This is a genomic window from Roseateles sp. SL47, from assembly GCF_026625885.1.
In the GTDB taxonomy this organism is placed as follows: domain Bacteria; phylum Pseudomonadota; class Gammaproteobacteria; order Burkholderiales; family Burkholderiaceae_C; genus Roseateles.
The window spans coordinates 2,342,364-2,399,625 of the sequence record NZ_CP113068.1; the positions used below are offsets into that span (position 1 = coordinate 2,342,364).

The window sequence follows — 57,262 nt, forward strand, 5'->3', positions numbered from 1 at the left end:
GGATTGGGGAGGCGTTTCTCGACGGCATGGCGCAGCAGCGCGGCACTGCGGAAGATGCCGTGGCCAAACTTGCCGTAGGGCAAAGTGGCGAACAGGGCCATGACTGCACCCAGGTGCAGACACAGCAGGAGCGCGAGGGCCGGCGTACCGCGGCCGAGCCAAAGCGCCAGACCACTGGCGCTGGTCAGGAACAGCAGGGCAATGAAGCCGAGGTCCATCGGCCGTTGATTCACGTCGCCATGCAAAGGGTGGCGTTTGCGGTTCAGCCGCCACAGGCCGGCGGTTCCGACCATCAGGCTGATGCCACCGATCACACCAAGCAGCTTGGGCAGGCTGGGCAGGGCGTAGGGTGCGGCCCAGCCGAAGGCGTAGTGGTACAGCGTCGCCACGCTGGTGGCGGCAAAGCACAGCAAGAAGCCGTAGAAGGTGAGATGGTGAAAGCGACGGCGTGCCAGCGTGTAGGCATCGTCGTCGTTGTTGCAACCTTCGCCATGGCCACCGTCGAGATACTTGAGGCGCAGCACCGCGTCGGCGGTTTCAGCCGCAGCGCGCCCATTCACCGGCGCGCCGCTGGTGGCGGGTGTCACGTCGCTCCAGAAACGACGCACGCCCATGGCCAACGCCAGCATGGCGCAAAGGAATACGGGGGCGAACATGCTCACCAGCAGGTGATGCGGGAAGATGCTGTAGAACGTGTCGCCGGGCACCGCACCCCACAGGCTGCCCTTCATGGCCACTGCCAATGCCAGAAACAGCGCCAACGCAGAGGCCAAAGCCAGCGACAAGGTCAAACCGTTACGCTGGTAAAGCACGCCGAGCGCGGGCGGCCACGCGTAGTCCACATAGGTCTGGCCGCGCACCTCGGCCATGGCCTTGGGCACGTTGACCGCAAACTCATGCGGTGGTGCGTACTGGCAGGCATGTAGACAGGCGCCGCAGTTGTGGCAGAGGTTGGCCAGGAAGTGGATGTCGGCCTTGCCGAATTCGAGTCGGCGGGTCATCGCTGGGAAGACGGCACAGAAGCCTTCGCAGTAGCGGCAGGCATTGCAGATCTGCATCTGCCGACCCACCTCAGTCTCTGCGGCCGAAAGGATGGGGATGACGCGGAGGGGACCGTCCCCGAGCGAGATCGCCTCGCGTGCCAGGGCATCAAGCGTTTGCATGGGAGGCCTCTTTCTGCTTCAGTGCTGCGGCCTGCGTGCCTGCAATGCGGCCGAAGGCGGTGCCGATGCTCATACCCACGCCGGCGGTGTAGCCCTTGCCGAGCACGTTGCCGGCCATCATTTCGCCCGCCACGAAGAGATTGGGGCTGGGGCGGTTGCCAAAGCGCACGGCGGCGGTGTCGTCCACCTTCAGGCCCAGGTAGCTGAAGGTGATGCCAGGGCGCAGCGGGTAGGCGAGGTAGGGGGGGGTATCGATGGGGCGCGCCCAGTGAGTCTTGGCGGGGACCAGCCCCTCGGTATGACAGTCGTCAAGAGCGGTGTGGTCGAAACGGCCGACACGGCAGGCGGCGTTGTAGTCGGCGATGGTGCGTACAAAGGTCGCCTCGTCCAACCCGAGCTGGCGCGCCAGTTCGGGTAGCGTGTCGGCGACCTTGCCCGGAAACACGGGGGGCATGAAGCGGCCGACAGCCTTCTGGTCGATGACGGAGTAGCCCACCTGGCCCGGCTGCTGCGCCACCAGGCGCCCCCAGATGGCATAGCGCTTGGGCCAGAAGTCCTCGCCTTCGTCGTAGAAGCGGCGAGCCTCGCGGTTGACCACCACGCCCAGGGACACGCAGTCGATGCGCGTGCAGATACCGCCGTCATAGAGTGGGGCACGGGCATCGATCGCCACCATATGGCCCTGAGAAGGATCGCCAACAGTGTCGGCTCCGGCCTGCATCAATTGCTGAAGCAGCACGCCCTGGTTGAAACGGGTGCCGCGAATCAGGAAGTTGTCGGCCGGCCATTCCCCTCGTTCGTTCTGGCCCCAGGCCTCGCGCAGCCAGTCGCGGTTTGACTCGAAGCCACCGGCCGCGAGCACGCAGCTTCTCGCGCCGATGCGTTCACCGCCCTCGGTTCGGACCGCTGTGAAGCGCTGGCCTTCGAGTTCAACTGAAGCCACGGGCGTGTCGTAGCGAATCCGCACGCCGAGGCGCTCGGCACTGCGGTAGTAGGCGTTCACCAGAGCCTTGCCGCCTCCCATAAAAAAAGCGTTGGTGCGCGCGACATGCAGGGCGCCGGACAGGGGCGGCTGGAAGTGCACGCCATGACTGCGCATCCAGTCGCGGCAGTTCGACGAAGCACGGATCACCAGACGAGCCAGGTGCTCGTTGGTCTCGCCGCCGGTGACCTTGAGCAGGTCCTGCCAGTATTCCTCCTCAGGGTAGGTATCCACCAGCACGTCCTGCGGCGCGTCATGCATGCAGCGCAGGTTGCGCGTGTGCTGCGAATTGCCACCGCGCCACGCCTTGGGCGCGGATTCGAGCAGCAGCACGCTGGCGCCGGCCTCGCGCGCCATCAGCGCGGCGCAGAGTCCGGCGTTGCCGCCCCCTACGACGAGGACATCGACCTGTTCATCGCTCACGACTTGTCTCCTTTGGATCAGGAAACTTTAGGCAGGCAGCCCCTGAGGCGACAGGCCGAACCGGTCAATAGGTGTTCAGTGATCGAGAAGACTGGCGCCGGCCCAGCGCCCCTCGCGCACGAGCATGCGCGCGGTATCGGCCATCACCACGCGGGTGGCCAGCGCGGCCGGTGACAGCTCATCGTCCGACAGGCTGACCAGCAGGTTGCGTCTGCCTACATGGGTGTCGGTGATCTGGCTGCTGAGCACATCGTCCGCCGGCCGCCGTGCGACAGCGGCCCCAGGCTGGATGGTGGCGCCAAGGCCAGCGCGGACAGCGTCCATCAGCAGCGCCAGTCCGTCGATCTCGGCCACCACATCGGGCACGATGCGCGCCCTGGCGAAGGCGGCGGAGAGGGTTGCGCGCAGGCCGTGGCCGGCGCTGGGCATGATCAGCGGCACACCGGCGAGCTGGGCCAGCCGCACTTTCGGGCCCGAGGGGCGCTGCGCCAAACTGGTTGAGGCAAGAAGGAACAGTTTCTCGTCGAGCAGCGGCTCGATGCTCCAGCGACGCGGCGTGGTGGTCTCGAACAGCACAGCCAGATCAAGCTGGCGCGCTTGCAGCATGCCAGCCAGATGGCCCGACAGTGATTCCACCAGGTGCAGCCGCACGTCCGGGTAACGTGCCCGCATGGCCTGCATCAGCGGCCAGCCCACGACCGAGGCCGTGGTCGGAGCCAGACCCACACTGACATGTCCCGACAAGCGCGCCTGTTGCGCCGCGCGTACCGCCTCGTCCGCATGGCGCAGGGTGAGCTGTGCCTGCTGCAAGAAGGCCACGCCGGCATCGGTGGGGCTGACGCCGGTGCTGCCACGCAGCAGCAGCCGCGTGCTGAGTTCGCTTTCCAGGCGACTGATCTGCTGGCTCAGTGCCGAGGTCACCACGCCGAGCTCGATGGCTGCGCGCCCCATGCTGCGCAGTTCACAGACCTTCACGAAATAACGAAGTTGGCGGAGTTCCATGGTTGACCCATCAAGGCGGATGGCAGGATACGGGTTTTGGCACCGACTGAATGGAAGAGTTCACCATACCAGTCCTCGACCAGGCTGCCTGCTGCGATGCTCCGCCGCGCGTGTGCATCTGGGCAATGCTTGAATTGGTGGGAAGCTCGAGCGCCCCCGAGGCATCGGTGACGGATCGCTATCTCTCAGAGGGCAAGAGCAGGCTCGGTTTTTTGCCCTGGGAGGGTCAACTGGACCGGCATCCGTGCGAGCCGTTTTCTCAGTGGGGCCGGTTTGTAGAGGCGAACTCGCCAGTCGACTGGATGGTGCGGGAATGGAGGTCCAAGTCAGGGCTCACTGGAGATTCGGTTGTGCCCTTTGCGCTGGCGGGAGAAACCGTCCTGGTGCGCACGACTGAACAGGCCGAGAACTACGCTGCCTTGAAGAAGCTCTATGCCGGTGGAGTTTCGTCCGCAGTGGTTGGCGTGCTGATGGGGACAGGTCGGCAGCGCTCAAGGGATTGCATGCGGGCTGCGGTCCGTTGTTCGTTGTTCACGACTTTGGCGCAGCGGGCAGTTGGATCACCTCCCCACCAACCCATGCCGAGTCCAGGCATGTATTTTCGACTTTAACTACCAAGAACAACTGCGCCGTGCCACTCAGGACGCCGTCCCCGTGAGAGCCGTCTTCGCCTTGCGAGTGGGCACCGGTTCCGGCAGGTCCTTGGCGGCCAGCGCCCGTGCCTGCACCACCAACTGGTTGTGTGCATCCAGGAACGCTGCGGCAATCACCTTGGCTTCGTTGCTGTTGGCCCAGCCGGCACCCGCCGCGCCGCCCAACTTGCCCAGCACCAGGCCACCCATGCCCAGATCCGTCACCCGCACCGACCCGGTGGCGGCCGCCACCTGCTCGGTGGTTTCGTTGTCCGTCAGCAGCAGCGCCACCTGTGCTTCCTTGAGCTTCACATGTTCAGCCGCGCCGACGAATCGGGCCAGGCCCGGAATCATCGCCAGGATGCCGCCCACCTGACGGCCCGCATCCTGCTCGCTGAAGGTCAGGCTGGGCGTGAGCGTGTATTGCGCTTCATAGCCCTTGCCTTTGGCCACGGTGCTGCCTTCCTTGCGCAGCACACCGGCGTCCTTGAGTTCCTGTTCCTTGATCGTGGCGCGCAGCCCGGCGTTGCGGTCCACCACGCGGAAGCAACCGCTCTGCTGCGCCAGCAGCCGCACCAGCGGCAGAGGGGTGTTGGGCAGGTTTTGGGCGCCCGTCACGGTGTAGCCATTGGGGTTCTCCACCAGCGCCAGCGTGGCCACCGGTGCGTCGCACTTCAGCAGTTCCCGATTGGCCTTGTTCGCACCCGCCGGACCCGCAGAGCCGCTGATCTCCGACCCGCCTTCACCCAGCGTTGCGCCTTGCTTGCCGCATCCGCCCAGCAGCGTGGCACAGACCAGGGCTGTGGTCAGGCCGGTGATGCGAGCAAGGCGACTGATGCCAGTCATGCGAGCTGTGCCAGCGATGCCAGTCTTGCCAGCGATGCTAACGATGCGACAGATGCCAACGGACCGGCTGGACGCGCCCTCGTCGCTGATGGCGTGGGAGCCGGGAGTGGCAGTAGCGCCTTGAGCAACAGAGCGCGCCAGCATGCGGCGGGGCAGGGGCAGGGGCAAGGGCAGGACGGATTGGGTCATCAAACGACTCCATGGGAAACGGGGAAGCGCCACCGGTGGGACCGGATGCGTCGCGCACCTTATCGCAACCCTGGCAGTTGGCGACCCCCACCGATGGGTGTCCGGCGCGCAGCTTGCAACTGCAGGCATCGCTGATCCATGGGACAGGGAACGATGCGGGCGCATTGGGAGATGCCTGGGAGCTGCCTGGGAGATGTCTGGGAGATGTCTGGGAGATGTCTCGTAGATGCTTTGGTCACCTTCTGTTTCCATTTCGGTCCTGCGAAAGCAGCATCCGCGCCACATCTTTGCCATGCGCGCGGCCGGACGCACAATCCGGCCCATGAGCCCCTTGTTTGAAAGATCTTGGGCGCGCACCTGGCTCGCTTTGACCGGCCGGCAGGACGAGGCCCGGCGCGACGAACTGCTGGCGCGGTATGCGGAGCCCCAGCGCAAGTACCACTCCACCCAGCACCTGTCGGAGTGCCTGCAGTTGTGCGAGGAATTCGGCTCGCTGGCGCAGCATCCGGCCGAGGTGGAAGCCGCGCTGTGGTTCCATGACGCGATCTACGAAGTCAAAGGTGCTGGCAATGAAGAGCGCAGCGCCGATTGGGCTTTTGACGCCCTCCAGACCGCGGGCGCCTCGCCGGCATCGGCAGCCCTGGTGCGCGATCTGGTGCTGGTCACGCGGCACAGTGCCGTCCCAGCGGGCACCGATGAGCAACTGGTGGTGGACATCGACCTCTCCATCCTGGGCGCGGATCGCGCCCGATTCGATGAATACGAGCAGCAGATCCGCGAAGAATATGCCTACGTGCCGGGCATCATCTTTCGCCACAAGCGGCGGCAGATTCTTCAGTCGTTTCTCGACCGCGCCGACCTCTACAGCCTGCCGCCGCTGAAGGCACGGCTGGAAGCGCGGGCACGGGAGAATCTCAGGCGGGTGATCGGGCGCTGATCAGCGGCCAAGCCGCATGCGAGCTGCAGCCGCGCGGCATGCCAGCAGTGGGGCAAGCGGCTGCCGCGCAGGATGCGCGCGGTGGTCGATCCGCGATCAAGCTGCGATCAAGCCGATATCAAAGTGCAGCCAAGCGTTGAGCTACACAGCGTCTGGGGCTGCGGGCTTCTCAAAGCGTCGGCGCGTGCAGCAAGCGCTGCAGGGTTCGGTCGAGGTCGTCGAACTCAATGGGCTTGACCAGATGGGCGTCGAACCCCGCATCGGCCGTGGCCTCCCGGTCCGCATGCTGACCCCAGCCGGTGATGGCGATGAGCGTCAGCGGCTCGCCGCCGCTCATGGCGCGGAGCCGCCGAGCCACCTCCAGCCCGGACAGGCCCGGCAGGCCGATGTCCAGCAGCACCGCTCGCGGGCGCACCTGCGCAAAGCAGGCCAGCGCTTCTTCGCCGCTGTAGGCCACCACCGTGCGGTAGTGAGCCCCCTTCAACACTTCGGAGAGGGTGTCGGCGGCATCGGTGTTGTCATCCACCACCAGCACGCAGACATCGGTGGACGGCGTGTCCTCTTGCGGCAGCACGTCCAGCACGGGCCGGTCGGCCGCTGCCTCCTGCAGGAGCGGCAGGTTCACGATGAAGCGGCTGCCACGCCCCAGGCCCTCACTCTCCACGCGGATGCTGCCGCCGTGCAGCAGCACCAGCTGCCGCGACACCGCCAGGCCGATGCCCAGCCCTGACGGCCCGGCGCCCTTGGCATCCAGCCGGGTGAACAGCTCAAACACCTGCGCTTGCTGTTCCTGCGCGATGCCAATGCCGGTGTCGGTGACGGTGACCGTGGCTTGACCTGCCGCCGCCTCCACTTCCACGCGCACCTCGCCCGGTGTGGGCGAGTATTTGGCGGCGTTGTCCAGCAGGTTGGACAGCACCTGTTGCAACCGTGTCGGGTCGCCATCCACCATCACCGGCTCCGGCGGCATCAACAGCGACACGCGGTGCTGCAATTCCCCATACAGCGGCTCCACCGCTTCCAGCGCCTGCCGCACCACGCCGCGCACATCGATGGACTGGCGTTTGAGCTCGATCACGTTGCGGGTGATGCGGCTCATGTCCAGCAGGTCATCCAGCAGGCGGGCCATGTGGGCCGACTGGCGGGCGATGATGTCGGTGGCGCGTTGGCCCATGTCATCGGAGCGGGTCTGCTGCAGCATCGTCACTGCATAACGGATGGGCGCCATCGGATTACGAAGCTCGTGGGCCAGCGTCGCCAGGAACGCGTCCTTGCGCTGGTTTTCATGGTGGAGCTGTTCCTGCGCGGCAGTCAGTTCGGTCACGTCCACCGTGGCGCCGAGGACCCGCCGCACTTGCCCATCCGCATCCTTCACCGGGCGCAGTGAGGTCAACAGGTGGAAGGTGCCGCCGGCATGGGTGGCATGCTGGGCGATGTTGAGCGAGTCCCCGGACACCACGGCATCACGGATGATCGCAGCGTACTGCGGCTGGCCCACCAGGCTGCCGACTTCGGCACCGATCATCGCCTCCCGCGACAGGCCCATGGGCACGTTGTAGGCCCAGGTGTAGCGCCCCTGGGGGTCACATTCCCAGGCCATCACCTTGCCGCTCTGCAGGGCGAGATGGAAACGTTCTTCCGCAGCCTGGCTGGCGCGCAGCGCTTCCTGCTGCAGGGTGACATCCACCGTCACGCCGTAGGCATGGGCCGCGCGGCCTTTGGCATCCAGCGTGACATAACCATCCATCTGTGCCCACACCACATCGCCGGTGTCCGGCCGTGTCATGGGAGCGGACAGGCTGAAACGCCCACCGGACTCCACCGCATAACGATACCGCTCCCGGAACTTCTGCGCTTCTTCGGGCGGCAAGCTGGCCAGCATGTCGTCCATGGTGTGCCAGCGGCTGCCAAAGAGCTCTCGCACGCTGCCGGCCGTGGTGGCAAAGCCGGTGGCCACGTCCCAGTCCCAGGTGACCATGCGACCAGCTGCCAGGGCCAGATTCAGCCGGCGCCGGATGAGGCGTTCCTTGTGCATCAGCCTGCCGGCCCAGGCCGACACCACCGACACCAGCATGCCGGCGCTTAGGAAGAGCACCAGCAGCAGCGCATCGGCCAACGACTCAACCGGCCACATCTGGCCCACGGGAGCAATCCACCAAAACAGGATGGCGGCGCAGGACACCAGCAGGAGCATCAGCGCGGAGCCCAGCCCACAGGTGAGACCCACGATGACCAGCGCAGGAAAGTAGGGCAGCAGCGGTGCGCGCCCATCCAGGGCGGGTTGCAGCTTGAAGTTGAGCCAAGTGGCGCCCACCAGCACAAGCGTCGTGACCAGCCAGCGCAGCCAGACCCTCTCAATGACCATGAATCCACCTCTTCGGGGATGGAGATCCCTCTGCGGGCGTGAGCGTAGCGGACCTTCAAGCCCCATGCCCTCCCGGACGCAGGGTTTTACAAGCGCCGGAGGAGGTCAATCGGAGCCTGATTCGGAGGCGGAGTCGGTGGTGTGACTGCGGTGCGAGACTTGAGCCATGGCCGTGTCTACCGTCGCCACGCTGGCGGGGGGCAAGATCCCGTAGAGCGCCAGCATGCCGTACACATGGCCGATGGCCACGCCACTTTCGCCGGACTCGATCCGGCCGATGGTTTGAACATGCACCCCCAGCCGAGCAGCTGCCGCGCCTTGGCTCTCATTGGCGGCCATGCGCGCGGCACGGGCAGACGCGCCCAATTGCCGGATGGCGAGCAAGGCGCCCGCATCAATCTCCGCTGAAATCCGTTTTCCTTGGGCCATGGCATCCACACGCTGATCGAGTCGCAGCCGACGAGCCGGGCATGGCTTTCACCTGGGCCTCAGCTCGAAGTCACCTGGCGGTCATGGAAGACCGCCTCCACATTGTGTCCGTCGGGGTCGAGGACAAACGCGGCATAGTAACCGGCGTGATAACGCGGGCGATAACCGGGGGCGCCGTTGTCCTTGCCGCCCCCCTCCAGCGCGGCACGATAGAACGCTTCCACTTCTTCTCGGCTCCTGGCCACAAACGCGAGGTGCATGGGCGCGGGTTTGTGCAGCGCCGTTTGCAGGCAGAGCGATGCGTCCCCGTGCCCCACGATCTCGATGCCCATGGACCCTTCGTTCACACTCGTGATGCCCAGAGGCGCGAGGGCCTTCAGATAAAAGGACTTGCTTGTGGCGTAGTCGGTAACGCCGAAGGCGATGTGATCGAACATGAAACGGCTCCTTGATGGGTGGGGTGGCGCACAGAGCGCAGGCACAGCGGAGGCTCGCCGAAGGGGCTGACTCTGCGTCAAGCGGAGGGCGACGTCCAGTCGTCATGCCCGTCGGGTCCCACCGGTCGCAGGCCACGTGGCGGGTGCGGGGAAAGGACGCATCACCTTCGTCTGATATACCTGCGCGTGGTGACGATGCATGCCCTGAACCCCACTCAGAAGGCAACTGGCTCATCATTAAAATTGATGATGAGCACGCATCACCGGCCGTCGATCATCGTCTCGGGCGCAGATTGGATAGAGGGAGCTGAGTATGAAATCGCTGTACGTCGCGGCTTGGGCAGCCGTCTTGCTGCTCAATGGCTGCGCGAACTACAAGGCGATCACCAGTTTTGCTGGTGAAACAACTGAAATGACGGGCGCCGTGCGCCAGGAAATCCAGCAGGTCGCCAAGTTGTGCCATGACGCGGCTGACGTCCGCATGCTGCTGGCCGAATCCAGCGCGACCGGAGATGTGGAGGCCGCGAGGGCCCTCAAGAAGAGCTGCGAACTGACCGGCGATGCCACGGTCCAGTTCCAGGAGGTGACGGTCGACACGCTCGACTTGTACGCAAAAACCCTGTTGGCGATGGTGGACGACCGACAGTTCGAGGTGCGTCGCTCCATTCAAGGCACCACCAAGAAACTTGCAGCGCTCAAGGGCCGAGATGGGAATGCCTTTGTGAGTGAGCCGAAGTTGAAGGCCGTCACTAACGTGCTCACGCTGCTGGCCGAAGTCGTCGTCCAGGCTGAACGAGAAGAGGGGATTCGACGCCTGACGGCGGCCGGGCCGGATCTCGTGGCCAACGCCAGGATTCTGCGCAGTTTCTTTGCGGACCCGCCGCGCCAGTCTGATTACGATGGGTGGCTCACCACCACTGCACTCATTTCACGGGGAAGCGAGATCAGCATCGGATTGGGCAAGCCCATGGCGCTTGCAGAGCCCATTCGAACGGCTGAGCTCCGTCGCCAGATTGCACTGACGGGGAAGGCACTGGAGGGGCGGCAGGCAAAGCCGGGCAATCCGGGCAATCCGGGCAATCCGGGCGAAGTGCCCGGAAAGATCGTTGCGGCCATTGATGCATGGATCGCATCGGTCCCTGTGTTTCAGCAGGACGCGTTAAAGAGGGACCCTCGCGCATTGATGGATACCTTGAAAGAGTTCCGTCAAAAGAACCTGGAAGCGCGTGATGCCGTTGAAGCTGGTTTTTGAGACGAGGACTGAGCGATGAGCACCTTGATGGACCTGGCCCAGCCTGACGACAAACTGGATGAGCATGCCTTGGCGCCGTTGAGGGGCCTGCTGAACGATCAGATATCGGCGCTGAACGATGATCTGGAGAAGGCCAGCACGCAGAAGGATATTGACGCCATCCAGGCCGTTCAGAATGGGCTTGCAGCGAAGGCAACGGCCCTCACGGGCCTCAGCATTCAGCTGAAGACCGGCGAGGCGAAGATCACTGCGGAGCACATCCAGTCTGCGGTGGATGCAGCGGAAGAGGTCATCAACAAGGTCAAGGCCGTCAAGGCGAAGCTGGCGCTGCTGGGGGCGGTGATCGACTTTGCAGCGGCGGTTCTGACGGGTCATGGACAAGCCGTCGTCGGCGCGGCGGTGAAGTTGAAAAATGCGCTGAGCAAAGGTGACTGAGCCAAGGCGATTCAGGCGATTCGGACAACTCAGGCATTCGCGCGTCTGCGGCGTGACGCTTGGGCAGGAACTTGTGGGTCACCACACTAGCGCTGCACGTCGACATCTCGACGGTTGTCGAAGTCGGGGCCCGCTTTCAGGCTCACCGCTGGGTCAATCAGCCATTCGACCCCTCGTTTGAAGTCCAGGAACCGGTAGTTCTCTGGATGCTTGTTCTGCTGCTTCAGATAGGCCAGTGCCGACGCCGTGCTGTAGAAGGTCTGCGCCACCAGCTGAGATTTCCCGGGAGTGAAGATACTAACGAGCGCAATGGCGAGCACCGGATCCTGGTCATGGAAGGCCGAAGGCACGTCGATGCCGTGTTGCTCACAATACGCCAGCATGCGCTTTCTGATGCTGACCATACGCTGGCCGTTGTGGATGCTCATCGAGTCCTATTGTGTCCTATTGAGTCGTGTTGGGTCGTGTTCTACAGGGTCTCGGGTTCAAGAAGCTGGAGACCTCACCCTGCCCGGCACTGGGGCGACGTATTTGACAGCATCGAGTAGCTGAACTCCGAAAGGATGGAGATGCAGGCGGATGCTGGCGAATCCGGCGGGAACCAAGCCACCACGCCAGCACCACGCCTGGCGTCTTCAAAGAAGCGGTCCACCTTGTTCCAATCCAAGGAGACCTCGCCCTCTTCCGTGCAGAAGATCCTGGTGCCGCTGTATCGCTGACCGGAGACCACATAGCTGTACTCGACGACCGGAAAGTGGCGCGTACCTCGAAAGAACTTCATTTCGCGGCTATCCACCCGAGTGAAGTGAACTGGCGCACTGAGGTGGGTGCAGGGCACCATCGGCGGCTTCAAAAACAGCGGGGCCAGCGACACCCCAAGCGTCGCGATCAGGGCGAATCCGAGGGCGATGGCGACGATGGGGCGGTTCACGTGCAGGCCTGGCGTTGGATAGGACGGACTGTACCGCGCAGCCGTTCCAGCCCTCGGCCGTCAGCTCTCGCCCGCCCCCTGCTGCGCGGCCGCTTCCGCATGGTCCGCTGCCCCCAAGGTGCCCAGCGCCCGCCGAAGCCCGCTGGCACTCGGCGACTCGATGTAGACGCACTTCTTTCCATGCCGCTTGCAGTGATCCTTCACCCGCCAATACGCGTCGTGGCTGATGCATCCCGTCTGACAGATCACCAGGTCGGCGGCGGCCAGACTGGCGTCCAGCTTGGCCACGGCGTCTTCTTCGCCGCCGTCATGGTGCAGGAACCGTCCCCCGGTTCGCTCGATCAGTTGTCGATAGATGGGCACCACCGCAGGCCTGCCGCCCACGCACAGCACCGACTGCTCATCCAGTGAGGGCAGGGTGGCCTCTTCGCCTTGCGGGGCGGGTGCCTGCTCGGCCAGCCGGCTCTCCAGGGCATCCAGTTGTCGCTGCAGCTCCGCGCCCTTGCGATGTTCCCGCTCCGCCGCCTGTTGTGCCGTCAGCAGCGCGCGTTCCAGCTGATGAATCCGCTCCTGCTGATGCTGCAACTGCTTCGCCTGCTCATGGCGATGGCGCAGACCCGGCACGCTGTCCTCCAGCTGCTGCATCTCCTCCCGCAGCCCGGCCAGCAGCATGTCCCGCCCCATCAGTTCCCCACGAAGTCGCAGGTTCTCCGCCTGACTGGCCTCCAATTGCTGCGCGCGCTCCGCCAGCAGCCGCGTGCTGCGCGACTGGGCCAGCGCCAGCTCGCGGCCCAGCACGGCGTTTTCATCCTCCAGCGCATCCATGCGTTGCAGATCCGCCCGATTGGCAGCGCCCACCTGGTGCTGCAGCATGTGAATGTCCCGCAGCACCTGCTCCTGCAGGGCGGCATCACAGCGGGCATGGGTCAGCGTGGCCCACAGCGCACCGGCCACGTCATTGCCACCCTGCGCGGCCGCCCAGAAACGACCCAGGGCCTCCGGCGTCTTGTGCTGCGCGGCTTGCTTCAGTGCAATGGCGAAGCGTTGATCCAGCTCTTTTTGCAGGGCTTCGGCGACGGTGCCACGGTGATTGCATTCGTTGATGGCGCCGCAGTGCAGTTCGTAGTCGTTGGCCTGTGCCTGGCCGCCCAGCACCTTGCCCAGGAGGCGCCGCAGCACCTGGATGGGGAGGCAGACCCCGATCACCGGGCAGAGCGATTGTGTCGGCAGCTCCCACAAGCGACGGCGGCGTGAACCGCGGGCCGATGGGGTGTCTTCCGTCTTGCTATCGCCATCAGGCAGCGCCGAAGGGCCGGGCAGACCGCCCACTCGCCGGGCGGAAAACTCCGACAGCCCTGTGGCGGGAGACGGTTCGGCAAGGGGCAGGCGGCTGAACAGGGTGGGCTTGTCGCACATGGTGGGGTTTCCTTCTGGATCGGGCTGCTGAGGGGCGGGCGCGCTCTTGTGGCGTGTGATTCGCGAGGGCGGGGCGAGGGCGGGACAAGAACTACAACGAGCCGGGCGCGGCGGGCTGCAAGGCAAAACGGACCGCATAGTCGATCCAGCTCACCATCCGCTGATCGCCGCGACGGGCGGGCACATAGGGGCAGGACTCCGCCACACGTCGTGCCGCTTCGTCCAGCAGACGGAAGCCGCTCCCGTTGGCGATCAGAACCTCCGCCGCCCGGCCGTTTTCATCGACCTTCACCCGCAGCCGCACGAGACCCTGGACGCCACGCTCGCGCAGCAAGGCGGGATAGTGGCGGGCGGTCTGGCTGTCCCGGCACTGCTGGTAGTTGGCGGGCACGGTGGCCGGCTGGTCCTGCGCGGTTGCGGGATCGGAGCGGGCGGCTGCCAGGAGCTGCGTCGGTGGGACGGCGGTTGCCATCACGCCGCTGTGGGCAGGGACGGAAGTGGGGGCTGAGGGCGCGGCCTCAGTCGTGGATCCCGTGGTGCCAGAAACGTCGGCAACTCGGGGGGAGGCACCGCTCGGCTGCAAGGGGACCTGGGGCCGGACATCCGAGCCCAGCGCCGTCGCAACGGGTTGGGATTCAGACGGGTGGCGCTCTGGGGAAACGTCCATGCCGATCGTCGGGATCGGCAGGACAGGAATAGCGGGTGGTGCCGCCAGGGATGCCACCACGGCGGGCGTGGTCCGTGTGGTCGGCGCAGCGGGTGTGGCCCAGGACGAGGGTTCAAACAGTGGCCGGACCGCCACCCATTGCATCGATGAGGGCGGCACGGTGGCTACCTTGGGCAGGGGTGCGTGCGAGCGTGTGCCCAGCAGTGCCAGCAGCAGGAGGCCGTGTACCGCCACGGTGGCAATGCCCCCGTGCCAGCGCAGGCGCCCACCGGCCTTGTGTGCTCCTTCCAGGGCGGGCGAGAAGCCGTGGCTTGCCGGAGCACGCCCCCCGGCATTCATCACCCAGGCACTCATCGCCCGACCTCCCGCAGCGGTGTCATCGGCGGCGGCATGACCGGTGTCATGGCCGGCGTCATGACCGGTGTCGTTGGCGGCGCCGTTAGAGGCGCCGTTAGCGGCGTCTGCAGCGGCGTCATCATCGGCAGCATTGCCATGCCGTGCTCATCCTGCAGCAACCGCATGCGCGTGCCATAGAGCTGTTCCAGCAGGGGCTGCGTGGAGGGCAGTGCATCGCAGTCTGCAATCAGCCGGCCGTCCTTCACCATCCACAGGCGGTCGAAATGATTCAAGGCCAGGTTGACGTCGTGCAGCACCGCCACGAGCGCATGCCCACGCTGTGCCGCAAAGCGGCTGATGGCGTGCATCAGCGACAGCGTCAGCCCCGGATCCAGTGCCGCCAGCGGTTCATCGACCAGCAGCAAGCCCTCGCGCTCATCCCACGCCTGCGCCAATACGCGTGCCAATTGCACACGCGCCTGCTCGCCGCCCGAGAGCGTGTCGAAGCGGCGGCCGATGAGATGGTCCGCCTGTGCCTGCACCAGAGCCTGCTGAACGATCTCGGACTGATCGGGGTCTTGCTGTCGGGCCACCCGGCCGAGCGCCACCACCAGTTCCACCGGCAGGCCGAACGCCACGCCCTGCTGCTGCGGTAGCACCGCACGGCGGCGTGCCAGGGCCTGCGGCGACCAGGCCGACAAGGGCCGTCGGTCCAGCAGCACCTCCCCTTCGGACGGCTGGAGCTCCCGCGACATCAATCGCAGCAGCGTGGATTTGCCCGCGCCGCTGGGGCCGAGAATGGCGACCCGCTCCCCGGCCATGAGCCGCAAGTGGATGGGCCCGAGGCGCAGGTCACCCATCAACAGGCGGACGTGATTCATCACCAGCATCAGGCACTCCCCATCCGGCGGACCGTGCCGCGTAGCAGCACCAGGAACCACGGCGCCCCGATCAGCGCGCTGAACACCCCCACGGGGATCTCCGCCGGCACGGCCAGCGTGCGGGCCAGGGTGTCTGCCACCAACAGCAGCAGTGCGCCGGACAGCATGGCGCAGGGCAGCACCCGGCGCAGATCCGCACCCACCCATTGCCGCGCCAGATGAGGCGCCATCAGCCCGATGAAGCCGATGCTGCCGCACCACGCCACAGCCAAGGCGGCCAGCAGCGCCACGATGCCGATGGCCGCATGGCGAAGTCGCTCCACATCGATGCCGACGTGCGCGGCGGTCGCCTCGCCGAGTGCCAGCGCGTTGAGTTGGGGGCCCAGGGTCCGCGCGGCCAGGCCCATCAGGGCCAGTGCGGTGAGCATCACCAGCGCCATGGTCCAGGTGGCCCCGGCCAGTGAGCCCAGCGTCCAGAAGTTGAGGGCGCGCAGTTGATCGTCATTGGCCAGAAAGCTGCACAGGCCGACCAGCGCGAAGGTCATTGCCTGTAGCGCCAGGCCACACAGCAGCAGCGCGGCAATCGAGCCTGGTGCCAGCCATCGGGACAGGCGCTGCAGCAAAAGGCACACTGCCAGCGCACCCACAAAACCCACGGCGGGTGTGATCCACAGCCGGGCCTGCGCGGGCAAGGCCAGGTGCAGGCCAGAGAACACGGTCAGCGCCAAGGCCACGGCCGCCGCTGCACCGCTGGTCACGCCCAGCAGACCGGGCTCCGCCATCGGGTTGCGGAACAGCGCCTGGCAGAGCGTGCCTGCCAGGCCCAGGGCAGCGCCCACCGCCAGCGTCAGCACCACACGAGGCAGGCGCAATTGCCACAGCACATGTGCGCCGGCGCTGGGGGCGCTGTCGAGCCAGGGGGCTCGGAGCCAGTCCGACGCCGTGATCGGTACGGCGCCGACATGCACCGCCACCATCACCGCCAAACCGAGCGCAGCGGCGAGCAGTGCAGCCCGTGGCCACTCTCGGGGCGGGGCCACCAAGCGGTGAGGGAGCGCGGAACCTGAGGTGCTCATGGGGATTCAGGCCGTTGATCCACTGTGGAGGGCGGTCGCCAGCTGGGCCAACGCTTGCGGGAGCCGGGGGCCGAACCCCAGCATCTCCATCGTTTCCAGGCTGACCACGCGCCGACGCTGTGCTGCCGGGGTCTGTGCGAGCCCCGGCATCCGCAGCAGGCCGTCGATGCCGCCAGCGGCCTCCACGCCCTGGGTGGTGGCCAGGATCACATCGGGCGCCGCCGCAATCGCTGCTTCCGGCGAGAGGGATTTGTAGCCTTGGACCTCGCCTAGCGCATTGACGGCGCCAGCGTAGGTGATCATGGCGTCGGCCGCGGTGCCGCTGCCGGAGATGCGCGCCTGATTGCCGGCGTTGGACAGCACAAACAGAACACGCGGCGGACGATGGCCGGCCGAGACGCGGGCCACCGTCTGGCGTGTTTCCGCCCACGATTGCTGCAGCCTGTCGATCAGCGTCTTGGCGGCCGCCGGCCGGTTCAGCAGTTCCCCCAGCTTGCGGGTGCGATCCACCACACCTTCAAAGCGGTGATCCGCGCGCAGCACGTGCAGCGGAATGCGAGCGGACTGGAGCTGCCCCAGCACGGCTGGTGGGCCGGCTTCCTCGGTGGCCACGATCATCGTGGGCGCCAGCGACAGCAGGCCCTCGGCCGCCAGCGTGCGTGCATAGCCCACATTCGGCAGGCGGGTCGCTTCCACCGGATAGAGCGACGTACTGTCGACGCCGACCAGATCCCCCTGAGCGCCCATGGCGTAGATGAGTTCTGTGAGGGCGCCTCCGACGCTGATCACGCGGGGTGCAGCACTCCAGGCCAGGCGTGGCGCTGCGACCATCGGCGCCGCGACCCATGCGGGCGCCGTGCTCAGCCACTGACGACGCGTCAGCATGGCACGAGCTCCGTCTGGCCTTCCACCATGCTCTCCAGCAGTTGCCGCCAGTCGCAGCGCTCCGCCTGCCCGGGCTTGCGCTCGCCAAACAGCATGGCGATGGTGCGGCCCTGTGCATCAAACAGCTCCATCGAGCAGACGAGGCCATCGACGGTGGGTTTGCGCACCAGCCAGGCACTGGCGATATGGTCTTCCCGCAGGTGGAGGTTGAACCCCGGGTCCAGCACATTGAGCCAGGGGCCCATCATCACCACCTGGTGGATGGGGCCGCTATGGATCTGGATCATGCCCGGGTTGCCCACAAACACCATGATGGACACACCTTGCTGCGCCGCACGGCTCAGCAGTTCCTGGGCGCTGGAGCGCGGCAAGGGCTGCACGAATCGGGGCTCGGCCAGGCGCAGGGCCTGCACACGGCTCAGGCCGTGGCGCTTGAGCAGGCCGAAGAAGTCGTGGGTGTCTCGCAGGTCGGCCCATTCGGCGTGGAAGGTAGCGAGGTTGATGGCGCTGTCCGGTTGCTCGGCGGGTTCCTGCCAGGCTTCGGCCGGAACCAGCCCAGGCGCCTGGTCTTCTGACTGGAATTGCGCCACCAGGGCTTCATAAGCCGCCAGATCGCTTTCCGGTTTGACGAAGATCTTGTGGAGGGCGCCTCCGGCGGCATCGAAGAATTGCAGGCTGCGCTGCAGGGCGCCGTCGGCCAGACGTTCGGTCACGGCAAAGCCATGCTGCCAATGGCTGTAAAACACCCGCAGGTCGATTTCGCCACCCAGCACCAGGCCGGTCTGGCCTTGGGGTCCTAGCGCGCTGACCTTGCGGTAGACGCCCACCTTCTCATGGACGCAGGACTCGTTGCGCGTCAGCGCCATCACCGGGCCCAGGGGCTCCACGGCCGCCATCAGGTCTTGCCAATCCGCCCGCAGCCGGCAGGCCTTGAGCGGGGATTCGGCGTCGGTGAAGGGGCCGACGTGGGCGGCCAGCAGTTCGCCTTCGGAGATCTGCAGGGCTTCGGCAATGTCGCGATGGCGGGCACGGCGTTCCTGGCGGGCCGTGGCAAAGGCCTGGCGAAGGGCGGTGTAGCGAGCGTGTTGCATGAGGATGCTCCTTGTGAGGGCCATGACGTCAATCAGAAGTCCGCGCGCAGCGACACCTGCAGCGCGCGACCCGGGGCGGTGTAGCTGTCCAGCACGGTGCTGTTGGCCGCGACGCCGGTGACATCGCTCCAGCGCCAGTACTTGCGGTCGAACAGATTGGTGATGGCGGCCGACAGGCTCAGCGTCTTGTTGAAGCGATACGCGCCGCCCAGGTCCACCACCTGGTAGCTGCCAGGGGCGTAGTAGGTGCTGCTGCTGATGTCGGAGGTCTTCTTGCGATTGCTGTGCTGCAGGCTGGCCCAGCCGGACCAGTCGCCGCGCTCATAACGGGCTCGCAGCGTTGCGCGCAGCGGCTGGACGCTGTTGAGCGGCGTATCCACACCGTCGGTGGTGCTGTGGCCGTCGGCATAGGCCACGGCGGCCTGCAGCGAGAAGCCGGGGGTGACGTCCCAGACGGCACGGCCCTCAACACCCTTGATACGCGCCTGGCTCAGGTTGATGTATTGATAGACGAGGTTGGCCGTGGCCAACGAGCCACTCACCACCTCCTGGCTGATGAAGTCGCGATAACGGTTGTCGTAGGCGCTCAACTGCCAACGGATGCTCGGGCCGACCTGGCCGCGCACGCCCAGCTCCCAGCTGTTGGCATGTTCCGGTTTGAGAGTCGGGTTGCCGATGCTGGAGTAGCCGTAGATCGGGTTGGAAAAGGAGTTGTTGACCTGGTCCGGTGTCGGGGCGCGGAAGCCCTGGGCCCACTGCACATAGGGCTGCAGCCATTCGGTGGCGCGCCAGATGGCGCCGAGGCGTGGCGTGATGGCGTGGTCGGAGAGATTCACCGCTTCGCCGGTGTAGCCCTCGGTCTTCGGTGAAAGCTTGTAATGCTCGAAGCGCAGGGCCGGAATCAGCGACACGTTGCCGAGCTCGATCTCATCCTGCAGGAAGGCGCCGGCCAGCAGATAGTTGGTTTTCGGGAAGGGGCGGCTGGGGAAGGTTTCTCCGGCGGGTGGCACGGTGCCATCGCGAGTGGCCTCGATGGCGTTGCGGCTCACGTCCAGCCCGTAGCTCAGGCGCTGGCCTTGCAACTGGGTCTGGGCCTGTGAACTGAGGCCGATGAGGTGTTCCTTGTAATTCGTGTAGCGGGTGCGGTCGGTGGCGGAATAGCGGTCCTCGTAGGAGAACTGGTCGGTCTCGCTGTCCTGCACGTAGAGATGAGTGGTGGCCTGCTGGATCCAGGTCGCGTTCAAGTCTTCATAACGATGTTCCAGCGACACCCGCTGGCGATCCATCTTGTCGTTGGCGGTGAGGCCGATGACGGCGGTGGAGGCGGGGGTGCTCGTCGGCACGGTGACGCCGGTGAGGACATCGGTGTCGATCTTGCGTTCGCGGTATTCCACCGTGCCCGTGAGCCGGTGCTGGGCGTTGACGCGGTAGGCCAGCTTGGCCATGACGCTATTGGTGTCGATATCGGTGGGGTTGGGAGCGGTACGGGTGCTGTTGGTGGCGTTGTTATCGCCCTGGTTCTTGGTCTCGTGACCGCGGCGGACGGAGGCCTGGACCAGGCTGGACCAATCGCCGCTGCTGAAGGCGACCGCTGCGCTGACGGTCTTGGAGCTGTCGACCGTTTGCAGGCCGAGCTTGGCGTAGCCGGCGAAGGTCTTGCCGTCCTTCAGCAGGTCTTCCGGGGAGAGGGTGCGCATGACCAATGCGCCGGCGAGGCCGTCGCTGCCATAGCTGGTGGAGGCGGGGCCGCGCAGGACTTCGGCGGTGGAGAGGCTGTCCAGGTCGACAAAGTCGGCGCGGCCGCTGGCGAACGGGCCGAAGGAGAAGCTCTGGGGGATGCGGATGCCGTCCACCATCATCAGCACCTGATTGCCTTCCAGGCCGCGGATGTTGATGCCTTCATTGCCGGCGCGTCCGGTGGACACGCCGGCGGCGGTGAAGCGCGGCGTCATGGCTTTCACCGACAGATCGACTTCATCGCTGAGCAGGTCCTTCAGATCGCGCGCATCCCGCCGGTCCAGATCCTTGCGAGTGATGACGGTGACCGTATTGGGGACGGAGGCGGTTGACCGCTCGGTGCGGGTGGCACTGACGGTGACCTCGCCTGCGGCGCTGGCCACGGCAGCCGTGGCTGCAGAAGCTGCAGTGTCTTTAGCGGCTGCAGAGGCGGAACTGGTGCCGGCGGAAGCGGTGGTGCTCAGGGCCTCTTTGGGAGGCGAGCTTGGCGCGGCTTGCGCGAAGGCGAGCGGGAATGCGGCGGCGAGTGCGAGCGCGACAGGCGTCTGGCGCAGAGACATGGTGCTGAGGTCCTGGTGGATCTCGCACGGGCTGGCGCAGCGCGGGCTGGTGCGTAGGTTGTAGAAAAGAAAATCGAACGAACAAAAGAGCAATCGGCTGCGGTCCTGATCGACGCGACTCAGCCGCCAATCCTGCGGCGGTCACCTGTCGGCCCAGGAGCGAAGCGACAGCGGCCCTCATCCAGCCACAGCCGCAGATCTGGCTTTGCCGGACCGCTGGCTGCCGCCCCTTGGGCCCAGGAGCGAAGCCACAGCGGCCCTCATCCAGCCACAGCCGCAGATCTGGCTTTGCCGGACCGCTGGCTGCCGCCCCTTGGGCCCAGGAGCGAAGCCACAGCGGCCCTCATCCAGCCACAGCCGCAGATCTGGCTTTGCCAGACCGCTGGCTGCCGCCCCTTGGGCCCAGGAGCGAAGCGACAGCGGCCCTCATCCAGCCACAGCCGCGGATCTGGCTTTGCCAGTCCGCTGGCTGGCGCCCCCTGGGGGCAGGAGCGAAGCGACTGGGGGGCCCTATTTCGTGAGGATCAGCTTGCCCAACGACGTCAGGCGCAGGCGGTAGAGCTGACCGGAATGCTCGATCTCCACCTCGCGCTCATTGCCCAGCAGCGCTTCGCTGCTGACGCGCCGCCGCTGGGGCAGGGAAGCCGCTTCATGGCGCGGCGAACCTGACGTGGCCACGCGCGCGCTGATGTCCAGCGCGGCGGCCGGCAGGGCCTGGGTCGGGATGGTGTGATAAGCAGTCATGTCCACATCTTAGATGAGAACGATTCGCAATAGCAAACGAAATCTGAAATTTGCACGCAGACATGGATCGGAACCGCTTCGCGCAAGGGACTGGGCGCGGCCTCGCCGCCCGCTACCGTGATGCAAGTACGGGTGCGAACGCTTCGCAAAAAGAGCGTCGGGGCCGGGTCTTGTCCCCACGGCGGGTAGGGACTGAACGAGAATGCGGCCGTTGCGGGTCAACGATCCGTTTTTGACGATTCCCGGATTTCGATTGAGGAGAAGAACATGAAGGGCGATGCCAAGGTCATCGAGTACCTCAATGCCCAGCTCAAGAATGAGCTGACGGCTATCAACCAATACTTCCTGCACTACCGCATGCTGAAGAGCTGGGGCTTTGAGCGCCTGGCCAAGCACGAGTACGAGGAATCGATTGAAGAGATGAAGCACGCCGACAAGCTGATGGATCGCATCCTGATGCTGGAAGGCCTGCCCAATCTGCAGGACCTGGGCAAGCTCTTCATCGGCGAGAATGCCGTGGAAGTGCTGCACTGCGACCTGAAGATCGAAACGGGTTCCCATCCGCTTCTGAAGGAAGCGGTCGCTTATTGCGAGTCGGTGCGGGACTATGTGTCGCGCGAAGTCCTGGAAGAGATCCTGAAGGACACCGAGGACCATATCGACCACCTGGAAACGCAGATCGACCTGGTTGCACAGATCGGCGAACAGAACTGGCTGCAGAGCCAGGTCGGGGACGGCCCCTCGGCCTGAAACGCGATCTGTTTCCCGCCCGGGCCTTGGCCCCGGACACGCAAAAGCCCCGCCTGTCGGGGCTTTTTTTTGACGTGCAGGCTGGGCCTGTGCGGACGGTGGCGGTCGCCCTGCGCAGTTGCCCCGCGACTCAAGGCAGGGTGGACATGGCCGCCGTTGTACGCTGATCGGACACAGTTCTCCGACAAAGTCAAAGGTCTTGATGCGTCAATTGAGAGCAGTTCTTGTTTGCGTTAGCATCCGCTGCATCCAAGGAACGGCACTTTGACGCCCCCATGATCCTCTGCCTCTGCCATCGAGTTTCCGACCGCGACATCCGGCGCAGTGTGGCCGAAGGCGTTCACAACTTCGAAGTCCTGCAGGACGAGACCCAGGTGGCGTCGGCCTGTGGCAGCTGCCACGACTGTGCGCGTCAGGTCTTTGATGAGGCCCTGCAGGCCTGCGCCGCTGCGCATGGCGTGAGCTGCAACAGCAGTTCTTCGCGGGTCATCCCGATCGCCCGGCTGGCCCAAGCCGCCTGAGGCAGAAAAGCCCCCAAAGGCATCAAACGCATCAAAGGCATCAAAGGCACCTGGCGCGACAAAGGCAACAGGCAACAGGCAACAGGCAACAGGCACCAGGCGCCACAAAGACGCCCCCGGTCCCACTGTCACCGCAGGCCCAAGCCGCCAGCGTCGCCCCGCAGTCATCTCGGACATCCATCTCGGACATCCTCGAAACATCATGTTTGTGACGCAAGTCACGGGGTTTCTGAGCCGTGGCGGCCACCATTGAGCCGCATCGCCACGATCCGCCCGCAGTCCACATCGGCTGCAGCTTCGCGCGAGCCACCCCGTGCTCAGTCGATCACGTGGACTGACATCGCGTCATCACGCGTTATTGGAGGGATCTTGGAAGGGATCTCATCCCTTCATGCCGTGAAGTAGAACCATCGATCGATTGGGGAGGGGGCATGAATCTTCTGTCGCGGCGGGAACGGCCGTGGGACGGTGCTGGAAGTTCATGACAAGAGAACCGAGTGCAGCTCTGGCGTAGAGGTCTCGGTGATCAGCACCGCCGCGCGTCCTAAAACGGCTCAGGACTCCGTGGTGAAAGTCGCCGCCACAGCCCTTGGCCGGAAGCGGGTGGCCCCGCAGTTTCGGCCGAAGTGGTGCGGTCGTTTAATGTTGTGCGCGCCGTTTGGGGTGGCCCCCGCGGTTTCTGCCAAAGTCCTGCGGGAGGGCACCAAAGGCACCGTGGTTGCCGACATGCGTGTCGAGAACGGGAAGGTGGCTGAGATTCTCAGCCTCTCCGGCCCCAGTGCCTGTCACCCGGCCGTCACGGAAGCGATCAACAACGACGAGTGTGATCGCCTGGACCGGGCGGTGATCCGGTGATCCGGTGATCGTCACGCAGTCCTTCGACTTCTCAACTGCGGGCCTGCTTCGCAGTCGGCTGGTCGGCCGGGGTGTTGTGCTGCGCGAGGGGTGTGCCCACCTTGCTCAAATCCGCTCGCAAACCAACGATCGATCAACAAGACTCGACCAACCCCGCCCGACCAACATCGGCCAACCAACACAGCCCGACAAACGACGGCAGCCGCCCCAGAGGGCGGCATTCAGTGTAGGTGCCGCACTCGAGGCGGCACCATCGACCTTGAACGCTTACTTGGCGGCTTCGGAAGCCTTGTCAGCGGGCTTCTCAGCCTTGTGATGCTTCGTGCCGGCCTTGTGCTCGGCCTTGTGCTTGGGAGCCTTCTTCTCGGTCGTGCCTTCAGCCTTGGCTTCGGTCTTCGCTTCGGCCTTGGCCTCGGTCTTGGCAGGCGCCGGGGTCGCGGCGGGAACTGCAGGCGTCTGTGCCATGACTGCACCAGCGATCAGCAGGGCGGGGATCAGGGCCAGGGTCTTCACGGTCTTCAGGGCTTGCATCTGGTTTTCTCCAGGGCTGTTGAACAAGGTGAGGAAACAACGCCACCTGACGACACTGTGTTGACCTGCAGGCGGAGGCTTTGCATTGCGTTACGTTCACGTTGCAGCAACATCGATGTCCGGGGCAGGTATTGCCCGCTGGCGCCGGCCACGGCTTGAGGACAAGATGACGTCCATTCAAGCCTGACGCCCTCAAGCGGCGAATCAGCAACTGCCTATTTGGAGACCTCATGTCCTCGCACGCCTTTGACTGGTCGCGCGCTTATCCCAGCGTCCGCTCTCCGGTATTTGCACGCAATATCGTGTCCACCTCCCATCCGCTGGCGGCGCAGGCGGGCCTGCGCATCCTGGCGCAGGGGGGCAATGCGGTGGATGCCGCGATTGCGGCAGCGGCCTGCATGACGCTGGTCGAGCCCTGCAGCAATGGCCTGGGTTCCGACGCATTCGCCATCGTGTGGGACGGTCAGTCGCTTCAGGGCCTGAATGCGTCCGGCCAGGCCCCCCAGGCCTGGACACCGGAATACTTCGACCGCCGCCATGGTGCCGGCCTGCATCTGCCCAGCCGTGGCTGGGATGCGGTCACGGTGCCCGGTGCGGTCGGCGGCTGGGTGGCGCTGAGCGAGCGCTACGGCAAGCTGCCGTTCGCCGATTTGATGGCCCCCGCCATCGAGATCGCCGAGCGGGGGTATGCCGTGCCGGTGGTGGTGCAGCGCAAATGGGCGATGGCCGCCGAGGTGAAGGACCTGGTGAGCCAGCCTGGATTTGCCGACACCTTCCTGCCCCGCGGCCACGCGCCGGAGGTGGGTGAAGTGTTCCGTTTCCCGGAGGCCGCCCGCGCGCTGCGGCTGATTGGCGAGACCCGTGGCCAGGCTTTTTATCAAGGCGAGATTGCCGCCGCGGTTGAAGCCTTTGCGCGGCAGGGGGGCGGGGCGATCAGCGCTGCGGACTTCGCCGCCTACCAGCCGGAGTGGGTCCAGACGCTGTCGATGGACTATGCCGGCCACACCCTGCACGAAATTCCGCCCAGCGGCCAGGGCATTGCCGCCTTGATCGCGCTGGGCATTCTCAAGCACACCGACGTGGCCGAACTGCCGGTGGACAGCGTGGCGTCCCAGCATGTCCAGATTGAGGCCATGAAGCTGGCTTTTGCCGATGTCTACCGCCATGTGGCGGACCCACGCGCCATGCGGGTCCAGGCCCACGAGATGCTGGACCCGGACTATCTCAAGAGCCGGGCCCGCCTCATCCACCCGGACCGTGCCCAGGACTTCCAGGCCGGCAACCCGGTCAAGGGCGGCACCATCTATCTCACGGCTGCCGATGAGTCCGGCATGATGGTCAGCTTCATCCAGAGCAACTACATGGGCTTCGGCTCCGGCGTGGTGGTGCCGGGATATGGGGTGTCGCTGCAGAATCGCGGCCATGGATTCACCCGCGACGCCGACCATGTGAATCAGGTGGCACCGGGCAAACGGCCCTTCCACACCATCATCCCGGCCTTCCTGATGAAGGATGGCCAGCCGCAGATGAGTTATGGGGTGATGGGCGCCAACATGCAGCCCCAGGGCCACATGCAGACGCTGGTGCGCATGCTGGACTACCACCAGCCGCCGCAGGCCGCTTGCGACGCTCCGCGCTGGCGCTTCAACCAGGGCCTGTCGATCAATGTGGAGTCCACCATGAACCCGGCCACCATCGAGGGCCTGCGCCAGAAGGGCCACCAGATCGGGGACATTCTCGACAGCTACCAGGACTTCGGCGCCGGCCAATTCATCTGGCGCCTGGGCGATCCTGCGGTGGAGGGCTACGTGGCCGCCAGCGATCCACGGCGCGATGGCGCCGCCGTCGGCTGGTAACGTCGTCTTTCAAAGTCTCCGGCAATTGGGGCTGGACCGTGCCGTTCTTCACTTGTGGGGGCCAACCCGCCCCTGCTAGCATCCTTGGACACGCCTACCTGGATGCCACCCATGACCAAGCTGCTCGACCGCACCAGATCCGACGCCATTGAGTCGGTCGCGGCGGCGGTGCGCGCATGGGGTTGCACATCGGCCTGCGTACCGGGCTGCACATCGGCCTGTGCCTGCAGATCGGTCCCGCCACCCGTGCCGACGGAAGGCGCGGGCCGCGTCCGGCATCGACGACGCTGAATGCCCACGCTGGCACGGTTCGCTGCGCCAGCGCTGCGGGGTGAGGGGCCTCTCCTCAGCTTTTCCTGAGTTTCCCCTCACTGAGGCACCCGGGAGCGAAGGACGGTGTCGCCCGGGTGCATTCAAGGATGGGGGACTGGGGCCTCAGCCCGAACCCAAGGACTCGGTCCCTTGACCACCTCTGCGCGTCACTCGTCCGCCTTCACCCGTTGATCACCGACGAGCGGTGCTCCACCCCCCTCCGGACCGCGCTTCCAAGCGCTTCCAAGCGCTTCCGAAGGGTCCATGGATCACTGTCATCGCCACCGAGGCTTCCGCCGCCCCGTAGCCCAGCCGTTTCTCCAGGAAACCTGTCTCTTCGAGAGACCATCGGAGTTGTTCCATGTCCGCCAGGCCTTCCGCCTCTTTGTCACTGATTGATCGCTGCCTCGATCTGTGCCGCCTGCCCGCTGCCGATCTGCTGCGGGATGTTGTCTACCGCCGTCTTTGGTCGTCCATCCTGATCAGCTCGCTGGGCGGGCAGATCACCATGTTGTCGCTGCCACTCACAGCCGCCGTGCTGCTGCATGCCAGTCCCACGCAGATGGGCTGGCTGACGGCGATGGAGATCGTGCCCTTTGTGCTGTTCTCGCTGCCGGGCGGTGTCTGGCTGGACCGGGTGCGCAAGCTGCCGGTCTACATCGTGGGCGAGGTCACCTTGGCCATTGCCGTGGGCAGCATCCCTGTGGCGGCGTGGCTGGGTTGGCTGAGCATGCCGTGGCTCTATGTCGTGGCCTTCCTGCTGGGCACTGTGTACACGGTGGCCGGCAGCGCCGCCCAGATCGTGCTCACCCAGGTGGTCAGCCCGGACCGTCTGGTGGAGGCGCATGCCAAGAATGCCTTGGCCTCCTCCGGCGCCGAAGTGGCCGGCCCCGGGGTGGCGGGGGCGCTGATCAAGCTGGTGGGCGCGCCGATGGCCCTGGCCGTGGACGCCCTGCTGCTGCTCAGCTCCGCCCTGATCCTGCGCGGCGTCCGCGTCAAGGAGCAACTGCACCGGTCCCGCAATGCCCATTTCTGGCGGGACATGAAGACGGGCGTCGGTTTTGTCTGCCGCCACCGGCTGCTGTTCAGTCTCGCGGTGTCCGTCGGCGGCTGGCAGATGTGCAATCAGGCGGCGCAGGTGGTGCAGATCCTCTTTGCCACCCGGGTGCTGGGCCTGTCGGCGCAAAGCGTCGGGCTGTCCTACATCGCCCTGGGCGCGGGCACCGTGCTGGCCAGCATCTTCGGCCACCGCATCAGCGGCTGGCTGGGCCCCGGCCCTTGCCTGGTGACCGGCTTTGGCATCACCGGCCTGGGCTGGATGATCCTGGCGCTGGCGCCCGCCAACGCCTGGGGGGTGGGGGCGTTTGCCCTGGCACTCTTTGCTTTTGGTGTCGGCGCAGTGTTGATCTTCATCAACTTTTTGTCCTTGCGCCAGGCCGTTACGCCCACACCGCTGCTGGGCCGGATGACCAGCACCATCCGCTGGCTCACCCTGATTCCTGCGGGCCCGGGGGCCTTGCTGGGGGGCTGGCTGGGCGAGCATGTGAGCCTGCGCGCGGCCTTGCTGTTCTCCGGCGTGGGGGCCTTGCTGCTGACGCTGCTGGCTTCGCAATTGCGGGCCATTCGCACCGTCAAGACATTGCCCACCGTGGCTGATGAGCATCAAATGCTGGGTGTCGAAACCCAGCCGGGCGGTTTGAACCTGCAATCCGCCAATGGCAACTGACAGGAGCCCGCCGTCTCCGGCACTCCTGCGCACTGGCGCCTCCTGCGGATCCCCATGAAAGCCAAAGACCCCGTCCTGATTCAGGTGCCCGAAGTGCTCAGCACCGACCAGGTGCTGCTGCTCACCCCTCGTGTTGGCGATGGCGCCGTCCTCAACCTGGCCATCCAGCGCTCATTGCCGCATCTGCAGCCATGGATGTCCTGGGCCCAGGAGATGCCGTCCGTGGAGGAGTCCGAAGCGGTGGTGCGGCGCATGCTGGCGGAATTTCTCAACCGTCAGCACCTGGCCTATTTTCTCTACGAACGCACGCCGGACGGTGGCCCGGGCCGCCTGTGCGGCGGTGCGGGCCTGATGCGGCTGGACTGGGCCCAGCGTCGTTTTGAGATCGGCTACTGGTTGGCTCCGGACGCCACAGGGCGTGGGCTGGCCAGCGAAGCGGTGGTCGCGCTCACGCGGCTGGCCTTCAGTCAATTGCGGGCCATGCGGGTGGAGATCCGTACCGATGCGCGCAACCTGGCCAGCCGCGCGGTGGCTGAGCGCTGCGGTTTCGCACTGGAAGGCACTTTGCGCAACGACATGCTGGGCGTGGATGCCACACCGCGCGACACCTGCATCTACGGCATGGTGTCCCTCGACGAACTGCGTGATCCAGGGCGGCTGCGCTGACCGGAGGCGGCGCTGCAGCGGACGGCTTCCCCACACGGACGCTTGGCGCCAGCGGCCCACCGCCCACCGTTAGCGGCCGACCGCCAGCCGCGAGCCAGGAGCCACCAACCATTAGCGGCCGACCGTCAGCCGCCAACCATTAGCGGCCAGCCGCCCGCGCATCATGCCGTGGGACTGAACCGATCCACTGCATCCGTGATGATGCCGTCCACCCCATTGGTGATCAGCCATTGCGCCGTCGCCGCATCATTGACGGTATAGACCAGCGCCTTCATGCCCAGCCGGTGCAACTGCTCCACCAAGGCCTGGTCCATCAGCGCATAGTGGGTCACCACCGCCCGGCATTCCAGCGATTGGGCGATGGCCAGCGAATCGTCCTTCAGCTTGTCCAGCAAGAGCGCGCGGGGCACCTGCGGTGCGGTCTCCATTGCCCCGCGAAGCGCTTCCGGCTCGAAGCTGCTGAACAGCAGCGACACCGGGCCGGACTCCTTCCACAAGCGCATCACTTCCTGGCCGACCACCTGGCCGGTGCGCCGCTCATCCAAGGGGGTGGGTTTGATCTCGATGTTCAGTGCATGCTGATTGACCCGCACAAAGGCGGCAATCGCTTCCAGGCTGGCCGGCGGTTCCCCCGCATAGGCTCGGCTATGCCAGCGGCCGGCATCCAGCCGGGAGAGCTCGGCCCAGGTTCGGTCCGACGCACGGCCACGCGTGGTGGTGGTACGGTCCAGCGTGGCGTCATGCAGCAGAAACGGCACCCCATCGGCGGCCAGCTTCACATCGCATTCAAACGCGCGGTAGCCATGCCGTGCGCCTTCGCGAAAGGCCGCCAGCGTGTTTTCGGGGGCCAGCTTGCCGGCGCCACGGTGGGCAATCCAGAAGGGCAGGGACCAGGGCCAGGGATGCGCATCCATGAATCACTCCTCCACACGGCGGCCGTGGGTGGCGTCGAACCAGTGCAGGCGCACGGCCGGTGCCTGCATCCAGACAGTATCACCCGGATGCGGCGGATGGTCGGTCCCGGCGATGCGCAGCGTGAAGGCGGTGGGGTCGGTGCCGGCGCGGTGGCCGACTGGCCGGTCGCCGGACAACGGTTGCCCGCCCAGGTGCCCATACACCAGCCGTTCCGCCCCCAGCATCTCCACGAATTCCACGCGCAACGGCCAAGCGGTCGGGTCGGTCGCTTCGCTCTGGCCGGCACCGCCGCTCAGGGGCACGGCGTGCTCCGGCCGTAGCCCCAGCACCAGCTCGCCCTGGCGCGGCGCAGGCGAGGGCAGAGGCAGCGATGTCTGGCCCACCACAAAGCGGTCCCCCTCCACCCGGCCCCGCAGCAGGTTCATGGCCGGGGAGCCGATGAAGCTGGCCACAAAGGTGGTGGCCGGTCGGCTGTAGACCTCTTCCGGCGTGCCGAACTGCTCCATGCGGCCGGCATTCATCACGATGATCCGCTGGGCCAGGGTCATCGCCTCGACCTGGTCGTGGGTGACAAACAGCGCGGTCACACCCAGCTCCCGATGCAGCCCCTGGATCTCCAGCCGGGTCTGCACCCGCAGCTTGGCATCCAGGTTGGACAGCGGCTCATCAAACAGGAACACCTGCGGGTCCCGCACGATGGCGCGGCCCATGGCCACCCGCTGCCGCTGTCCGCCGGACAGCTCGCGCGGCTTGCGCTGCAGCAGATGCCCCAGCTCCAGGATGCGCGCGGCCTTGTCCACCCGGGTCTGAATGTCCGCCGCGCTCAGCTTGCGGATCTTCAGCCCATAGGCCATGTTCTCAAACACGCTCATGTGGGGATACAGCGCGTAGTTCTGGAACACCATCGCGATGTCCCGGTCCGCCGGCTCCACATCGTTGACCACACGGCCACCGATGTCGATCTCGCCGCCGCTGATCTCTTCCAGGCCGGCCACCATCCGCAGCAGCGTGGACTTGCCGCAGCCCGACGGGCCGACGATGACCACGAACTCACCGTCCTGGATCTCGGCATTCACACCATGGATGACCGGGTTGGCCTTGGCCCCGTGGCCATACTGCTTGACGACATTGCGCAGGGAAATGCTTGCCATGTTTATTTGTCGGTATCGACCAGACCCTTGACGAACCAGCGCTGCATCAGCACCACGACCAGGGCGGGAGGGATCATGGCGAGCACCGCCGTGGCCATGATGATGTTCCAGTCATTGGCGGCATCGCCGCCGCTGATCATGCGTTTGATGCCGATGACCACGGGGTACATCTGCTCATCGGTGGTCACCAGCAGCGGCCAGAGGTATTGATTCCAGCCGTAGATGAACTGGATGACAAACAGCGCCGCGATGCTGGTGGCCGACAGCGGCAGCAGCACATCCCGGAAGAATCGCAGCGCCCCCGCGCCATCGATGCGGGCGGCTTCCACCAGCTCATCCGGCACGGTCAGGAAGAACTGCCGGAACAGGAAGGTGGCCGTGGCCGAGGCGATCAACGGCACCGTCAGCCCCGCATAGCTGTTGAGCAGCTGCAGGTCGGCCACCACTTGATAGGTGGGCCCGATGCGCACTTCCACCGGCAACATCAGCGTGACAAAGATGGCCCAGAAAAACAGCTGCCGCATCGGGAAGCGGAAGTACACGATGGCAAAGGCTGAGAGCAGCGAAATGGCAATCTTGCCCACCGCAATCAGCACGGCACAGACCAGGCTCACCCACATCATGCGCGCCACCGGCGCATTGGAGCCCGCGCTGCTGCCGCTGCCGGTGAGGGCCGCCTGATAGTTCTCCAGCAGATGGCCGCCGGGCACCAGCGGCATCGGGGCCTGGACGATGGCCTGCGCCGTCTGGGTAGACGCCACAAAAGCGATGTAGAGCGGAAAGGCCACGATCAGAACGCCCAGCACCAGGATCAGGTGGGAGAGCAGTGTGAGCGCGGGTCGGCGTTCAACCATGAAGACACCCGTTCAGTAATTGACCTTGCGCTCCACGAAGCGGAACTGGATCACCGTGAGCACGATCACCACCGCCATCAGCACCACGCTCTGTGCGGCCGAGCCGCCCAGGTCCATGGCCTTGAAGCCGTCGTAATAGACCTTGTAGACCAGGATGGCCGTGTCCTTGCCGGGACCGCCCTGGGTGGCCGCATCGATGATGCCGAAGGTGTCGAAGAAGGCATACACCACATTGATCACCAGCAGGAAGAAGCTGGTGGGCGACAGCAGCGGGAAGGTGATGGTCCAAAAGCGCTTCCAGGGGCTCGCGCCATCAATCGCCGCCGCTTCCAGCAGCGACTTCGGGATGGACTGCAACCCGGCCAGGAAGAACAGGAAGTTGTAGGAGATCTGTTTCCACACGGCGGCGGCCACCACCAGCGTCATCGCGTGGCCAGGATTCAGCAGATGGTTCCACTCGAAGCCCAGGCGCGCCAGCCCGTCAGACACCACCCCCATCGAGGGCGCGAACATGAAGAGCCACAACACCCCCGCAATCGCCGGGGCCACTGCATAGGGCCAGATCAACAGCGTGCGGTAGAGGGTGGCGCCCCGCACCACCCGGTTGGCCATCGTGGCCAGCAGCAGCGAGATGCCCAGGCCCAGCACGGCCACCAGCAGCGAGAACACCGCCGTGGTGCGGAAAGAGGCGAGATAGCCCGCGTCATCCCACAAGCGGCTGAAGTTCTCCAGCCCCACCCAGTCCACCGCGAGCCCGAAGGCATCCTGCTGCTGCAGGCTCTGCAGCAGCGCCTGGCTGGCCGGCCAGAAAAAGAACGCGCCGATGACGGCCGCCTGGGGTGCCAGCAGCACCCAGGGCAGCCATCCCGAGCGGAAGACAACGCGCTTCTGCTGGCTCATCAGAGTTTGGCCGACTTCTGGAAGCGTTCCAGCAGCTCGTTGCCGCGTCGCACGGCATCGTCCAGCCCCTGCTTGGGCGCCTTGCGGCCGGCCCAGACCTGTTCCAGTTCCTCATCCACGATAGTGCGGATCTGCGGCAGGTTGCCCAGGCGCACGCCACGGCTCTTGTCCGTGGTCTTTCGGATCATCTGGGTCACGGCCACATCGGTGCCAGGGTTGGCCTGATAGAAACCGCTCTTTTCGGTCAGCTCATAGGCCGCCTTGGTGACCGGCAGATAACCGGTGCGCTGATGGCTTGCGGCGGCCACTTCCGGGCGGGCCAGGTATTGCAGGAAGGCGGCAACGCCCTTGTATTCCTGCGGCTTCTTGCCCGCCATCACCCACAGGCTGGCGCCCCCGATGATGGTGTTCTGCGGCGCCCCCGGCACATCCGGGTAATACGGCAGCGGCGCAATGCCGGACGCGAACTTGGCGCTCTTCTTGATGTTGGCATACAGGCCGGACGAGCCGGTCTGCATGGCGCATTCACCGGACACAAAGGTGGCGTCGGCGGTATTGCCACGGCCCTTGTAGACAAACAGCCCCTGCTTGGCCATGTTGGCCAGGTTCTCGATGTGGCGCACATGCAGCGGCGAGTTGAAGACCAGCCGAGCATCCAGGCCGCCAAAGCCGTTGTTGCGGGTGGCGTATTCCACGTTATGCCAGGCCGAGAAGCTTTCCAGCTGCGTCCAGCCCACCCAGCTGGTGGTGAAGGGGCACTTGTGGCCGGACGCCTTGAGCTTGGCGGCGGCGGCGGCCACTTCCGGCCAGGACGACGGCGGCTTGTTCGGGTCCAGCCCGGCGGCCTTGAAAGCGTCCTTGTTGTAGTGCAGGACGGTGGTGGAGCTGTTGAACGGGAAGCTCAGCATCTGGCCGTTGGGCGCGGTGTAATACCCCGCCACCGCCGGCACATAGGCGGAGGTGTCGAACTTCACCCCGGCTTGCTTCATCAGCTCGCCCACCGGCACCACGGCCCCCTTGCTGGCCATCATGGTGGCGGTGCCCACCTCAAAGACCTGCAGGATGTGAGGGGCGTTGCCGGCACGGTAGGCGGCAATGGCACCGGCCATGGACTCGTCATAGGCACCCTTGTAGACCGGCACCACCTTGTAGTCCTTCTGGCTGGCATTGAAATCCTTGGCCAGGTCGTTCACCCAGTCCCCCAGGCCGCCGCCCATGGAATGCCACCACTGGATTTCCGTCTGGGCCTGGGCGGTGAGGGGATGGGCGGCCAGTGCGGCCACGAGCAGAGCCGCCGGTGCGGCGGCAAGCAGGGAAGTCTTCATGGGTCTCCAATGCTCCAAAGGATGTTGTGACGGCGTCACGCCGGACGCCGCAGAGCTTATGAAGCCATTGTGACACCCGCCGCAGGGGCGAATGACCGCTTGGCACCCAGCGAACACTGGGGGAAGCCCTCTTTGGGTGTCCCTCTAGAGGCCCCGGACCACGGCGGCCTTCTGTCCCTAAGGTAGGATTCCGACCATTGCCCCGCCCGGGCCGGCCGACATCCAGGCCTTTCGCGAACGCCATACCAGTGCCAGACCCCGGTCCGGCGCTGGCGGACCAAAAGTCCGGGCGCTGCCCGACCCCGGGGCCACGGTTGTCACCGTCCGGTTTCCAGTGTCCCAGCCTGGCCCTTCGCTGCATGCGCCGGGCCGCAACCCAGGGTGTTCACGCACCTGGCCGCCATGAATGCACCGCATCTCCTGATGCCCGCCGACCCCGCGATGGCCGGCGATCTGACCCAGACCCACGCGCCCGCACCCCGGCTGCGCGAGATTCCCTACAACTACACCTCTTTCTCCGACCGCGAAATCGTCCTTCGTCTGCTGGGTGCGCGCGCCTGGGAGCTGCTGGACCAGCTCCGCGGCGAGCGCCAGACCGGCCGTTCCGCCCGCATGCTGTATGAAGTGCTGGGCGACATCTGGGTGGTCCAGCGCAACCCCTACCTGCAGGACGACCTGCTGGACAACCCCAAGCGCCGGGAAGCGCTGATCGGGGCCTTGCGGCACCGGCTGACCGAAGTGCAGCGGCGCCGCCATCCGGAAGACGACACCCAGCGGGACGCCTGGGTGGGCGAACTGCTGACCGCCGCCGAAGCTGCGGTGGCCGCTTTTTCTCACCAGTTTGAACAGGTGGCTGAGCTGCGCAAGCGGGCCACGCGGGTGTTTGCCCGCCACACCGCCAAGGACAACGTCAAGTTCGACGGCCTGTCGCGGGTGGCCCATGTGACCGACGCCACCGACTGGCGGGTGGAATACCCGTTTGTGGTGCTCACCCCGGACACCGAAGCGGAAATGGCGGCCCTGGTGGCCGGCTGCTTCGAGCTGGGCCTGACCGTCATCCCGCGGGGCGGCGGCACTGGCTACACCGGGGGCGCCGTGCCGCTGGTGTGGAACACGGCGGTGATCAACACCGAAAAACTCGAAGCCATGCGCGGCGTGGAGATGATGGTGCTGCCCGGCATGGACCGGGAAGTGCCGACCATCTTCACCGAGGCCGGCGTGGTCACCCAGCGCGTGTCGGACCTGGCCGAGCTGCATGGATTTGTCTTTGCGGTGGACCCGACCTCGGCCGAAGCCTCCTGCGTCGGCGGCAATGTCGCCATGAACGCCGGTGGCAAGAAGGCGGTGCTGTGGGGCACGGCGCTGGACAACCTGGCGTCCTGGCGCATGGTCACGCCCGAAGCCAAATGGCTGGAAGTACACCGCATCGGTCACAACCTGGGCAAGATCCATGATGTGGAGGTGGCGAGCTTCGAGCTGCGCTACTTCGATGCCACCGGCAAGAAGCTGGAACGCACCGAGCGTCTGGACATTCCGGGCCGCACCTTCCGCAAGGAGGGGCTGGGCAAGGACGTGACCGACAAGTTCCTGGCCGGCCTGCCTGGCATCCAGAAGGAAGGCTGCGACGGCCTGATCACCAGCTGCCGCTGGGTGGTGCACCGCATGCCGGCGCATGTGCGCACCGTCTGCCTGGAGTTCTTTGGCAATCCCAAGGACTGCGTGCCGTCCATCGTGGACATCAAGGACTTCATGTTCGCCGAGATGAAGAAGCCGGGCGGGGCCATCCTCGCCGGGCTGGAGCATCTGGACGACCGCTACCTCAAGGCGGTGGGCTACGCCACCAAGAGCAAGCGCGGCGGCCTGCCCAAGATGGTGCTGATCGGCGACATCGTGGGGGACGATGCGGATGAGGTGGCCCGTGCCACCAGCGAGGTCGTGCGCCTGGCCAATGGCCGTTCGGGCGAAGGCTTCATCGCCGTCAGCGCCGATGCCCGCAAGAAGTTCTGGCTGGACCGCAAGCGCACCGCCGCAATCTCCAAGCACACCAATGCCTTCAAGGTGAACGAGGACGTGGTGATTCCGCTGCCTCGCATGGGTGAATACACGCTGGGCATCGAGCGCATCAACATCGAACTGTCGCTGCGCAACAAGCTGCAGCTGGTGGACGCGCTGAAGGAGTTCTTCTCCAATGGGTCGCTGCCGCTGGGCCGCAGCGACGATGCCGGCGAGATCCCCAGCGCCGAACTGCTGGAAGACCGGGTGCAGCAGGCGTTGTCGCTGCTGGACGAGATCGGCACGCTCTGGCGCACCTGGATGCAGCAATTGGATGTGCAGCAGCCCGAAGGCCGCAGCTTCTTTGAACTGCTGCAGGACTACACCCTGCGCGCCAGCTGGCGCACCCAGATCCTCAAGCCGCTGCAGGACATCTTTGCCGGGGCGGCCTTCACGCCCATCCTGGCCGAATGCAAGCGCATCCACAAGGAGGTGCTGCGCGGCCGGGTGTGGGTGGCGCTGCACATGCATGCCGGCGACGGCAATGTGCACACCAACATTCCGGTGAACTCCGACAACTACGAGATGCTGCAGACGGCGCATGAAGCGGTCGGCCGCATCATGACGCTGGCCCGCTCGCTGGATGGCGTCATCTCGGGCGAGCACGGCATCGGCATCACCAAGCTGGAATTCCTGACCGACGATGAGCTGGCCAACTTCGCCAGCTACAAGGCCAGGGTGGACCCGGAAGGCCGCTTCAACAAGGGCAAGCTGCTGCGCCCCACGGCCGGTTCGCAAAGCACCTTTGCCGACCTGACCAATGCCTACACGCCCAGCTTCGGCCTGATGGGGCATGAGTCGCTCATCATGCAGCAGAGCGACATCGGCGCCATCAGCGAGTCCATCAAGGACTGCCTGCGCTGCGGCAAGTGCAAGCCGGTGTGTGCCACCCATGTGCCACGCGCCAACCTGCTCTACAGCCCGCGCAACAAGATCCTGGCCACGTCGCTGCTGGTCGAGGCCTTCCTGTATGAAGAGCAGACCCGCCGGGGCGTGTCCATCAAGCATTGGGAAGAGTTCGAGGACGTGGCGGACCACTGCACCGTCTGCCACAAGTGCGTGAATCCCTGCCCGGTGAAGATCGACTTCGGCGATGTCACCATGAACATGCGCAACCTGCTGCGCAAGATGGGCAAGAAGAGCTTCCGCCCCGGCAATGCGGCGGCCATGTTCATGCTGAACGCCACCAATCCGGAAACCATCAAGGTGGCCCGCGCGGCCATGGTGGGCGTTGGCTTCAAGGCCCAGCGCATGGCCAACCGGCTGCTGGGCGGCCTGGCACGCAAGCAGACCCAGGCGCCTCCCGCCACCGTGGGCAACGGGCCGGTGAAGGAACAGGTCATCCACTTCATCAACAAAAAGCTGCCGGGCGGCCTGCCCAAGAAGACGGCACGGGCACTGCTGGACATCGAGGACAAGAACTACGTCCCCATCATCCGCAACCCGGCCACCACCCGGTCGGATGCAGAAGCGGTGTTCTATTTCCCCGGTTGCGGTTCGGAGCGGTTGTTCAGCCAGGTGGGCCTGGCCACCCAGGCCATGCTCTGGCATGCCGGGGTGCAGACGGTGCTGCCGCCGGGCTACCTGTGCTGCGGTTATCCGCAGCGCGGCTCCGGCCAGTTCGACAAGGCCGAGAAGATCATCACCGACAACCGGGTGCTGTTCCACCGCGTGGCCAACACCTTGAACTACCTGGACATCAAAACGGTGGTCGTCTCCTGCGGCACCTGTTATGACCAGTTGCAGGGCTATAAGTTCGAAGAGATCTTCCCCGGCTGCCGCATCGTGGACATCCACGAATACCTGCTGGAGAAGGGCGTGACGCTGGAAGGCAAGCAAGCCTATCTCTACCACGACCCCTGCCATTCGCCGATGAAGCTGCAGGACCCGATGAAGACGGTGAAGGCGCTGGTTGGCCCCGAGGTGATGAAGAGCGAGCGTTGCTGCGGTGAAAGCGGCACGCTGGGCGTGACCCGGCCGGACATCTCTACGCAGGTGCGCTTCCGCAAGGAAGAAGAGCTGCGCAAGGCCGAGACCCAGTTGCGGGCCACCGGCAAGGTGGGCGCGCAGGAGAACCTCAAGATCCTGACCAGCTGCCCGAGCTGCCTGCAGGGCCTGAGCCGTTACGGCGGCGACTTGCAGAATGGCCTGCTGGAAGCGGACTACATCGTGGTGGAAATGGCTCGCCAGATTCTCGGGGAGCAGTGGATGCCCGAGTACGTGGCCCAGGCCAACAACGGCGGTATCGAGCGCGTGCTGGTCTGACGGGGGGGGGGCTTCTTCACCCCTTGCCGGTCTGCGGGGTGGCCTCTGCCTTTGCTTGCCGGACTGCGCCGGCTGCTTCTTCCTGCGTCGGCCCCAGGGCTGGCTGCCTCCTCCGGCCGGCCCAAGTGCCGGCTGCCTTCTCCGATGCCGGCCCCAGGGGCCGGCTTTTGTTTTCCGTTGGTAAAAGCTCGGTGGCGAATTTATCTGAGTTGTCGTACAACCCCTGTCCAATGAACGCCCGTCCGTCCCTTCGTCGCCCCCGCAGCCTGGCCCATGGTCTGGTCGAGTCGCTGGGCGAGCGCATTCGCACCGGCCAGTTGGCCCAGGGCGACAAACTGCCCACGGAAGCGGCCATCATGGCCGAGTTCACCGTCAGCCGGACGGTCGTCCGCGAGGCCATTTCCAAGCTGCAGGCCGCAGGTCTGGTGGAGACCCGCCATGGCATCGGGACCTTTGTGCTGGGCATGGGGGAGGGGGGGGCGTTTCGCATCTCTGCGGACCAAATGGCCACCTTGCATGACGTGGTGGCCGTGCTGGAACTGCGCATCGGCGTGGAAACCGAAGCTGCCGCCCTGGCCGCCCAGCGCCGCACTGAGCGCCATCTGGAGGTGATGCGCGAGGCGCTGGAAGCCTTCTCCGCCGCCGCTGAAGCCGGCCGGGACGCCGTGGGCGCGGACTTCCAATTCCATCTGGAAATCGCTCGCGCCACGGGCAATCCGCATTTTGAACAGCTGATGTCCACCCTGGGCGCACCCAGCATCCCGCGGGCCCGGCTGGCGACCGAACAACCGGATGCCGCCGCCCAGCGGGAGTACCTGCGCCGGGTGAATGCCGAGCACGAAAGCATCCTCAATGCGATTGCCGGGCAGGACAGCGAAGCGGCCCGTGCCGCCATGCGCACCCACCTGGCCAACAGCCGGGAGCGCCGTCGCCGCGCCGCGCAGGCCCTGCGGGAGCAGGGCGGCGCTTAGCTACGTGTAAGTCCTGATCCGATCGGCCCCGCTGCCCGGTTGTCAGAGCTCCGATTGCACTTGTATGATGACTGACAACAAGGCCGCCGCACGTCGTTATACAGAAGTCGTTGTGCAGAACGTTGTAGAAAGAGCGGTCCGTTCGGATTCGGTCCCCGTCCAAGGCAGGGCAGGGCCGGCAACTGGAGACACTGATGAACCGCTTGATCCGCCGCCTGAGCTCAGGCCTGGCTTCCGCCCTCTTCACCCTGGGTCTTGGCGCAAGCCTGGCCAGTGTTGCGGTCAGCCCCGCGCTGGCCTCGGGCTTCCCTGACAAACCCGTCACGATGCTGGTGCCCTTCCCGCCGGGCGGCACCAGCGACTTCCTGGCCCGCGCCATGGGCGCCAAGCTGCAAGCGAAGTGGGGCCAGACGGTGATCGTGGACAACCGTCCCGGCGCGACGGGCACGCTGGGCACCGCGCAGATCAAGCGTTCCACACCGGACGGCTACAACATCCTGGTGTCGTCGCTGGGGCCCTTTGTCATTGCACCGCATCTGCTGAAGTCGGTGCAGTACGACGCCCTCAAGGACCTGGACCTGCTGACCGTGGCGGTGCAGGCGCCCAATGTGCTGGTGGTGCCGGCGTCGTCGCCGCTGAAGTCGCTGAAAGATGTCATCGAAGAGCTGAAGAAGCGGCCCGGCCAGGTGACCTTCTGCTCCTCCGGCAATGGCTCCTCGGACCACCTGACGGCGGAACTCTTCTGGCTGCAGACGGGCACCTCCGGCCTGCATGTGCCCTACAAGGGCGGTGGCCCGGCCATCAGCGACCTGCTGGGGGCGCAGATCGATGCGTCGTTCCAGAACATCAATTCGGTGCTCTCTCACATCCAGGCCGGCAAGCTGCGGGCGCTGGCGGTGACAGGCGACAAGCGGTCGGCGGTGCTGCCGGATGTGGCCACGCTGAGCGAGCTGGGCGTGAAGGGCGCGGATGTGTATTCGTGGCAGGGCGTGGCCGTGCCGCGCGGCCTGCCCGCCGCACTGCGCACCCAACTGGTGAAGGACATGACCAGCGTGCTGCAGGACCCGGCGATCCAGAAGCAGTTCAAGGATCTGGGCTTCGAAATCGTGGCGAGCAATCCGGACCAGGCACAGGCCTTCCAGAAGGCCGAATACGCGCGCTGGAAGCAACTCATCGAAACGCGAAAGATCACTGCAGATTGATTGGGACCCCCCCTACGCGCTGCGCGCGCCCCCCAGGGGGCAGTCGGAGCCCGGCAAAGCCGGATCTCCGGACTCGGCTGGGGGCGGGCGGCAGAACGACTGGCTCGGTCGCGTAGGGATGGCGGCCGCCCTTGGTGGGGCTGGCGCGAGGGGGATGGGTGAGCGGCCACCTTTGTGGGGTGGGGCGTTGAAGGAGATGTGATGACAAGTCCTTTGGTGAAGTCGGCGCGGGCCATTCCGGTGGCAGGGCGCGATGGAATGTTGATGAACCTGAGCGGCGCACATGCGCCGTTTTTTACCCGCAATCTGCTGGTCCTGGAGGACAACGCCGGGCATGTGGGTGTGGCGGAAATCCCGGGCGGCGAATCGATCCGCAAGACGCTGGAAGAGGCCGGGCAGATGCTGATCGGGCAACCCGTGGCCCGGTGGAATGCGCTGCTGGCACAGGTCAAGGCCCGCTTCCAGAACCTCGATGTCGGCGGGCGCGGCCTGCAAACCTTTGACCTGCGCACCACCATCCACGTGCTCACCGCCGTGGAATGCGCGTTGCTGGATCTGATGGGCCAGCACCTCGGGGTGCCCGTGTGCGAGCTGCTCGGCGAAGGCCAGCAGCGCGATGCCGTGCCGATGCTGGGCTATCTGTTTTTTGTGGGCGATCGCACGCGCACCGATCTTCCATATGTCAGTCCGGAAGATGAGCCGCAAGGCGATGCCTGGCTCGCCCAGCGCCATCGCACCGCCATGACGCCGGAAGCCATCGTGGCCCAGGCCGAGGCCGCACAGGCCCGTTATGGCTTCAAGGACTTCAAGCTCAAGGGCGGTGTGCTGGCCGGTGAAGCCGAGGTCGAAGCCATCCGCGCCCTCAAGGCCCGTTTCCCGGACGCCCGCATCACGCTGGACCCCAACGGCGGCTGGCTGCTCAAGGACGCCATCCGTCTGCTGCGCGACCTGGGCCCGGTGCTCGCGTATGCCGAAGACCCCTGTGGCGCCGAAGACGGCTTCTCCGGCCGCGAGGTGATGGCCGAGTTCCGCCGCGCCACCGGGCTGCCCACCGCCACCAACATGGTGGCCACCGATTGGCGGCAGTTCATCCATTCGCTCACCCTGCAGTCAGTCGATATTCCGCTGGCGGACCCGCACTTCTGGACGATGTCCGGCGCCGTGCGTGTGGCCCAGACCTGCCGGGATTTCGGCCTGACCTGGGGCTCCCATTCCAACAACCACTTCGATGTGTCGCTGGCCATGTTCACCCATGCCGCAGCCGCCGCGCCCGGCCGCCTGACCGCCATCGACACCCACTGGATCTGGCAGGACGGCCAGTTCCTCACCAACCAGCCGCTGCGCATCGTCGGCGGCGAGGTGGCCGTGCCCAAGGCGCCGGGTCTCGGGGTGACGCTGAACATGGAAGCGGTAGCCGCCGCCCACCAGCTCTACCTGCAGCACGGTCTGGGCGCCCGCGACGACTCGGTCGCCATGCAGTTCCTCATCCCCGGATGGCGCTTCGATCCCAAGCGGCCCTGCATGGTGCGGTGAGACTCGCCAGCTTCTTTTTGCTTCCGAGCCTCCCGGTTCACCTTCCAGTTCCCTGTTCACCATCCCCCCGGCGCGGCGCGCTCCTTCCGAGAGTCCTCCAGGAGATCGCCAGATCCCGCCGCCCGGGTACCGATGCCTTCCACCCCCTTGGAGCGAGACACATGCGATTCCAGACATTGAAGGCCCCTGTCCCTGGGCCCGCTGCCCCACCCGCCTGCGGCATGACGCCGGACATCAGCGCCGGCGGGATGGCCCGCGTGCGGACCACCGTGCGCGCCGCCGTTGTCACCACCCTGGCCGCAGCCGCGCTCAGCGTGGGCGCCAGTGGCGCCTGGGCGCAGGCCTGGCCGACCAAGCCGGTGCGCATCATCGTGCCCTACACCCCCGGCGGCTCGTCGGACATCATCGCCCGCGCCATCCAGCCGATGCTGTCGGAAGCGCTCAAGCAGCCGATCATCATCGACAACAAGCCAGGCGCCAGCGGCAACCTCGGTGCCGATGCCGTCGCCAAGGCCACCGATGACCACACGCTGCTGATGTGTGATGTGACTGCGCTGGCCATCAGCCCGTCGCTCTACACCAAGCTGGCCTTTGACCCGTCCAAGGACCTCAAGGGCGTGGCCATGCTGGCCTACAGCCCCCACTTGCTGGTGGTGCATCCCTCCGTGCCGGCCAACAACCTGAAAGAGCTGGTGGCCTTGTCCAAGACCTCCAAGATCGACTTTGCCGTCACCGCCATGGGCAGCGCCCCCCACCTGGCCGGCTTTGCCGTGGCGGCGGCCACCGGTGCGAAGTGGGAATACATCCCGTACAAGGGCGGCTCGCAAGCCGTCACCGACACCATCGCCGGCCAGACCCAGGTGCTGATGAACGGCATGCTGGCCACCTTGCCCTTTGTGCAGAACGGCAAGCTCAAGGTGCTGGGCGTGAGCAAGTCCACCCGCGTGCCGCTGCTGCCCCATGTGCCCACCATCGCCGAGCAGGGCGCCCCCGGTTTCGAATCCGGCACGTGGCAGGGCATCCTCGCCCCGGCCAGCCTGCCGCCTGCTGCCGTCAGCAAGCTGTCGGCAGAACTCATCCGCATCATCCGCTCGCCGGACCTGCGCGCACGCCTGGCGTCGCAAGGGGCCGAGGTCAACACCATGAACCCGACCGAATTCAACACCTTCTTCGCGAAGGAGCGGCAGAGCTGGGCCGCCGTGGTGTCCAAGAGCGGCATCAAGCTGGACTGATCACCGCACTGATTGATCCCACGACTGAATTTCAAGGAGTCCCCATGCCCACCCCCACCACGCCCTACAGCAGCTTTCCCAACACCTTCCGCCAGCGCCTGATCGCTGGCGAGCACCTGATTGGCTGCTGGTGCTCGTTGGCCAACCCCATCACCACCGAGGTGCTGGGCGTGGCGGGGTTCGACTGGCTGCTGCTGGACGGCGAGCACTCGCCCAACGACGTCATCAGCTTCGTGCCGCAGTTGATGGCGCTGAAGGACAGCGTGAGCGCGCCGGTGGTGCGTCCCTCCAGCAACAACGTGGTCGAGATCAAGCGGCTGCTGGACGCCGGCTTCTCCAATTTCCTGGTGCCGTTTGTCGAGACGGTCGATCAGGCCCGCATGGCGGTCGCGGCCACGCGTTATCCCCCGCAAGGCATCCGTGGTGTGTCGGTGTCGCAGCGCAACAACCGCTACGGCACCATTCCCGGCTACTTCCAGGGCGTGAATGAGCAGATCAGCGTGAGTCTGCAGATCGAAAGCCCGGCGGGCGTTGCGGCGGTGGCCGATATCGCCGCCGTGGAGGGCGTGGATGCCATCTTCATCGGCCCGTCGGACCTGGCCGCCGGCTACGGTCATCTTGGCAATCCCGGCCATCCCGATGTGCAGGCGGCCATGGCCAGTGTCTTCGAGGCCGTGCGTGGCCTGGGCAAGGCGGTGGGCATCCTCGCGCCGGTGGAAGCGGATGCGCGCCGCTACATCGGCATGGGCGCCTCGATGGTGGCCGTGGGCAGCGACCTGGGCGTGTTCCGGTCAGCCACCCAGGCCCTGCGCGACAAGTATCTTTGAACCTGACATCTGAAGGAGAAGTCATGAGCACCAACATCGGTTTCATCGGCCTGGGCATCATGGGCGCCCCCATGGCACTGCGTCTGGCGCAGGGCGGCCACCGCCTGTTTGTCCACACTCGCAGCAATGTGCCCGCTGACCTGGTGGCCGCTGGCGCCACCGTGTTGACCAGCGCGGCTGAGGTCGCCCGCCAGGCGGATGTCATCTTCACCATGGTGCCGGACACGCCCGATGTGGAACTGGTGCTGTTTGGCGCCGGTGGCGTGGCGGAAGGCCTGTCCAAGGGCAAGACGGTGGTGGACATGAGCTCCATCTCGCCGATGGCGACCAAGGACTTCGCCGCCCGCATCGAAGCCCTGGGCGCGGCATGGCTGGATGCCCCGGTGTCCGGTGGTGAGGTCGGTGCCAAGGCGGGCACGCTGAGCATCATGGTGGGCGGCAAGCCCGAGACCTTTGAACGCATCCAGCCGCTGTTTGCGCTGATGGGCAAGAACATCACGCTGGTGGGCGGCGCCGGTGCCGGCCAGACCACCAAGGTCGCCAACCAGATCATCGTGGCCCTGAACATCGCGGCCGTCAGCGAAGCGCTGGTGTTTGCCTCCAAGGCGGGTGCCGATCCGGCCAAGGTGCGTGAAGCGCTGATGGGCGGTTTCGCCTCCAGCCGCATCCTGGAAGTGCATGGCGAACGCATGATCAAGCGCACCTTCAACCCAGGCTTCCGCATCGGTCTGCATCAGAAGGACCTGAACCTGGCCCTGCAAAGTGCCAAGGCGCTGAGCCTGTCGCTGCCCAACACCGCCAACACCGCTCAGCTGATGCAGGCCTGTGCGGCACAGGGCTGGGATCAACTGGACCATTCGGCCCTGGTGAAAGCAGTGGAACTGCTGGGCAATCACGAACTCGGTTGAACCCTGGCGGCGGCAGGGCGGTTTTGTGGCGGCCGTGCTGCTGGTACGGTCGCTGGCCTAACCGCTGGCCTGATCGCTGACCCTGTCGCTGGCCCAATCGCCGTGCCCGGCTGCTGTCCTTCCTCCAATGTCCTGATGGTGCCGGGGCGGCGCTGCCGCCTGCATCCTGGCAAGATACTGGCAAGACTTCCATGAACGCTGTCACCGCCCTCCAAGCCCCTCGTGCCCTGCTGCGCCACCTCTTTCAGGTGGCCGTGGAGCGCGCACTGCCGGGCAAGATCCTGGCTGGCCATCTGCCACCGCCGCCCAAAGGGCGCACGCTGGTGCTGGGCGCCGGCAAGGCAGGCGGCTCCATGGCGCAGGCGCTGGAAGCCGCGTGGCCTGCATCGGCGCCGCTGTCCGGGCTGGTGATCACGCGGTATGGGCACATTCCGCCGGACTATCAACCGCAGCGGCTGGAAGTGGTGGAGGCCTCGCATCCGGTGCCGGACGCGGCGGGTGAGCGTGCAGCGGCCCGCATGCTGGCGCTGGTGAAAGAGACCGCACTGACCGAGGATGATCTGGTCATCTGCCTGATCTCCGGCGGCGGCTCGGCGCTGCTGAGCCTGCCGGCACCCGGCCTGACGCTGGCGGACAAGCAGGCGGTCAACCGTGCGCTGCTGGCCAGCGGCGCACCCATCCAGGACATGAACTGCGTGCGCAAGCATCTCTCCGCCATCAAGGGCGGCCGGCTGGCGGCCGCCTGCGCGCCGGCCCGGGTGCTGACGCTCATGATCTCCGATGTGCCGGGCGACGATCCGGCCATCATCGCCTCCGGCCCGACGGTGCCGGACGCCACCACCTGCGCCGACGCCCTGAGCATCTGCCGCCGCTTCGGCATCGAGCTGCCCGCCGTGGCGCGCGAGGCGCTGGAGCGGGGCGAGTGGGAAACCCCCAAGCCCGGCGACCCGCGTTTTGACGGCCATGAGCACCGCATCATCGCTGCACCGCGCCAGAGCCTGGAGGCGGCGGCTGAAGCGGCCCGCACTCTGGGCCTGCCGGCCTACATGTTGTCCGACGAAATCGAAGGGGAGTCCCGCGATGTGGGGCGCGTGCATGCCGCCCTGGCACGCGAGGTGGCCCGGCATGGGCAGCCGTTCCAGCGGCCCTGTGTGATTCTCTCCGGCGGCGAAACCACGGTCACGCTCAAACCCAAGCCCGGGCGGGGCGGTCGGGCGGGTGAGTTCCTGATGGGGTGTGTGCTCGCGCTGGGGGCGGAGCCTTCCATCTGGGCCCTGGCCGCAGACACCGATGGCATCGACGGTGTGGAAGACAACGCCGGAGGGTTCATCACGCCGGACAGCCTGGCGCGCGCCCAGGCGCTGGGGCTCAAGCCTGCGGAACTGCTGGCAGCCAACAACGGCTATGCTTTCTTCGAGGCGCTGGGTGACCTGCTGGTCACCGGGCCCACCCAGACCAATGTGAATGACTTTCGCGCACTGCTGATTCTCTGAGCGCTGTGCGCTTGTATCGCTTCAAGACCGATGCCCTGGCCCCCCGAATATCAGCGTGCTTCCGTGGACTTTGAGAAGTTCATGGTGACGGCCCGCGATGCCGCCCATCTGGCCACCACCAACATGGCATGGAACATGGTGGTGGGGGTCTTGCAGGTCTTTCGTCGGCGCATGTCCGTCAGCCAGGTCTTGCGGGTGGCGGATCAACTCCCACCCGTGGTGCGGGCCCTGTTCCTGGAGCATTGGGACCCGTCGGCGCCTGTGGCCCCGGTGGGCTCGCGTGAGGAGCTGCTGGCCGAAGTGAGGTCGCTGCGGGCGCGTCACAATTTTTCGCCCGAGTCGGCCCTGGAGGCAGTGGGGGAAGGGGTGCGGGCGGTGCTGCCGGACGACGCCTTCCAGCAGCTGCTGGAGGCCATGCCTGCGGAACTGCGCGGCTATTGGAGCCCTGGGGCGTTGACCGCTTCAGCCGCTTCAGCATCGATGCCTCCGGCGTCAGCCTGACCGCAGCAGCAACCGGGGTACAGGATCGCCAGTTGTTGACCTGTCGCAAGGTGGGCGTGCGGGTGAAACGCGACAGTGCGGTGTTTCCGCTTTGTCACTGTCACCGTGCCCCGTTCCGACCCCAGCTTCACTCAGCCGGTCGCGTCGGCTCATGAAGCCGGCGTCGCTCCAGCGCCCCTGACCGATCCCGCGCCCGTCGGGGTTGGCTTCACTGAATTGTCCGAGCCACCCGGCCCACACGCTTGTGCCTTTCCCACCCTACCGGTCGGCCAGAGCATCGTGTCGTCCACCCTGGCCGGGCGCCTGATCGACTGGGCGCCGCTGCTGGGTGGGCTGGTATTGCCGGAGGACACGCGCCAGTGGCTCAACAGCCTGGTGGCACTGCGCGCCTTCCACCCGGGCGCCGCCATCTTCCGCCAGGGCCAGGTGGCCACACATCTCTATGCCGTCTGCCAGGGCGCGGCGGGGCTGGGCCGCAACCGTCTGGGGCGGGCCGATGTGCTGATGCAAAGCTTCCAGCTGCGGCGCTCGGTGGGCGAGGGCCAGTGGCTGGATCTGCACACCGCCTGGCTGGGCCAGCCCCATGACCTGGACGCCTGCGCGCTGGTGTCGCCCACACTCATCCTGGAATGGCCGCTGCATCTGGCCCGTGAGTTCCTGCAGGCCCGCTCGGAAGCCGCCCTGGCCTTGATGCAGGTCATGGCTGCGCAGGTCCAGCTCTGCAACAGCGACCTGCACGACCTGCTCTCCAAAGACGCCTTGACCCGCGTGGCGGGCTGGCTGATGCGCCGGGCGGGCCCCCACACGCGTTTCCAGATAGCGGAGCGCAAACGGGATGTCGCGGCGCAACTGGCGGTGTCACCAGAAACCTTCTCACGCATGATGCGGCAACTGGAGCAGCGGGGGCTGGTTCAGGTGGAGGGCTACGACATCACCCTGCTGGACCGGGTGGCGCTTATACGCCTGACCCATGAGGCCTGACCAGCCTTCCATCCGGCAGTGCCCCTAGAAATCCGCCCGCCTGTGATGTCTCACCGCGGAATGCCAGCGCTTGCCCTGGCCCCTTCCACGGCTCTAGCCGCCACCGGAAGACAGGCATAGACTCAGGCGCCATGAGCAGCCCTGGTAGGGGGACGTCATGGCGATGAACAGCAGTGCGGAACGGTTCTTCAGTGGTCATGGGCATTTGCCCGTGATGCCGGAAGTGGGCAAGCGCCTGCTCATGAGCCTGGATGATGACAAGGTCACGCTGACGCAAGTGGCGGATCTCATCGCCAAAGACTCCACGCTCTCGGCCAAGGTGCTCCGCCTGGCCAATTCGGCGCGTTACAGCCCCTCTCACACGATTGCGACCTTGCAGGACGCTGCCATGGCGCTGGGCCTGGAGACACTGCGCAACCTGGCCATGGCCGCCAGCCTCTCGGGCAGCTTTCCGCAGGTGCAGGGCCTGGACCGCCAGCGCTTCTGGCGCCACAGCGTGCGCACGGCTGGGTATGCGCGGCTGCTGTGCAAGCTGCTGCAGGGCGATGCGGACACCGCCTACCTGGCCGGCCTGATGCTGCGCACCGGGCAGTTGCTGATGGCCATGCGGGACCCGTCCCAGATTGCCGAGGTGGAGTCCCATGCCACCGAACCTGGCAGTCGCTTCTCTTTGGAGATGAGCCGGTTTGCCTGCACCCATGCGGATGTGACGGCCGCACTGGCCGAGCACTGGCACTTCCCGATCAACCTGGTGGAGGCCTTCAAGGACGCCAATGCGCCCCTGGAGATCCGCCCCTTCTCCCTCCTGGCGGCCGTGCTGCATCTGGCGGAGGTACTGGCCGATGCGGCCGACCAGCAACTGGATCCGGTCAAGGCCCTGCAGGTGGCGGTGCCTGAACTGGTGGAACACTTGCACCTGGATCTGGAGTTCCTGCGGTTGCGGCTGGATGGGGCCGGGGACCCGGGCTCCGACGTGGACCTGATGCTGCACTGACCGCGGCCAGGGCCGTCACGGCCTTGCGCCCACCGCCTCGATTGCCTTCAGCACGGCTTCCGCCGTCGCGGGCGCCCGCAGCGGCGGGTCGCAGTGGGCGGGCCCGCAGGCTGCCACCGCGTCCTTGATCGCCAGCAGCACTGAGAACGGCAACAGCAGCGGCGGCTCTCCCACCGCTTTGGAGCTATGGATGCTGTCCGCGCGATTGGGCGCATCAAACAGGGCGACCCGGAAATCCAGCGGCATGTCGTTGGCGGTGGGGATCTTGTAGGTGCTGGGCGCATGGGTGAGCAGCAGCCCGGACTGCGGATGCCACACCAGCTCCTCGGTGGTCAGCCAGCCCTGGCCCTGCACAAAGGCGCCCTCCACTTGTCCGATGTCCAGCGCCGGATTCAAGGACTGGCCGACGTCATGCAGCACATCCGCCCGCAGCACCCGGGACTCTCCGGTGAGCGTGTCCACCACCACCTCGGTGACGGCGGCCCCGTACGCAAAATAGAAAAACGGCTTGCCCTGCAGCGTGCTGCGGTCCCAGTGCAGGCCGGGCGTGGCATAAAAGCCTTCGCTCCAGAGCTGGATGCGCTCCAGGTACGCCTTGGCCACCAGCTCGGAGAAGGGGAGCTCCCGACCCTCGCCGCGCACCCGGCCAGCGTTGAACACCACCGCCTCCGCATCGCAGGCCAGCAGACGAGCCGCCAAGGGCAGCAGGCGCTGGCGGATCTTGCGGGCGGCGTCCTGGGCGGCCTTGCCGTTGAGGTCGGCGCCGGTCGAGGCCGCCGTGGCCGAGGTGTTGGCCACCTTGCTGGTGTCGGTGGCCGTGGCGCGCACCCGCTCGGCCGGAATGCCCAACTCCTGCGCCACCACCTGGGCCACCTTGGTGTTGAGACCCTGGCCCATCTCGGTGCCGCCGTGGTTCACCAGCACCGAGCCATCGGTGTAGACATGGACCAGCGCGCCCGCCTGGTTGAGGTGGACCACATTGAACGAGATGCCGAATTTCAGGGGCGTGAACGCCAGGCCGCGCTTGAGCACCGGGCTGCTGGCGTTGAAGGTGTTGATCTCCGCCCGACGGGCGTGATAGTGCGACGTGGCGACCAGGCGGTCGGTCAGCGCTTGCAGTTGGTTGTCTTCGACGATCTGCCCGTAGGGCGTGACATCCCGTCCCTCGCGATAGAAATTGCGTTGCCGCACCAGCAGCGGGTCCAGGCCCAGCCGTCGCGCAACCCCATCCAGAATCATCTCCACCGCCAGCGCGCCCTGCGGACCGCCAAAGCCGCGGAAGGCAGTATTGCTCTGGGTGTTGGTGCGCGCGCAGTAGCCATGCAGCGCCACATGCGGCAGCCAGTAGGCGTTGTCGAAATGGCAGAGCGCCCGGGTCATCACCGGAGCGGAGAGATCGGCGCTATGGCCGCAGTTGGAGATCAGGTCGATGTCGGCGCCGAGCAGGTGGCCGTCATCATCAAAACCGACCGTCCAGCGGTAATCGAAGCCATGACGGCGGCCGGTGACGAGGAAGTCGTCGTCCCGGTCCACCCGCAGCTTGACCGGGGCACGCAGGCGCACGGCGGCCACCGCCGCAATGCAGGCAAACAGCGCGGATTGCGATTCCTTGCCACCAAAGCCGCCACCCATGCGGCGGCATTGCACCACCACCTGATGAGCCGCCCAGCCCAGCGCATGGCTCACCAGCTGCTGCATTTCCGAGGGATGCTGGGTAGAGCAGTGGATCAGCAGCCCCTGGTTCTCCTGCGGCAGGGCATAGCTGATCTGGCCTTCCAGATAAAACTGCTCCTGCCCACCCACCGACCATTCGCCCTCCAGCCGATGCGGTGCCTGGGCCAGCGCCGTGGCCGCATCGCCGCGCTTCAGGTGCATCGGTGGCACGACATACTGCCCCAGGGCATGGGCATGGGCATCGCGCGCGGTGAGCACCGGCGGCAGCGTTTCGGTCTGGATCACCTGCCGGGCCATCGCGGCGGCGCGGCGCGCCAACTCGCGGTCGGTGGCGATCACCGCAAACACCGGCTGGCCGAGATAGCGCAACTCGGTGCTGGCCAGCAGCGGGTCGTCATGGATCAACGGGCCGCAGTTGTTCTCGCCGGGGAGGTTGGCAGCGGTGAGGACGTCCACCACCCCCGGCTGGCGGCGCAGCAGCGCCACATCCACCGACAGCAGACGGCCATGGGCAACCGGGGAGAGGCCCAGGGCGGCATGCAGGGTGCCGCGGGCTTCGGCAATGTCGTCGGTGTAGAGCGCCTCGCCGCTCACATGCAGATGCGCGGATTCATGCGCACGGCTCACACCGACTTGAGGCTGCGGCACGGCGGTGGTCACGGGAAGGTCCACGGGTTTGTTCATGCTGGTGCTCCCGAGTCGGCGAGGGGCCGCGCAGCGGAGGAGGGCAAGGACGCCATCGCCCAGACGCTGACCGCGCTGGCAGGCAACGGAGCGTCTTCACGCGTTTCCAGCCAGAAGCGGCGCATCAGGTTGGCTGCCACGCGCAAGCGGTATTCGGCACTGGCCCGCAGGTCGGTCAGCGGCTGGAAATCCTGAGACAGCGCCTGAGCGGCTGCGGCCTGGGTGGCTTCGTTCCAGGGCTGACCCAGCACCGCGGCTTCAGCCAAAGCCGCTCGTTTGACGATCGCCGCCATGCCACCAAAGGCAAAGCGCGCCTCCCGCACGCGGCCCTGATCCAGCACCACGGACAGCACGGCGCACAGGGCGGAGATGTCGCTGTCATAACGCTTCGAGATCTTGTAGGCCCGTAGGCGCCGGGACGGAGCGACGGGATGATGCGCGAGGGTGTTCGGGGTGGCGGCCACGATGGTGGCCGAGGTGGTGGCCAAGCTGGGGGCCGACGCTGAGCCCGAGTTGGGGGCCGATGTGTGGGCCGATGTGGCGGCCTGTGAATGGGCCTCGCCCAGGGCAATGTCAGGCCGCGTCTGGGGCGCGGCGCTGACGGGGATTTCCAGCGCCTCGACGAACTCACCGGGCTGCAGTGCGTTCTTCATGTAGTCCAGATAAAAAGCGTCCAGCGGCAGTCGTCGCTGCAGCCCCCCCTTGCGCAGCACCACGCTGGCATTCAAGGCGATCAGCGCGGGCGCGCCATCGCCGATGGGTGAGCCATTGGCGATATTGCCTCCCAGCGTGCCGGCATGGCGCACCGGGGGCGAGGCAAAGCGCAGCCACAGCTCCCGCAGTTCCGGCACCTCGGCCGCCAGCGCCGCCCAGGCCTCTTCCAGCGAGGCGCCTGCGCCGATCCGAAGCAGGTCGCTCGTCCGGGTGATGCGCCGCAACTCGGCCACCCGCCCGACGAAGATCACGTCACCCAGATCCCGATGCTGCTTGTTGACCCACAGGCCCACATCGGTGGCGCCGGCCACCAGCCGGGCCTGTGGCAACGCTTCCCGCAGCGCGGCCAGTGCATCCAGGGTCTGAGGCGCATGCACCCGTTGCGGCTGGCCATCCCGTGCAGGCCCTTCATAACGGAGCGGGCTGTCGTTCGCCAAGGTCTGCAGGGCCTGGACCAGCGGGGCCCGGTCCAGACATTGGGCGGGCGCTTCAAACATCTGTTCTCCCGCGTCCAGCAGCGGCCGGTAGCCGGTGCAGCGGCAGAGGTTGCCGGAGAGGTCATCCGCCAATTGCTGGCGCGTGGGGCGAGTACCGCTGGCCTGGTGCCGTTCATACAGCGCCTGCAGGGTCATGGCAAAACCGGGCGTACAGAAGCCGCATTGGGATGCGTGGCAACGCACCAGCGCGTCCTGCACGGGATGGAGCTGGTCGCTCCGCCCCAGGTCTTCCACGGTCAGCAGCGCTTTGCCATCCAGCATCGGCAGGAACTGGATGCAGGCATTCTGGTTGCGCAGGGTCAGCGTGTGGCCGTCTTCCGCCAGCTCACCCACCAGCACGGTGCAGGCGCCGCAATCCCCTTCGGCACAGCCTTCCTTGGTGCCGGTGCAGTGGGCCTGCTCGCGCAGGTACTGAAGCACCGTGGTGGTGGGCGGCAGGCCGGACACCGACCGGATGTCTCCACGGTGAACGAAGCGGATGGGGCGGGGTGCGGTCATGGGTGAGGGGAAGGCGGCAAGTGGCAACGGGCGAGTGGCGAGGGGCGGGTGGCGGGTGGCGAGTGGCGGGTGGTGAGGGGTAGCACCGGGGGCACACATCGCCTCATGCGCGCGGGCGATGGTGCAACGGTACTCCTGAGTCGCCACAAAGGTTATAGGATCTGGCGCATGGTGGATATTCGGAATTTCATATGACCCAGGCGCTGGATTTCGACAAGATCGAGCTCCAACTGGTGCGGGTACTGCAGATCTTGATCCTGGAACGAAGTGTGTCCAAGGCCGCGATGCGGCTCGGCAGCACGCAGCCCGCGATCAGCGAGAAGCTGCGGCGCCTGCGTGCGCTCACCGGGGACCAGTTGCTGGTGCGAAGCGGCTCAGGCATGACTCCCACGGCCGTGGCGCTCGACCTGCTGGCCCCGGCCGAGCGCTTGCTGCGCGAAGCCGATGAACTCTTTGGCACCCGCCTGCGCCGCAGCGGCTTTGACCCCGCCACCGCCCAACTTCGCTATCGGATCGCCGCCAGCGATTACCTCGACCCCTTGTTTCTGCCTCAGGTGGTGGCCCGCCTGCAGCGCCTGGCGCCCGGCATCCAGGTGGACCTGCATCCGTTGACGGCCGACTACGACTACCGCGCGGCCCTGGCCCGGGGCGATGTGGACCTGGTGATTGGCAACTGGCTGGAGCCTCCCGGTGAGCTGCACATGGGCCGGCTGCTGACGGACGAGGTGGTGTGCCTGGTGAGCCAGCAGCATCCTGCCGCCCGCCTGGGCCCACGGGCCTGGACCCAGGCGCGTTATCTGGACTGCCAGCACCTGGCGCCGATGCCGCTCAGCCCCGGCCACCCCGGGGTGATCGAGCAGCATTTGCTCTCACTGGGGCTGGAGCGTCGGATTGCGGTGCGGGGCGCACACTTCGGACAGCTCCCGCAAATGGTGGCGCACAGTCTGCTGGTGCTCACCACCGGCCGATTGTTCTGCCGCCGTTATGTGGACGCATGGCCTGTGACCATCCTGCGCTGCCCGGTCGCATTTCCTCCGATGACCTATTACCAGCTCTGGCATGACCTCAGCCATCACAGCGCGCCGTTGCGCTGGTTGCGGGAGCAGGTCAGGGACGTTGCCAGGGAGATGGTGCGGCCGCTCAGCACCTAGTGGGCTGGCTGAGTGCCTACCCGCCGCCCACTGCCACTGCCACTGCCACTGCCACTGCCACTGCCACTGCCCACCCCGTCGCCCGGATCCCCTCCACCATGACCCTTGCCACGCCCCCCACCGACCGCCTCGCCCTCAAGGGCGATCTGCTTGACTTCACCGCTCAGCCCACCTGGGGCCGGGTGGATGACCCGGCCGTCCGGTTCCGTCCGGACCACTGGCTGCTGGTGGAGGGGGGCCGTGTGGTGGGGGTGCAGGCCGACGACCCGGGCGACGGCTGGCAGCGCGAGGACCACAGGGGGCGGCTCATCCTGCCCGGCTTCATCGACACCCATGTCCACAGCCCGCAGCTGGACGTGATCGGTTCCTACGGCACGGAGTTGCTGGACTGGCTCAACACCTACACCTTCCCGGCCGAGCAGCGCTATGCCGATGCCGCCGTGGCCCAGGCCGGCGCCGAACGCTTCCTGGATGCGCTGCTGGCCCATGGCACCACCGCAGCCGTGGTCTACCCCACGGTTCACAAGGTGTCTGCCGAGGCACTGTTCACTGCCGCTGAAGCCCATGGCATGCGTCTGATCACCGGCAAGGTGCTGATGGACCGCCATGCGCCGGACGGCCTCCGCGATGACGTCGAACAGGCGGAACGCGACTGCCGCGACCTGATCGAGCGCCACCACGGCCGTGAGCGGCTGTCCTATGCGGTGACGGTCCGCTTCGCCCCCACCAGCACGCCGGAGCAGCTGGCCATGGCCGGGCGCCTCTGCCAGGCGGACCCCTCTCTTTACATGCAGACCCATGTCGCCGAAAACCGCAGTGAGGTGGACTGGGTGGCCCGGCTCTTCCCGCAGGCGCGCAGTTACCTGGACGTCTACGACCGTGTCGGCCTGCTGCACCCCCGCGCCGTGCTGGCCCACGGCATCTGGCTGGACGACCAGGACCATGCCGTGCTGGCCCGTACCGGTGCGCACATCGCGCATTGCCCTTCTTCCAACCTGTTCCTGGGCAGCGGCCTGTTCGACTGGCCCCGCGCGCAGGCGGCGGGCGTGCGTATCAGTGCGGCCAGCGACGTCGGCGGCGGCACCTCACTTTCCACGCAACGTACCCTGGCCGACGGCTACAAGGTGCAGGCCCTGAATGGCCAGCGCCTTACCGCCTGGGCCGGCCTGCATGCCGCCACCCGGGGGGCCGCCGAGGCTCTGGGTTTGTCGGAGGAAATCGGGCATTTCGGCGTGGATACACTGGCTGATGTCTGCATCTGGGACTGGGCCCAGGGCACGGTGGCCGAGACCCGTCTGACCTTGGCGCGCGAGCTGCATGAAAAGGTCTTTGCCTGGATCACACTTTCCGACGAACGCAACCTGGTCGCCAGCTACGTGGCGGGCCGGGCGCGATACCGCCGCAGCCGATAAACCGCTTCTACCATGACGCCTCGCCTGGAACTCCGCAACATCAGCAAGTCCTATCCAGGGGTCAAGGCCAATGACGATGTCTCGTTGCGGGTCGCCCCGGGCGAGATTCATGCGGTGCTGGGAGAAAACGGCGCCGGCAAATCCACGCTGATGAAGATCATCGTCGGCGCGGTCCAGGCCGATGCCGGTGAGCTGCGCTGGGACGGTCAGGCGCGCCACATCCGGCACCCGGCACAGGCCCGCGCGCTGGGCATCAGCATGGTCCACCAGCATTTTTCGCTGTTTGATTCGCTGACGGCCGCGCAGAACATCTGGCTGGGCCTGGAGCGTTCGATTTCGCTGGACCAGGTGCGGCAACGGGTGCAGACCCTGGCGTCGTCCTACGGCCTGCCCCTGGACCCGGAGCGGCCGGTGCATGCGCTGTCGGTGGGGGAGCGGCAGCGGGTGGAAATTTTGCGGGCGCTGATGACCGAGCCCCGTCTGCTCATCCTGGATGAGCCCACCTCGGTGCTGACCCCTCAGGCGGTGGACAAGCTGTTTGTGACCCTGCGCCAACTGGCTGCGCAGGGCTGCTCGATTCTCTACATCAGCCACAAGCTGGACGAGATCCGCAAGCTCTGCGAGCGCTGCACGGTGATGCGGGGCGGTCGGGTCACCGGCGAGGTGGACCCGCGCCAGGAAACCAATGCCGGCTTGTCTCGCCTGATGATCGGCGCGGAGCCCTCCCGGCCACCGCCGCGCGCTACCCGCCCGGAAGCGCCGGTGCGCCTGGCCGTGCGGGGCTTGGGGCTGGCGCCACACACCCCGCACGGCGTGCCGCTGCAGGACCTGCATCTGGCATTGCGGGCCGGTGAAATCCTGGGCGTGGCTGGCGTGTCGGGCAATGGACAGCAGGAACTGCTGCGCCTGCTGTCCGGCGAAGATCGGCGCGCCCCGCCGGGTGCCCTCGTCTGGACCACCGACGAAGGATGCGAGCGCGACCTGGGGCCGCTGGGCCCTCGCCAGCGGCGGGCGCTGGGCCTGCATCACGTGCCCGAAGAACGCCTGGGGCGTGGTGCGGTGCCGGTGATGTCGCTGGCCCAGAACACGCTGCTCACCCGCCGGGATCCCGTGGGGCGGCTGGGCCACTGGTCACCGGCACGTGCCTCGGCACTGGCCAGCCGCATCATTGAGCGCTTCGGCGTCCGCGCGTCCGGGCCGGGCGCTGCGGCGCGCAGTCTCTCCGGCGGCAATCTTCAGAAATTCATCATGGGGCGGGAGATCTCTGCGGCTCCCCGGCTGCTGGTGGTGGCCCAGCCCACCTGGGGCGTGGATGTGGGCGCTGCGGCGCAGATCCGCGCGGAGTTGCTGGCCCTGCGGGACCAGGGCTGTGCGCTGCTGGTGGTGAGCGAGGAATTGGACGAACTGATGGAACTGAGCGACCGCATTGTGGTGCTGGCGCGCGGGCGCCTGTCACCGGTGCTGCCGGTGGCGGAGGCCAGCGTCGAGCGGATCGGGCTGTGGATGAGCGGGTTGTGGGAGCCTGGGCCGCAGGAGGCTCCCCAGAACCTCCAAGGTCTGCAGGGGCAGGGGGATCGCCATGCTCCGGCTTGAACTCCGCCCCCAACCGTCCCGCTGGATGTCGCTGGCATCGCCGCTGCTGGCGCTGCTGTGCACCACGCTGATCGGCCTCGTCCTGTTTGCGAGCCTGGGCAAGGACCCGGTGCAGGCCCTGCGTATGTTTTTCCTTGAGCCCGTGCGTAATGCCTATGCGTGGGGCGAACTGGGCCTGAAGGCCACGCCGCTGGTGCTGATCGCGCTGGGGCTGGCGGTGGCCTTCCGGGCCAATGTCTGGAACATCGGTGCCGAAGGGCAGTTTGTGGTGGGCGCCCTGGCGGCCGGCTGGGTGGCCATGC

50 protein-coding genes (2 of these 50 only partly in view) are annotated in these 57,262 nt (G+C 66.3%); 25 read left to right on the forward strand and 25 right to left on the reverse strand.

What is annotated here, in order from left to right; all coding sequences use genetic code 11:
* From tcuB to OU995_RS10140, 4 genes are all read right to left on the reverse strand, one after another.
* Window positions 1–1,163, reverse strand: partial view of a tricarballylate utilization 4Fe-4S protein TcuB gene (gene tcuB / locus OU995_RS10125; RefSeq protein ID WP_267835393.1) — the 5' portion only. It extends 22 nt beyond the left edge of the window; only the first 1,163 of its 1,185 coding nucleotides appear in the window; it begins with the start codon at window positions 1,161–1,163; its stop codon lies beyond the left edge, outside the window.
* Window positions 1,150–2,568 carry an FAD-dependent tricarballylate dehydrogenase TcuA gene (tcuA, locus tag OU995_RS10130; RefSeq protein ID WP_267835394.1) on the reverse strand — a complete coding sequence of 473 codons (1,419 nt, stop codon included), beginning with the start codon at window positions 2,566–2,568 and terminating at the stop codon, window positions 1,150–1,152. The genes tcuB and tcuA overlap by 14 nt, the downstream gene beginning before the upstream one ends.
* 75 nt (window positions 2,569–2,643) lie before the next feature.
* Window positions 2,644–3,570: a LysR substrate-binding domain-containing protein gene (locus OU995_RS10135; protein ID WP_267835395.1), complete on the reverse strand. Its 927-nt coding sequence runs from the start codon at window positions 3,568–3,570 to the stop codon at window positions 2,644–2,646.
* A gap of 638 nt (window positions 3,571–4,208) precedes the next feature.
* Window positions 4,209–5,237: a CsgG/HfaB family protein gene (locus OU995_RS10140; RefSeq protein ID WP_267835396.1), complete on the reverse strand. Its 1,029-nt coding sequence runs from the start codon at window positions 5,235–5,237 to the stop codon at window positions 4,209–4,211.
* Between the two features lie 322 nt (window positions 5,238–5,559).
* Here OU995_RS10140 and OU995_RS10145 point away from each other — a divergent pair, with 322 nt between their 5' ends.
* Window positions 5,560–6,174, forward strand: a complete 615-nt coding sequence (locus OU995_RS10145; protein ID WP_267835398.1) for an N-methyl-D-aspartate receptor NMDAR2C subunit — start codon at window positions 5,560–5,562, stop codon at window positions 6,172–6,174.
* 169 nt (window positions 6,175–6,343) lie between these two features.
* Here OU995_RS10145 and OU995_RS10150 read toward each other — a convergent pair whose 3' ends face one another.
* The 3 genes from OU995_RS10150 to OU995_RS10160 form a co-directional block, all read right to left on the reverse strand.
* On the reverse strand, window positions 6,344–8,539 hold the full coding sequence (locus tag OU995_RS10150; protein WP_267835399.1) for an ATP-binding protein: 2,196 nt from the start codon (window positions 8,537–8,539) through the stop codon (window positions 6,344–6,346).
* 105 nt (window positions 8,540–8,644) lie between these two features.
* Window positions 8,645–8,968 (reverse strand): helix-turn-helix domain-containing protein, encoded by a 324-nt coding sequence (locus tag OU995_RS10155; protein ID WP_267835401.1) that lies wholly within the window; start codon window positions 8,966–8,968, stop codon window positions 8,645–8,647.
* A 59-nt stretch (window positions 8,969–9,027) separates the two neighbouring features.
* Window positions 9,028–9,405, reverse strand: a complete 378-nt coding sequence (locus OU995_RS10160) for a VOC family protein (protein WP_267835402.1) — start codon at window positions 9,403–9,405, stop codon at window positions 9,028–9,030.
* A 313-nt stretch (window positions 9,406–9,718) separates the two neighbouring features.
* On the opposite strand from OU995_RS10160, the gene OU995_RS10165 reads away from it, so the two are divergent.
* Complete coding sequence (locus tag OU995_RS10165) at window positions 9,719–10,657, forward strand: hypothetical protein (protein WP_267835403.1); 939 nt, start codon at window positions 9,719–9,721, stop codon at window positions 10,655–10,657.
* Between the two features lie 27 nt (window positions 10,658–10,684).
* Window positions 10,685–11,092 carry a hypothetical protein gene (locus tag OU995_RS10170; protein ID WP_267835405.1) on the forward strand — a complete coding sequence of 136 codons (408 nt, stop codon included), beginning with the start codon at window positions 10,685–10,687 and terminating at the stop codon, window positions 11,090–11,092.
* An 86-nt stretch (window positions 11,093–11,178) separates the two neighbouring features.
* Here OU995_RS10170 and OU995_RS10175 read toward each other — a convergent pair whose 3' ends face one another.
* The 10 genes from OU995_RS10175 to hemP form a co-directional block, all read right to left on the reverse strand.
* A complete protein-coding gene (locus tag OU995_RS10175) occupies window positions 11,179–11,520 on the reverse strand; it encodes a hypothetical protein (protein ID WP_267835406.1) in 342 nt (113 codons plus the stop codon).
* Window positions 11,521–11,594: 74 nt separating this feature from the next.
* Window positions 11,595–12,023 carry a DUF3592 domain-containing protein gene (locus OU995_RS10180; protein WP_267835409.1) on the reverse strand — a complete coding sequence of 143 codons (429 nt, stop codon included), beginning with the start codon at window positions 12,021–12,023 and terminating at the stop codon, window positions 11,595–11,597.
* A gap of 60 nt (window positions 12,024–12,083) precedes the next feature.
* On the reverse strand, window positions 12,084–13,439 hold the full coding sequence (locus tag OU995_RS10185; RefSeq protein ID WP_267835410.1) for a DUF2325 domain-containing protein: 1,356 nt from the start codon (window positions 13,437–13,439) through the stop codon (window positions 12,084–12,086).
* 91 nt (window positions 13,440–13,530) lie between these two features.
* On the reverse strand, window positions 13,531–14,460 hold the full coding sequence (locus OU995_RS10190; RefSeq protein ID WP_267835411.1) for an energy transducer TonB: 930 nt from the start codon (window positions 14,458–14,460) through the stop codon (window positions 13,531–13,533).
* Entirely contained in the window at window positions 14,457–15,332 is an 876-nt protein-coding gene (locus tag OU995_RS10195; RefSeq protein WP_267835413.1) for an ATP-binding cassette domain-containing protein, read from the reverse strand. The genes OU995_RS10190 and OU995_RS10195 overlap by 4 nt, the downstream gene beginning before the upstream one ends.
* Window positions 15,332–16,399, reverse strand: a complete 1,068-nt coding sequence (locus OU995_RS10200) for a FecCD family ABC transporter permease (RefSeq protein WP_267835415.1) — start codon at window positions 16,397–16,399, stop codon at window positions 15,332–15,334. Before OU995_RS10200 ends, OU995_RS10195 begins: the two co-directional genes overlap by 1 nt.
* A gap of 6 nt (window positions 16,400–16,405) precedes the next feature.
* Window positions 16,406–17,284: a heme/hemin ABC transporter substrate-binding protein gene (locus OU995_RS10205; RefSeq protein ID WP_267835416.1), complete on the reverse strand. Its 879-nt coding sequence runs from the start codon at window positions 17,282–17,284 to the stop codon at window positions 16,406–16,408.
* Window positions 17,278–18,375: a hemin-degrading factor gene (locus OU995_RS10210; RefSeq protein WP_267835417.1), complete on the reverse strand. Its 1,098-nt coding sequence runs from the start codon at window positions 18,373–18,375 to the stop codon at window positions 17,278–17,280. Before OU995_RS10210 ends, OU995_RS10205 begins: the two co-directional genes overlap by 7 nt.
* Window positions 18,376–18,407: 32 nt before the next feature.
* Window positions 18,408–20,672 (reverse strand): TonB-dependent hemoglobin/transferrin/lactoferrin family receptor, encoded by a 2,265-nt coding sequence (locus OU995_RS10215; RefSeq protein WP_267835418.1) that lies wholly within the window; start codon window positions 20,670–20,672, stop codon window positions 18,408–18,410.
* A gap of 510 nt (window positions 20,673–21,182) precedes the next feature.
* On the reverse strand, window positions 21,183–21,416 hold the full coding sequence (gene hemP / locus OU995_RS10220) for a hemin uptake protein HemP (RefSeq protein ID WP_267835419.1): 234 nt from the start codon (window positions 21,414–21,416) through the stop codon (window positions 21,183–21,185).
* Window positions 21,417–21,683: 267 nt separating this feature from the next.
* Between hemP and bfr the strand changes: the two genes are divergently transcribed.
* The 3 genes from bfr to OU995_RS10235 all read left to right on the forward strand — a co-directional run bounded on the left by bfr (window position 21,684) and on the right by OU995_RS10235 (window position 23,542).
* Window positions 21,684–22,166: a bacterioferritin gene (gene bfr, locus OU995_RS10225; protein WP_267835420.1), complete on the forward strand. Its 483-nt coding sequence runs from the start codon at window positions 21,684–21,686 to the stop codon at window positions 22,164–22,166.
* A 275-nt stretch (window positions 22,167–22,441) separates the two neighbouring features.
* On the forward strand, window positions 22,442–22,687 hold the full coding sequence (locus tag OU995_RS10230; protein ID WP_267835422.1) for a (2Fe-2S)-binding protein: 246 nt from the start codon (window positions 22,442–22,444) through the stop codon (window positions 22,685–22,687).
* Between the two features lie 522 nt (window positions 22,688–23,209).
* A complete protein-coding gene (locus OU995_RS10235; protein ID WP_267835423.1) occupies window positions 23,210–23,542 on the forward strand; it encodes a hypothetical protein in 333 nt (110 codons plus the stop codon).
* A gap of 267 nt (window positions 23,543–23,809) precedes the next feature.
* Here the strand turns inward: OU995_RS10235 and OU995_RS10240 are convergent, their stop codons facing one another.
* The gene (locus OU995_RS10240) at window positions 23,810–24,073 is read right to left on the reverse strand and encodes a hypothetical protein (protein WP_267835424.1); all 264 of its coding nucleotides are present in this window, start codon (window positions 24,071–24,073) and stop codon (window positions 23,810–23,812) included.
* Between the two features lie 230 nt (window positions 24,074–24,303).
* Here OU995_RS10240 and OU995_RS10245 point away from each other — a divergent pair, with 230 nt between their 5' ends.
* The 4 genes from OU995_RS10245 to OU995_RS10260 all read left to right on the forward strand — a co-directional run bounded on the left by OU995_RS10245 (window position 24,304) and on the right by OU995_RS10260 (window position 28,633).
* Entirely contained in the window at window positions 24,304–25,929 is a 1,626-nt protein-coding gene (locus tag OU995_RS10245; protein WP_267835425.1) for a gamma-glutamyltransferase family protein, read from the forward strand.
* Window positions 25,930–26,105: 176 nt separating this feature from the next.
* Entirely contained in the window at window positions 26,106–26,264 is a 159-nt protein-coding gene (locus tag OU995_RS10250) for a hypothetical protein (RefSeq protein WP_267835427.1), read from the forward strand.
* A gap of 338 nt (window positions 26,265–26,602) precedes the next feature.
* A complete protein-coding gene (locus tag OU995_RS10255; protein WP_267835428.1) occupies window positions 26,603–27,967 on the forward strand; it encodes an MFS transporter in 1,365 nt (454 codons plus the stop codon).
* Between the two features lie 54 nt (window positions 27,968–28,021).
* Window positions 28,022–28,633, forward strand: coding sequence for a GNAT family N-acetyltransferase (locus OU995_RS10260; protein WP_267835429.1), 612 nt, complete (start codon window positions 28,022–28,024; stop codon window positions 28,631–28,633).
* Between the two features lie 161 nt (window positions 28,634–28,794).
* Here OU995_RS10260 and ugpQ read toward each other — a convergent pair whose 3' ends face one another.
* The 5 genes from ugpQ to ugpB are packed head-to-tail and all read right to left on the reverse strand — an operon-like array spanning window position 28,795 to window position 33,778.
* The gene (ugpQ, locus tag OU995_RS10265) at window positions 28,795–29,547 is read right to left on the reverse strand and encodes a glycerophosphodiester phosphodiesterase (RefSeq protein ID WP_267835430.1); all 753 of its coding nucleotides are present in this window, start codon (window positions 29,545–29,547) and stop codon (window positions 28,795–28,797) included.
* A gap of 3 nt (window positions 29,548–29,550) precedes the next feature.
* Window positions 29,551–30,699, reverse strand: a complete 1,149-nt coding sequence (locus tag OU995_RS10270; RefSeq protein WP_267835431.1) for a sn-glycerol-3-phosphate import ATP-binding protein UgpC — start codon at window positions 30,697–30,699, stop codon at window positions 29,551–29,553.
* Between the two features lie 2 nt (window positions 30,700–30,701).
* Window positions 30,702–31,553, reverse strand: coding sequence for a sn-glycerol-3-phosphate ABC transporter permease UgpE (ugpE, locus tag OU995_RS10275; RefSeq protein WP_267835432.1), 852 nt, complete (start codon window positions 31,551–31,553; stop codon window positions 30,702–30,704).
* 12 nt (window positions 31,554–31,565) lie between these two features.
* Entirely contained in the window at window positions 31,566–32,453 is an 888-nt protein-coding gene (gene ugpA / locus OU995_RS10280) for a sn-glycerol-3-phosphate ABC transporter permease UgpA (RefSeq protein WP_267835433.1), read from the reverse strand.
* Entirely contained in the window at window positions 32,453–33,778 is a 1,326-nt protein-coding gene (ugpB, locus tag OU995_RS10285) for a sn-glycerol-3-phosphate ABC transporter substrate-binding protein UgpB (protein ID WP_267835435.1), read from the reverse strand. The genes ugpA and ugpB overlap by 1 nt, the downstream gene beginning before the upstream one ends.
* 423 nt (window positions 33,779–34,201) lie before the next feature.
* Here ugpB and OU995_RS10290 point away from each other — a divergent pair, with 423 nt between their 5' ends.
* The 11 genes from OU995_RS10290 to OU995_RS10340 all read left to right on the forward strand — a co-directional run bounded on the left by OU995_RS10290 (window position 34,202) and on the right by OU995_RS10340 (window position 48,737).
* Window positions 34,202–38,095, forward strand: a complete 3,894-nt coding sequence (locus OU995_RS10290; protein WP_267835436.1) for an FAD/FMN-binding oxidoreductase — start codon at window positions 34,202–34,204, stop codon at window positions 38,093–38,095.
* Window positions 38,096–38,325: 230 nt separating this feature from the next.
* Window positions 38,326–39,066 (forward strand): FadR/GntR family transcriptional regulator, encoded by a 741-nt coding sequence (locus OU995_RS10295; RefSeq protein ID WP_267835437.1) that lies wholly within the window; start codon window positions 38,326–38,328, stop codon window positions 39,064–39,066.
* Between the two features lie 194 nt (window positions 39,067–39,260).
* Window positions 39,261–40,268: a Bug family tripartite tricarboxylate transporter substrate binding protein gene (locus OU995_RS10300; RefSeq protein ID WP_267835439.1), complete on the forward strand. Its 1,008-nt coding sequence runs from the start codon at window positions 39,261–39,263 to the stop codon at window positions 40,266–40,268.
* 201 nt (window positions 40,269–40,469) lie between these two features.
* A complete protein-coding gene (locus OU995_RS10305; RefSeq protein ID WP_267835440.1) occupies window positions 40,470–41,801 on the forward strand; it encodes an enolase C-terminal domain-like protein in 1,332 nt (443 codons plus the stop codon).
* Between the two features lie 248 nt (window positions 41,802–42,049).
* The gene (locus OU995_RS10310) at window positions 42,050–43,033 is read left to right on the forward strand and encodes a Bug family tripartite tricarboxylate transporter substrate binding protein (protein ID WP_267836233.1); all 984 of its coding nucleotides are present in this window, start codon (window positions 42,050–42,052) and stop codon (window positions 43,031–43,033) included.
* Window positions 43,034–43,077: 44 nt separating this feature from the next.
* Entirely contained in the window at window positions 43,078–43,860 is a 783-nt protein-coding gene (garL, locus tag OU995_RS10315; protein ID WP_267835442.1) for a 2-dehydro-3-deoxyglucarate aldolase, read from the forward strand.
* A 23-nt stretch (window positions 43,861–43,883) separates the two neighbouring features.
* Entirely contained in the window at window positions 43,884–44,768 is an 885-nt protein-coding gene (gene glxR, locus OU995_RS10320) for a 2-hydroxy-3-oxopropionate reductase (protein ID WP_267835443.1), read from the forward strand.
* 191 nt (window positions 44,769–44,959) lie between these two features.
* Complete coding sequence (locus OU995_RS10325; RefSeq protein ID WP_267835444.1) at window positions 44,960–46,261, forward strand: glycerate kinase type-2 family protein; 1,302 nt, start codon at window positions 44,960–44,962, stop codon at window positions 46,259–46,261.
* Between the two features lie 30 nt (window positions 46,262–46,291).
* The gene (locus OU995_RS10330; protein ID WP_267835445.1) at window positions 46,292–46,762 is read left to right on the forward strand and encodes a DUF2267 domain-containing protein; all 471 of its coding nucleotides are present in this window, start codon (window positions 46,292–46,294) and stop codon (window positions 46,760–46,762) included.
* Between the two features lie 279 nt (window positions 46,763–47,041).
* Window positions 47,042–47,743, forward strand: a complete 702-nt coding sequence (locus OU995_RS10335; RefSeq protein ID WP_267835446.1) for a Crp/Fnr family transcriptional regulator — start codon at window positions 47,042–47,044, stop codon at window positions 47,741–47,743.
* 157 nt (window positions 47,744–47,900) lie between these two features.
* Entirely contained in the window at window positions 47,901–48,737 is an 837-nt protein-coding gene (locus tag OU995_RS10340; protein WP_267835447.1) for an HDOD domain-containing protein, read from the forward strand.
* A gap of 15 nt (window positions 48,738–48,752) precedes the next feature.
* On the opposite strand, the gene xdhB is transcribed toward OU995_RS10340, so the two are convergent.
* Both xdhB and xdhA read right to left on the reverse strand, forming a co-directional pair.
* Window positions 48,753–51,095, reverse strand: a complete 2,343-nt coding sequence (gene xdhB / locus OU995_RS10345) for a xanthine dehydrogenase molybdopterin binding subunit (protein ID WP_267835448.1) — start codon at window positions 51,093–51,095, stop codon at window positions 48,753–48,755.
* Entirely contained in the window at window positions 51,092–52,804 is a 1,713-nt protein-coding gene (gene xdhA / locus OU995_RS10350) for a xanthine dehydrogenase small subunit (protein WP_267835449.1), read from the reverse strand. Before xdhA ends, xdhB begins: the two co-directional genes overlap by 4 nt.
* 191 nt (window positions 52,805–52,995) lie before the next feature.
* Between xdhA and OU995_RS10355 the strand changes: the two genes are divergently transcribed.
* The 4 genes from OU995_RS10355 to OU995_RS10370 all read left to right on the forward strand — a co-directional run.
* Window positions 52,996–53,955: a LysR family transcriptional regulator gene (locus tag OU995_RS10355; RefSeq protein ID WP_267835450.1), complete on the forward strand. Its 960-nt coding sequence runs from the start codon at window positions 52,996–52,998 to the stop codon at window positions 53,953–53,955.
* 98 nt (window positions 53,956–54,053) lie between these two features.
* The gene (guaD, locus tag OU995_RS10360) at window positions 54,054–55,367 is read left to right on the forward strand and encodes a guanine deaminase (protein WP_267835451.1); all 1,314 of its coding nucleotides are present in this window, start codon (window positions 54,054–54,056) and stop codon (window positions 55,365–55,367) included.
* 12 nt (window positions 55,368–55,379) lie between these two features.
* Window positions 55,380–56,960, forward strand: a complete 1,581-nt coding sequence (locus OU995_RS10365; protein WP_267835452.1) for an ABC transporter ATP-binding protein — start codon at window positions 55,380–55,382, stop codon at window positions 56,958–56,960.
* Window positions 56,947–57,262 carry the start of an ABC transporter permease gene (locus tag OU995_RS10370; RefSeq protein WP_267835453.1) on the forward strand. The gene runs 755 nt beyond the window's last position, so only the first 316 of its 1,071 coding nucleotides appear in the window; its start codon is at window positions 56,947–56,949; the stop codon falls past the right edge of the window. The genes OU995_RS10365 and OU995_RS10370 overlap by 14 nt, the downstream gene beginning before the upstream one ends.

Bases quoted from the DNA above. Each gene is read 5' to 3' on its own strand.
- OU995_RS10300 (WP_267835439.1), top strand. From the start codon at position 39,261: ATGAACCGCTTGATCCGCCGCCTGAGCTCAGGCCTGGCTTCCGCCCTC.
- OU995_RS10160 (WP_267835402.1), bottom strand. From the start codon at position 9,405: ATGTTCGATCACATCGCCTTCGGCGTTACCGACTACGCCACAAGCAAG.
- OU995_RS10240 (WP_267835424.1), bottom strand. From the start codon at position 24,073: ATGCAAGCCCTGAAGACCGTGAAGACCCTGGCCCTGATCCCCGCCCTG.
- OU995_RS10310 (WP_267836233.1), top strand. From the start codon at position 42,050: ATGGCCCGCGTGCGGACCACCGTGCGCGCCGCCGTTGTCACCACCCTG.
- OU995_RS10165 (WP_267835403.1), top strand. From the start codon at position 9,719: ATGAAATCGCTGTACGTCGCGGCTTGGGCAGCCGTCTTGCTGCTCAAT.
- OU995_RS10290 (WP_267835436.1), top strand. From the start codon at position 34,202: ATGCCCGCCGACCCCGCGATGGCCGGCGATCTGACCCAGACCCACGCG.
- OU995_RS10210 (WP_267835417.1), bottom strand. From the start codon at position 18,375: ATGCAACACGCTCGCTACACCGCCCTTCGCCAGGCCTTTGCCACGGCC.
- ugpQ (WP_267835430.1), bottom strand. From the start codon at position 29,547: ATGGATGCGCATCCCTGGCCCTGGTCCCTGCCCTTCTGGATTGCCCAC.
- OU995_RS10175 (WP_267835406.1), bottom strand. From the start codon at position 11,520: ATGAGCATCCACAACGGCCAGCGTATGGTCAGCATCAGAAAGCGCATG.
- OU995_RS10155 (WP_267835401.1), bottom strand. From the start codon at position 8,968: ATGGCCCAAGGAAAACGGATTTCAGCGGAGATTGATGCGGGCGCCTTG.
- OU995_RS10260 (WP_267835429.1), top strand. From the start codon at position 28,022: ATGAAAGCCAAAGACCCCGTCCTGATTCAGGTGCCCGAAGTGCTCAGC.
- ugpA (WP_267835433.1), bottom strand. From the start codon at position 32,453: ATGAGCCAGCAGAAGCGCGTTGTCTTCCGCTCGGGATGGCTGCCCTGG.
- OU995_RS10295 (WP_267835437.1), top strand. From the start codon at position 38,326: ATGAACGCCCGTCCGTCCCTTCGTCGCCCCCGCAGCCTGGCCCATGGT.
- OU995_RS10170 (WP_267835405.1), top strand. From the start codon at position 10,685: ATGGACCTGGCCCAGCCTGACGACAAACTGGATGAGCATGCCTTGGCG.
- OU995_RS10205 (WP_267835416.1), bottom strand. From the start codon at position 17,284: ATGCTGACGCGTCGTCAGTGGCTGAGCACGGCGCCCGCATGGGTCGCG.
- xdhA (WP_267835449.1), bottom strand. From the start codon at position 52,804: ATGACCGCACCCCGCCCCATCCGCTTCGTTCACCGTGGAGACATCCGG.
- OU995_RS10250 (WP_267835427.1), top strand. From the start codon at position 26,106: ATGGGGTTGCACATCGGCCTGCGTACCGGGCTGCACATCGGCCTGTGC.
- OU995_RS10305 (WP_267835440.1), top strand. From the start codon at position 40,470: ATGACAAGTCCTTTGGTGAAGTCGGCGCGGGCCATTCCGGTGGCAGGG.
- OU995_RS10330 (WP_267835445.1), top strand. From the start codon at position 46,292: ATGCCCTGGCCCCCCGAATATCAGCGTGCTTCCGTGGACTTTGAGAAG.
- OU995_RS10195 (WP_267835413.1), bottom strand. From the start codon at position 15,332: ATGCTGGTGATGAATCACGTCCGCCTGTTGATGGGTGACCTGCGCCTC.
- glxR (WP_267835443.1), top strand. From the start codon at position 43,884: ATGAGCACCAACATCGGTTTCATCGGCCTGGGCATCATGGGCGCCCCC.
- OU995_RS10200 (WP_267835415.1), bottom strand. From the start codon at position 16,399: ATGAGCACCTCAGGTTCCGCGCTCCCTCACCGCTTGGTGGCCCCGCCC.
- OU995_RS10190 (WP_267835411.1), bottom strand. From the start codon at position 14,460: ATGAGTGCCTGGGTGATGAATGCCGGGGGGCGTGCTCCGGCAAGCCAC.
- OU995_RS10140 (WP_267835396.1), bottom strand. From the start codon at position 5,237: ATGACCCAATCCGTCCTGCCCTTGCCCCTGCCCCTGCCCCGCCGCATG.
- OU995_RS10245 (WP_267835425.1), top strand. From the start codon at position 24,304: ATGTCCTCGCACGCCTTTGACTGGTCGCGCGCTTATCCCAGCGTCCGC.
- bfr (WP_267835420.1), top strand. From the start codon at position 21,684: ATGAAGGGCGATGCCAAGGTCATCGAGTACCTCAATGCCCAGCTCAAG.
- OU995_RS10185 (WP_267835410.1), bottom strand. From the start codon at position 13,439: ATGTGCGACAAGCCCACCCTGTTCAGCCGCCTGCCCCTTGCCGAACCG.
- OU995_RS10145 (WP_267835398.1), top strand. From the start codon at position 5,560: ATGAGCCCCTTGTTTGAAAGATCTTGGGCGCGCACCTGGCTCGCTTTG.
- OU995_RS10150 (WP_267835399.1), bottom strand. From the start codon at position 8,539: ATGGTCATTGAGAGGGTCTGGCTGCGCTGGCTGGTCACGACGCTTGTG.
- ugpE (WP_267835432.1), bottom strand. From the start codon at position 31,553: ATGGTTGAACGCCGACCCGCGCTCACACTGCTCTCCCACCTGATCCTG.
- ugpB (WP_267835435.1), bottom strand. From the start codon at position 33,778: ATGAAGACTTCCCTGCTTGCCGCCGCACCGGCGGCTCTGCTCGTGGCC.
- OU995_RS10340 (WP_267835447.1), top strand. From the start codon at position 47,901: ATGGCGATGAACAGCAGTGCGGAACGGTTCTTCAGTGGTCATGGGCAT.
- OU995_RS10270 (WP_267835431.1), bottom strand. From the start codon at position 30,699: ATGGCAAGCATTTCCCTGCGCAATGTCGTCAAGCAGTATGGCCACGGG.
- OU995_RS10230 (WP_267835422.1), top strand. From the start codon at position 22,442: ATGATCCTCTGCCTCTGCCATCGAGTTTCCGACCGCGACATCCGGCGC.
- OU995_RS10255 (WP_267835428.1), top strand. From the start codon at position 26,603: ATGTCCGCCAGGCCTTCCGCCTCTTTGTCACTGATTGATCGCTGCCTC.
- OU995_RS10355 (WP_267835450.1), top strand. From the start codon at position 52,996: ATGACCCAGGCGCTGGATTTCGACAAGATCGAGCTCCAACTGGTGCGG.
- hemP (WP_267835419.1), bottom strand. From the start codon at position 21,416: ATGACTGCTTATCACACCATCCCGACCCAGGCCCTGCCGGCCGCCGCG.
- OU995_RS10215 (WP_267835418.1), bottom strand. From the start codon at position 20,672: ATGTCTCTGCGCCAGACGCCTGTCGCGCTCGCACTCGCCGCCGCATTC.
- OU995_RS10365 (WP_267835452.1), top strand. From the start codon at position 55,380: ATGACGCCTCGCCTGGAACTCCGCAACATCAGCAAGTCCTATCCAGGG.
- guaD (WP_267835451.1), top strand. From the start codon at position 54,054: ATGACCCTTGCCACGCCCCCCACCGACCGCCTCGCCCTCAAGGGCGAT.
- garL (WP_267835442.1), top strand. From the start codon at position 43,078: ATGCCCACCCCCACCACGCCCTACAGCAGCTTTCCCAACACCTTCCGC.
- OU995_RS10135 (WP_267835395.1), bottom strand. From the start codon at position 3,570: ATGGAACTCCGCCAACTTCGTTATTTCGTGAAGGTCTGTGAACTGCGC.
- xdhB (WP_267835448.1), bottom strand. From the start codon at position 51,095: ATGAACAAACCCGTGGACCTTCCCGTGACCACCGCCGTGCCGCAGCCT.
- OU995_RS10325 (WP_267835444.1), top strand. From the start codon at position 44,960: ATGAACGCTGTCACCGCCCTCCAAGCCCCTCGTGCCCTGCTGCGCCAC.